We start from the raw sequence: 52,820 nt of genomic DNA, 5'->3' as shown, positions 1-52,820 counted from the left end.
AGGTGTCCGCGCCGCACTACATCCGGCCCTCGCAGGCCGGCCTGCTCGAATGGTTCCGCGCCATCGCCGACGCCAGCGCGGTGCCGCTGCTGGTCTACGACATTCCCTACCGCACCGGCGCGACCCTCACGCGCGAAACGCTGCTGGCGCTGGCCGAACACCCGCGCATCCGCGGCATCAAGGACTGCGGCGGCGACATGGCCAAGACGCGCGCCCTGATTGCCGACGGCAGGCTCCAGGTGCTGTCGGGCGAAGACCACCAGATCTTCGGCACCGTGGCCGAAGGCGGCGTGGGCGCCATTGCGGCGAGCGCGCATGTGCAGACGCGGCGCTTCGTGCAGGTGCTGCGCCTCCTGGCCGAGAACCGGCTGGCAGAAGCGCGCGCCGAATGGCAGCCGCTGCAGCCGCTGATCGAAATGCTGTTTGCGGAGCCGAACCCCGCGCCGCTCAAGGCGCTGCTGGCGCACGGCGGATCGATGCGCGACGAGCTGCGCTCGCCGATGACTCGCGCCTCCGATGCCTTGCGCGAGCGCCTGGTGGTGCTGGACGCCCGGCTCAGCCGCCCGTAACGGGCGGGAAGAAGGCGACCTCGCAGCCTTCGCGCAGCGCGGCCGCCTCGTCGCTCATGGCCTGGTCGAGCGCCATGCGCACGGCCTTGCCGCGCGCCAGCGCCACGGCATACGCCCCGCCGCGCGCGATGAGTTCGTCGCGCAGCGCGGCCAGGGTAGCGGCACCGGTGTCGACGGTTTCGCCGCTGGTGTCGAGCGCCTCGCGCACGGAGGCGAAGTAACGGATCTGGACCTTCATGGACAGCTTCGGTCAGGCCAGCAGCGAGGCCAGGGGGATGAAATTCACCGTGTCGCCGGCCCGGATGGTCTGGCCGGGCGGGTTGTCAACGACGCCGTCGCCCCAAACCATCGAGGTCAGCACGCCCGAGCTCTGGTTGGCGAACAGGTCGAGCCCGCCGGCGGCGTTGCGCCGGGCGCGCAGGAACTCGCGGCGGCGGTCGGCGCGCGGCCAGTCGAAGTCGGCGCGCATCTGCACGGGCTCGGGCGCCACGCGCGTGGCGCCCTGCAGCGTCAGCAGGAACGGGCGCACGAGCAGCAGGAAGGTCAGGAAGCTGGACACAGGGTTGCCGGGCAGTCCCGTGACGTGGCAGCGCCCTTGCGCCTGGCCACCGGCCCTTGGTATCGAACCATAGGCGAAGGGCTTGCCGGGCTTCATCGAGAGCGACCACAGCTGCAGCTCGCCGAGCGCCTGCACCGCGGCCTTGATGTGGTCTTCCTCGCCCACCGACACGCCGCCGGTGGTGATGATCAGGTCGCTGCTTTCCGCAGCACCGCGCAGCGCCTCGATGGTGGCCTCGCGCTTGTCGGGCACGATGCCCAGGTCGTTCACCTCGCAGCCGAGCCGGTGCAGCAAGGCGCGCATGAAGAAGCGGTTGGAGTTGTAGATCGCGCCGGGCTTCATGGCCTCGGGCGCGACCTCGCCGGGCATCACCAGTTCGTCGCCGGTGGACAGCAGCGCGACGCGCGGCCGCCGGGCGACCTGGAGCCGGTCGAAGCCCACGCTGGCGGCGAGCCCGAGCGCGGCGGGCGTCAGGCGCTCGCCCTGGCGCAGCACCACGTCGCCGGCGGCCACGTCTTCTCCGGCGCGGCGAATCCACTGGCCGGCCGCGGGAACGATGTCGATGCGCACCGCGCCGAGCGTGCCTTCCTGCGGCACGGGCTGGGTGTCTTCTTGCATCACGATGGCGTCGGCGCCCTCGGGAATCTGGGCGCCGGTGAAGATGCGCGCCGCGGTGCCGGCCGCGAGCGGCGTGCCCACGGTGCCGGCGGGAATGCGCTGCGCGACCTGCAGCACAGCGCCCGGCGCGGCGCAGTCGGCCACGCGCACCGCATAGCCGTCCATCGAGCTGTTGTCGCGCGGCGGCACGGTGAGCGCGGAGACGATGTCCTGCGCGAGCACGCGGCCGTCCGCATCGAAGGTGGCCACGCTTTCGGCGGGCAACCTGGGCAGCGCCTTGGCGAGCAGGCTCGCAAGCGCTTCGTCGAGCGCCATCAGCGGCGGGCGCGAGGGAGCGGTGGAATCAGCCATGGTGTTCGGGGTTGTATTCGAAGCGGCTTGCGCTGTCGATCAACCACTGCGCGATGCCCTCGATGTCGTCGAGGTCGAACAGCGGCAGGCTGGTGGGCACCGGCAGGCTCGCGGGCGCATCGGTGGCAATGGCGGTCACGAAGGCGTCCTCGATGTACTGCGAGGGCCGGGGCGGCTTGCCGTCTTCGGGGGCGCGCCAGACCTCGATCTTGAGCAGGTCGCTGTGCTTGAAGCCCTCGACCAGCACCCAGTCGACGCCGTCATGGAGCTCGGCGATGAGGTCGTGCACCGACAGCTGCGAGGGCTGCTCGAATTCGCGGATCAGCGCGAGCCGCTTGTCCGACGCCACCACCACCTCGAAGGCCCCCGCCTCGCGATGGCGGTAGGTGTCCTTGCCGGGATGGTCGATGTCGAACTTGTGGTGCGCATGCTTGACCACCGACACGCGCTGGCCATGGAGCTTGAGCACGGGAATCAGGCGCTCGACCAGCGTGGTCTTGCCCGAACCCGAATACCCGGAAAAGCCGATCACCTTCATGTCGAGTTCCTGTGGCGGCCGTCTATGCGGCCGCCGAATGCATGTGCGGGGCAGCCGCTGCGGTGCGCGGCTTGCGGCAAGGGTCAGTCACAGTTCTGCGCGATGTAGGCCTTCACGGCCTCGGCATCGGCCGGCAGCTTGACGACCCGCTTGGGCAGCGCCTCGATGCCTTCGAACCTGGCCGGGCGCGCGGGCTCGTGGCCCAGCGCCTCCACCAGCGTGGCGGCAAACTTGATCGGCAGCGCGGTCTCCAGCACCACCATCGGCACGCCGGGCGCGAGGTGTTCGCGCGCGGCCTTGAGGCCGTCGGCCGTGTGCGGATCGACCAGCGTGGCAAAGCGCTTGTCGGTGTCGCGGATGGTGGCCAGGCGGTCGGCATGGGTGCTGCGGCTGCTCTTGAAGCCGAAGCGCTCCGCCGCCTGCCTGAACGCGGGATCGGCGCTCAGGTCGAAACGGCCCTGGCGGCCCAGATCGTCCACGAACAGCGAGCGCAGCTTGCCGGCATCGCGACCCACGAGGTCGAACACGAAGCGCTCGAAGTTGCTGGCCTTGCTGATGTCCATCGACGGGCTCGAGGTTTCGTGCGTGTCGGCCGCGGCGCGCACGCGGTAGATGCCGGTGCGGAAGAACTCGTCGAGCACGTCGTTCTCGTTGGTGGCAACCACCAGCGTCTGGATCGGCAGGCCCATCATGCGCGCCACGTGGCCCGCGCAGACGTTGCCGAAGTTGCCCGAGGGCACCGTGAAGCTCACGGGCTTGTCGTTGCTGGCCGTGGCCTGGAAGTAGCCCGCGAAGTAGTAGACGACCTGCGCGAGCAGCCGCGCCCAGTTGATCGAGTTGACCGTGCCGATGCGGTACTTGCGCTTGAAGCCCAGGTCGTTCGACACCGCCTTGACGATGTCCTGGCAGTCGTCGAACACGCCGCTGATGGCGATGTTGTGGATGTTCTGGTCCTGCAGGCTGAACATCTGCGCCTGCTGGAACGGGCTCATGCGGCCGTCGGGCGAGGTCATGAAGACGCGCACGCCCTTCTTGCCGCGCATGGCGTACTCGGCCGCGCTGCCGGTGTCGCCGCTGGTGGCGCCCAGGATGTTGAGCTCGGCGCCGCGGCGGGCCAGTTCGTACTCGAACAGGTTGCCCAGCAGCTGCATCGCCATGTCCTTGAAGGCCAGCGTGGGGCCGTTGGACAGGGCTTCGAGGTACACGCCGTCTTCCAGCTCGCGCAGCGGCACGATCTCGTCGCTGCCGAACACTTCGGCCGTGTAGGTCTTGGCGCAGATCGCCTTCAGGTCGGCCGGCGGAATGTCGTCGATGTAGAGCGAGAGGATCTCGAACGCCAGTTCCGCATACGGCAGCTCGCGCCATCCGGCGAGCGTGGCGGTGTCGACCTGCGGGTAGTGCTCGGGCAGGTAGAGGCCGCCATCGGGCGCGAGGCCTTCAAGCAGGATTTCGCAGAAACGCTTGCGGTCGGGGTGGCCGCGGGTGCTCAGGTAGTTCACGGTAGGTCTCTTGCGCCGTCCTCAGGACAGCTCTTCCTTGCGGATGCGCACGATCGGCTGCAGCACGGTGGGCAGGGCCTGCAGTTCGGCGAGCACGTCGTTCACCGTGCCTTCGCGCGCATCGTGCGTGAGGATGATCAGGTCGGTCTGGGTCGAGCCCTCGCCGCCCACTTCGTCGGCTTCGCGCTGCAGCACCGCGTCGATGCTGATGCCCGCGGTGGCCAGGAGGCCCGTGACCTTGGCAAGCACGCCGGCCTGGTCGGCCACGCGCAGGCGCAGGTAGTAGCTGGTGACGACCTCGGCCATCGGCAGCACCTTCAGGTCGCTCATGGCATCAGGGTGGAAGGCCAGGTGCGGCACGCGGTGCGCGGCATCGGCCGTGTGCAGGCGCGTGATGTCGACGAGGTCGGCGATCACCGCGCTGGCGGTCGGCTCGCTGCCCGCGCCCTTGCCGTAGTACAGCGTGGTGCCGACAGCGTCGCCATGCACCACCACCGCGTTCATCGCGCCTTCGACGTTCGCAAGCAGCCGCTTCGACGGCACGAGCGAGGGGTGCACGCGCAGCTCGATGCCCTGCGCGGTGCGCTTGGTGATGCCGAGCAGCTTGATGCGGTAGCCGAGCTGTTCGGCGTACTTGATGTCCTGCGCCGCGAGCTTGGTGATGCCCTCGATGTGCGCCTTGTCGAACTGCACCGGAATGCCGAAGGCGATGGCGCTCATCAGCGTGACCTTGTGGCCGGCGTCCACGCCCTCGATGTCGAAGGTGGGGTCGGCTTCGGCGTAGCCCAGGCGCTGCGCCTCCTTGAGCACGGTGGCGAAGTCGAGCCCCTTGTCGCGCATCTCGGAGAGGATGAAGTTGGTGGTGCCGTTGATGATGCCGGCCAGCCACTGGATGCTGTTGGCCGTGAGGCCCTCGCGCAGCGCCTTGATGATCGGGATGCCACCGGCCACCGCGGCCTCGAAGGCCACCATCACGCCCTTGGCATGCGCGGCCGCGAAGATCTCGGTGCCATGCACCGCAAGCAGCGCCTTGTTGGCCGTGACCACGTGCTTGCCGGCCGCAATCGCCTCGAGCACCAACTGCCTCGCAATGCCGTAGCCGCCGATGAGTTCGATGACGATGTCGATGTCCGGATTGGCGATGACTTCGCGCGCATCGGCAACCACCTTCACGCCTTCGCCAGCCACTTCGCGCGCACGCGCCGCGTCCAGGTCGGCCACCATCGTGATCTCGATGCCCCGGCCGGCGCGGCGCTTGATTTCTTCCTGATTGCGCAGCAGCACCTTGAAGGTGCCGCTGCCGACCGTGCCTGCGCCGAGCAGGCCTACTTGGATGGGTTTCATTGGGAGATTCGCGTGGATGGTTCGTAAGGGGTGGTGAGGGAGGCACCGCCGGCCGCCGCGGCCAACCGCGCGGCGAGCGGGCGCGCCGTCAATCCGTCTTGCTGCGCAGGCGGTACAGCTCCAGGAACCTGGCAATGCGGTTGATCGCTTCGCGCAGGTCGTCCTCGTGGGGCAGGAACACGATGCGGAAGTGGTCCGGCGTGGCCCAGTTGAAGCCCGTGCCCTGCACCAGCATCACCTTGGTCTCTCTCAGCAGTTGGAGGAAGAACTGGCGGTCGTCGGTGATCGGGTAGACCTTGGGATCGAGCTTGGGGAACATGTAGAGCGCGGCGCTCGGCTTGACGCAGCTCACGCCCGGAATGGCCGTGATGAGCTCGTACGCCAGGTCGCGCTGGCGCCGCAGGCGGCCGCCGTCGCCGACCAGGTCGTTGATGCTCTGGTAGCCGCCGAGTGCGGTCTGGATGGCCCATTGCCCCGGCACGTTGGCGCACAGGCGCATGTTCGAGAGCATGTTCAGGCCCTCGATGTAGTCCTGCGCCCGCGCCTTGTCGCCCGAAACCACCATCCAGCCCGCGCGGTAGCCGCACGAGCGGTAGCTCTTGGACAGCGAGTTGAAGGTCAGCGTGAGCACGTCGGTCGAAAGGCTCGCGATCGCGGTGTGCCGCACGCCGTCGTACAGCACCTTGTCGTAGACCTCGTCGGCGAAGATCACCAGGTGGTGCTCGCGCGCAATGTCGACGATGCTCTTGAGCAGTTCGTCGGAATAGAGCGCACCGGTCGGGTTGTTGGGGTTGATGACCACGATGCCCTTGGTGCGGGGCGTGATCTTGGCGCGGATGTCGTCCAGGTCGGGCATCCAGCCGTTGGCTTCGTCGCAGAGGTAGTGCACCGGCTTGCCGCCCGAGAGGCTCGAGGCAGCCGTCCACAGCGGATAGTCAGGGGCCGGAAGCAGCATTTCGTCGCCATCGTTCAGCAGCGCGTTGGTGGCCATGGCGATCAGCTCGCTCGCGCCGTTGCCCAGGTAGATGTCCTCGAGCGTGACGCCCGCAACACCCTGCTTCTGGGTTTCGTGCATCACGGCCTTGCGGGCCGCGAAGATGCCCTTGCTGTCCGAATAGCCGGCCGACCCCGGCAGGTTGCGGATCATGTCCTGCTGGACCTCTTCCGGCGCATCGAAGCCGAACACGGCCAGGTTGCCGATGTTGAGCCTGATGATCTTCTGGCCCTCTTCCTCCATCTGCTTCGCGGCGTCCATGATGGGGCCGCGGATGTCGTAGAGCACGTTGGCCAGCTTGGCCGATTTCTTGAACTGCTTCAAAGGGCCCTCCCGGGCGCGGGTTACTTACTCGAGGTCGAAAGGCCCTGAAGGGCCTCGTGTCACTGGGAAAACCTATAATTTGACCACAGTTCCCAGTGCCCCGATGAAGCTCCAGCCCGACAAATCCGACGCCCAGTCCCTTACCGCGCACGGCCCCGGGTGGGTCGCAATCAACAACGAAAAGGTCGAGGGCAGCGTGGTGGTGGGCTCCCGCGGCGAGCGCTTCGAATGGAACTGCTCCCGTTTCGACCAGCTTGGCCCCGAGCATTTCGCCCAGCTTGCGTCCCTGGGCGCGGAATTGGTCATTTTCGGAAGCGGATCACGCATCCGCTTCCCGCAGCCTGCCTGGCTCCAGCCCCTGATGGCCAGGCGCACCGGCGTGGAGACCATGGACACCCCCGCCGCCTGCCGCACCTACAACATCCTGGCCGGCGAAGGCCGCCACGTGATAGCCGCCCTCCTCGTGGAACCGCCCGAGCGGTGAGAGAAGGCTTTTCGGGGTAAAATACCGGGTTGCGAACAGGCCTGCTGCTCCAGTTAGCAACGACCAATCCTCCATTCGTCGAGTGTGCTGCAAAGCGCCCGATCAATGGAAACCAACGGAGAAAACAAGTTTCATGGCGATCGTTGTCAACAAACCCATTCCTGAATTCGACGCCAACGCCACGGGCGGACTGAAAGTCTCGAATACCTCTCACCTCGGCCACGTGCTGGTCATGTATTTTTACCCGAAAGATAACACTCCGGGTTGCACGACCGAAGCCATGCAGTTTCGCGACCGCTACAAGGACTTCGAAAAGGCCGGCGCCACGGTGTTCGGCGTGTCCCGCGACAACATGAAGTCGCACGACGAGTTCAAGGCCAAGCTCGAACTCCCGTTCGAACTCATCGCCGACACCGAAGAAAAAATGTGCCACATGTTCGGCGTGGTCAAGAACAAGATCATGTACGGCAAGAAGGTCAAGGGCATCGAGCGCAGCACCTTCCTGATCGGCGCGGACGGCATCCTCAAGGCCGAATGGCGCGGCCTCAAGGTCCCGGGCCATGTCGACGACGTGCTCAAGGCCGTCAAGGCCCTCAAGAAGGCCGCCTGAGCGTTACAAGAAGCGCCGTCTGTGCGCTTTTGCATCCGGCCGTGGGAAATGCCCAACGGACTTTGCAAAGAGCGCGAGACGCGTCACCGCCGGTGTGCATAATGGCCTCATGCCGTTGAGCTCCACGACCGCATCCCCCGAACAAAGCCGCCTTGGTCTACAGGCGGCTTTTTCGTTTTCTGGTTTCCACTTCCTGCGAGCGACCTGACACATGCCATTGCCTCCCGCCCCCACGAAACGCGCCGCATTGCTCTCGCCGGATGCGCACGATGCACCCGCCCGTTCCTCGCACAGGGGATCGCGCCGCTCGGGCGAATCGCGTACCGATTCGGCGTCGTCGAGCGGCTCTTCCCAGCCGCTGGAATTGTTCGACCGACACGCCGCCGACGCGGTAGGCGGCAGCAGCGAGGCTGCACCGCCGATCCGCGCGAAAGCCAAACCCGCGCCTTCCCGCGGCCAGCGGCAGCATCCCACCGCGCGCCGGGAGCCTGAGGCGCCGGCGCCCGCCGTGCATGCACCCGCGCCACAGCAGCAGCAGATCGCGGCAACGCAGGCCCCGGCGCGGCCCAAGCGCAGCAAATCCAACGGTCCGGCCAAGCTGTTCGTGCTCGACACCAACGTGCTGCTGCACGACCCGATGTGCCTGTTCCGCTTCGAGGAGCACGACATCTTCCTGCCGATGATCGTGCTGGAGGAACTGGACGGCCACAAGAAGGGCACCACGGAAGTGGCCCGCAACGGCCGCCAGACCAGCCGCACGCTCGATGCGCTGGCCGCCGCCCAGGACGCCGACATCGCCAAGGGCCTGAAGCTCGACACCACCGGCCATCGCGAGGCCGGCGGCAAGCTGTTCTTCCAGACCGCGCCGCTCGACTACTCGCTGCCGATCAGCCTGCCCCAGGGCAAGGCCGACAACCAGATCCTCGGCGTGGTGCAGGCCTTGCGCGACCTCTACGCCAACGACCAGCCCGGCCGCCCGAAGCAGGAAGTGGTGCTGGTGTCCAAAGACATCAACATGCGCGTCAAGGCGCGCGCCCTGGGCCTGGCTGCCGACGACTACCAGAACGACAAGACGCTGGAAGACGGCGACCTGCTCTACGCGGGCTCGCTCGCGCTGCCGCCCGACTTCTGGACGCGCCAGAGCAAGACGGTCGAAAGCTGGCAAAGCGGCAGCAACACCTTCTACCGGGTCAGCGGACCGCTGGTGCCCAACCTGTACATCAACCAGTTCGTCTACTTCGAGGCCCCGGGCGAGCCGAGCATGTACGCGCGCGTCACCGAGATCCGCGACAAGACCGCTGTGTTCAAGACCCTCAAGGACTACAGCTCGGGCAAGAACGCGGTCTGGGGCGTGAACACCCGCAACCGCGAGCAGAACTTCGCGATGAACCTGCTCATGGACCCGGAAGTCGACTTCGTCACGCTCACCGGCACCGCCGGCACCGGCAAGACGCTGATGGCGCTCGCCTCGGGCCTCACGCAGGTGCTCGACGACCGTCGCTACACCGAGATCATCATGACCCGCGCCACGGTGAGCGTGGGCGAGGACATCGGCTTCCTGCCCGGCACCGAGGAAGAAAAAATGGGCCCGTGGATGGGCGCGCTCGACGACAACCTCGAGTTCCTTGCCAAGGGCGACGGCGGCGGCGCCGGCGAATGGGGCCGCGCGGCCACCAACGAGCTGATCCGAAGCCGCATCAAGGTCAAGAGCATGAACTTCATGCGCGGGCGCACCTTCCTGAACAAGTACGTGATCATCGACGAGGCGCAGAACCTGACGCCCAAGCAGATGAAGACGCTGATCACCCGCGCCGGTCCGGGCACCAAGATCATCTGCATGGGCAACCTTGCGCAGATCGATACGCCCTACCTGACGGAAGGCTCCTCGGGCCTCACCTTCGCGGTCGACAAGTTCAAGGGCTGGCCGCACGGCGGGCACATCACGCTGGCGCGCGGCGAGCGCTCGCGGCTGGCCGACTTCGCGAGCGACGTGCTCTAAGAGCCGCCGGTCCACGGCCGTCCAAAGGCCCGCAATGCTCCCGGAGCATCGCGGGCCTTTTTTCGTCCGCGATGACAGGCTCCTGACAACACGCTGTCAGGAGGCGGCCCGCACCATCAGGGCTCCTTCAACAACACAACGAAAGCGAGTCCTCCATGCAAAACGCCATCAGCTGGTTCGAGATTCCCGTCACCGACATCGACCGCGCCCAGGCCTTCTACGAAACCGTGCTCGGCCGCAAGCTGCGCCGCGAAGACTTCGGCGGCCAGACGCTCGCCGTGTTCCCCTACGACAAGCCCGCCACCGGCGGCGCCCTGCAGGCCGGCGCGAACGCCAGCGCACGCGCGGGCAGCGGCATCCGCATCTACCTGGACTGCATGCCGAGCATCGATGCCGTGCTGGCGCGTGTCGAAACGGCCGGCGGCCAGATCGTCGCGCCCAAGTCCGCGCTGCCGCCCGGCATGGGCTTCATCGCCCACCTGCGCGACACCGAAGGCAACGAAGTCGGCCTCCACGCGCTCGCCTGAGCCGCACCATGGCACAGCGCAACTGGATCGCCGTTGCCAGCGCCGAGCACGCCCGGCGGGGCCGCGACCACCAGCCGCTCGGCTTCATGCAGGTCGGCCACGGCAAGCTCGGCCCGCTCAAGCGGGTTGCGGCGGGCGACCGCGTCGCCTACTACGCGCCGGCCACCGTCTTCGGCGGTACCGACAAGCTGCAGAGCTTCGTCTCGATCGGCATCGTGCAGCCGGGCGCGCCGTACGAAGCGGACATGGGCAACGGCTTTGTTCCGTGCCGGCTCGACGTGGCCTACGCGGCCTCCCGCGAAACGCCGATCGCGCCCCTGCTGGAACAGCTGGCCTTCATCGAGAACCCGAAGCAGTGGGGCTACAAGTTCCGCTTCGGGCTGTTCGATGTCTCCGACGCCGACATGGTGCTGATCGCACGCGCCATGGAGGCCGACCTGAAGGCGCTCGCGCTCTGAGCGCCACAATCCCGAGATCGATCATCCATGCAGAAGAATCCTCCGATGGAACCCATCCGCCGGCACCACGGCGCCTTCCGGGTCGCAGGCCTCACGGTCCGCACCACCAACCGCGAAGAGAACGACCCCGCAACCGCCCGCATCGGCGCGCTGTGGAATCGCTTCTTCGGCGAGGAGACCTACCGGTCGACGCCCGGCCGCACCGGCGACGCCCGCATCTACGGCGTCTACTCCGGCTACGAATCCGACGCGCACGGCGCCTTCGACCTGACCGTGGGCGTGGCCGTCGCGGACGCAGCGGGCAGCGTGGCCATCGAGGCCGGCAACTATCTCGTCTTCACGGGCCAGGGCGAGATGCCGCAGATGGTGATCGCCGCCTGGCAGCGCATCTGGCAGTATTTCGAAACACACCCGGAAATCGTGCGCCGCTACCGCAGCGATTTCGAAGCCTACGAGGGGCCGGACAACGTGGCGATCCACATCGGAGTTTCATGAACACACGCCAGGGCCGGCGCGAGGCGCTTGCCGGACCATCCCGCGGAGCCTGCTGATGCGGCGTGCCGACCGCCTGTTCCAGCTGGTGCAGATCATCCGCGGGCGCCGGCTCACCACGGCGGCCTTCCTGGCGCAGCGCCTCGAGGTGTCGGAGCGGACGGTCTACCGCGACGTGGCCGACCTGCAGCACCAGGGCGTCCCCATCGAGGGCGAGGCCGGCGTGGGCTACCGGCTGGGTGCGGGCTTCGAGCTGCCGCCGCTGATGTTCACGCAGGACGAGGCTTCGGCGCTCGTGGCCGCGGCACGCCTGGCACAGAGCTGGGTCGATCCGGCGCTCGCGCGCGACATCGAGACCGGGCTCGGCAAGATTCTCTCGGTGCTGCCGCCGGCGGCGCGCGTCTCGGCCGAGGCGCTGGCGCTCTACGCACCTGCACTCGGCCTGGGCGACGCGCTGCGCACGCGGCTGCAGACCCTGCGCGAAGCCGTGCAGGCGCGCCAGAAACTGCGCCTTCACTATCGCGACGTATCGGGCGATGCCAGTGAACGCATCGTGCGTCCGCTCGGCTGCTTCTACTGGGGCAAGGTCTGGACGCTTTCGACCTGGTGCGAGCTGCGCGACGACTTCCGCGGTTTTCGCATCGACCGCATGGATGCGGTCGACGTGCTGCCCGAACGCTTTCGCGACGAAGCAGGCAAGACGCTGGCCGACATGCTGCGCCAGGTGAAGGCGCAGGCGGCCGAAGCGAAGCTGCCGCAGCAGTAGAAATGAAGATGAGGCAGGGTCAGTAGTCGTCGCTGCTGCCGTAGCTGGCCAGGTTCTCGAACTTGGTGAGCGGCTTGAGGAAGGTCAGCTTGACGGTGCCCGTGGGCCCGTTGCGGTGCTTGCTGATGATCACCTCGGCCACGCCCGGCTCCTTGCTGTTCTTGTCGTAGTAGTCGTCGCGGTAGATGAACATGATGATGTCCGCGTCCTGCTCGATGGCGCCGGATTCGCGCAGGTCGCTCATCATGGGACGCTTGTCGGTGCGGCTTTCGACGCCGCGGCTCAACTGCGACAGCGCGATCACCGGGCACTTGAGCTCCTTGGCGAGCATCTTCAGGCCACGCGAGATTTCGCCCACGGCCGTGGCGCGGTTCTCGTCGTTCATGCTGGTCGACACGCTCATGAGCTGGAGGTAGTCGACCACGATCAGGCCGAGGCGCCCGTACTGGCGCGCCAGGCGGCGCGCGTTGGCACGCAGCTCGCTGGTGGTCAGGCCAGGGGTCTCGTCGATGTGCAGCGACACGTTGCGCAGCTTCTCGATCGCTTCCGTGAGGCGCGGCCATTCTTCGTCGCTGAGCTTGCCGGTGCGCAGGTGTCCCTGGTCGATGCGCCCGATCGAACCCACGATGCGCACCGCCAGCTGCGACGCACCCATTTCCATCGAGAAGACCGCCACTGGCAGCCCTTCGTTGAGCGCCACGTGCTCGGCGATGTTGATGGCCAGCGAGGTCTTGCCCATCGAAGGACGCGCGGCCAGCACGATCATGTCGCCCGGCTGCAGGCCCGAGGTCATCTTGTCGAACTCGTAGAAGCCGGTGCGCACGCCCGTGATGTCGTTCGGGTTCTCCGCCATCTCGGTCACGCGGTCGAGCAGTTCGACCACCAGGGCATCCATGCTCTGGAAGCCCTGCTTCATCCGCGTGCCTTCTTCGCCGATGTTGAAGATCTTCTGCTCGGCCTCGTCCAGGATCTTGTCGACCGACTTGCCCTGCGTGTTGAAGGCGTTGGTCGCGATCTCGTCGCTTGCGGAGACGAGTTTCCGCAGGATCGAGCGTTCGCGCACGATCTCCGCGTAGCGGCGGATGTTGCTCGCGCTCGGCACATACTGCGCGAGCGAATTGAGGTAGACCAGGCCGCCGATTTCATCGGCCTTGCCCAGGCCCTGCAGCTGCTCGTAGACCGTGATGACGTCGGCCGGCTTGCTGGCGTTGATCAATCCGCCGATCGCGGCATAGATCAGCTTGTGTTCGTGGCGGTAGAAGTCGCCATCCACCAGCAGGTCGCCCATGCGGTCCCAGGCACCGTTGTCGAGCAGCAGGCCACCGAGCACGCTCGACTCGGCCTCGATCGAATGAGGCGGAATGCGAAGCTGGGCAACTTGACGATCGGCCGACGGGTCATTGTCGGCATAGGAAAAAACGGCGGACATGGACTTCCCTTGCAACCCTGCATGCTAAGCCGCGCACGCACTGGCGTGTGTGGACAACGTTGTGAATAAACAGTGATCTTTCGGTGCATCGCGCTGGAAAACCGGTGCGCAGAAAGACAAAAGCCGCCCGGAGGCGGCTTTTGCGGCAGCGCACAAGGCGCTGTGGACGATCAGGCGGTTTCGCCGTAGACCGTGACGGTGATGTCGACCACCACGTCGGTGTGCAGCGCAACGCTCACGGTGCTGTCGCCGACGACCTTGATCGGGCCGTTGGGCAGGCGCACTTGCGACTTGGCAACCTTGTAGCCTTGCTTGCCCAGTTCTTCGGCGATGTCGCCGTTGGTGACCGAGCCGAACAGGCGGCCGTCGACGCCGGCCTTTTGGGTCAGCTTGACGGTCGTGCCGCCGAGCTTCTCGCCCTGGGCTTGCGACTCGGCCAGCTTGGCGGCCGCAGCCTTTTCGAGTTCGACGCGCTTGGCTTCGAATTCGGCCTTGTTGGCAGCGGTGGCGCGGCGGGCGCGGCCCGTCGGGATCAGGAAGTTGCGTGCATAGCCGTCCTTGACCTTGACGATGTCGCCCAGGCCGCCGACGTTCAGAACCTTGTCCAGAAGAATGATTTGCATGGTGTGTGCTCCTTCTTAGACGCGGTGCTGGTCGCTGTACGGCACCATGGCCAGGAAGCGCGCGCGCTTGATGGCGGTGTTCAGCTGGCGCTGGTAGATCGCGCGCGTGCCGGTCAGGCGGGCGGGGATGATCTTGCCGTTTTCGCTGATGAAGTCACGCAGCGTGTCGATGTCCTTGTAGTCGATTTCCTCGACGCCAGCGACGGTGAAGCGGCAGAAGCGCTTGCGCTTGAACAGCAGCGACTGGGTGTTGCGCTTCGGGCGCTTGTCTTTGTTGAATTTCTTGAACGTGGCCATTTGGGGACCTCTTGTCGAAAATTAATCTTGCTGAAAATCCTGGATGTGCAGGACCGGATGCTTGCCATTGCCCGGTGTCGCGAGGAAACCCTGAAAACGCCAGAGACTTCCCATCGACTGCGTTGCGAGCCGTTCGGCGATGGCGCCGAAGGCAACGGCCCTGAGGGCCGTTTTCACCTGCCTGGCTTTTCCTGCCTCCTGGAGCGTCGACTCGTGTTCGAGCTTCAGATCGATGGCGGGAAGGCCGGCCGGCGTGTATCGCAAGGCTCCGAGTTCGGCAACCGAGGCGGTCAGCACCAGCTGATTGACTCCGGTTGCCGCAGCAGCGGCAGCGGTCACGCCATCAGCTGTTGTTGGCGGCGTATTCGGCCTGCTGAGCCTTGCGGGCTTCTTCGCGCTCGACCGTCTTCATCATCGACGAAGGACCGGTTTCGGCCTTCTTCTTCTGGACGGTGAGGTGGCGCAGCACGGCATCGTTGAACTTGAACGCGTGTTCCAGTTCGCCCATCACGGTTTGCTCGGCTTCGATGTTGACGCACAGGTAGTGCGCCTTGCTGAGCTTGTTGATCTGGTAGGCCAGCTGGCGGCGGCCCCAGTCTTCAACGCGGTGGACCTTGCCGCCGCCGGCCGTGATGAGGCCCTTGTAACGCTCCAGCATGGCCGGAACTTGTTCGCTCTGATCCGGGTGGATCAGCAAAATGATTTCGTAGTGACGCATGGCACTCCTTGTGGATTCTTCCGTGGAAGAGGAAAAGCCACCTGCAGCGTCGGGCGCAGTGTGGCAAGGCAAAGCCGGCTATTGTAGCACTGCTTGCGGCCACGCGTGTCCAGCGTCAGTCTTTCAGGGCCCTGTCCAGCGCCGCGGCCTTCTCTGCGCCCACTGCGGCGCGGATCTTGGGCGCCAGGGCGACCAGGTCTTCGTAGCTGGTGGTGCCTTCGACCTGCAGGTTGAGCCTGAAGCCCATCAGGCCGAGCGAGCCGGTCAATTGGGTGGCAATGGGATAGGCATCCTTGTAGCGCTGCTGCCTGCTGCGCCCGGACGGTGGCGCAGGTTCGGCCGGTTTTGGCGCCGCCGGCGCCTTGCTTGCGGCTGCCGGTGCAGCAGGCGCCTCGGACACGGGCGCCCTGGCTGGCGCCGGCGCAGCCGGCTTGCTTGCCGCCACGGGTCCGAGCAGCCCCAATTCGACCATCTGGTCGATTTCTTCTCGCCCGATGCCCGTTCCGGAGGCAAGCACCTCGTCGACCGAGCGCTTGCCGTCGAACAGGATGAACGCGGTGCGCTGGCGCGGCGAAAGCGGCACCGAGCGATCCTTGAGAACCTGCTGTCCCGCTTCTGTCTTGACAAGAATCATGATGGTTTCTTTCGCGAAATACCGGCGTGTGCGGCAACGAGCGGTTCGCCTTGCGAACCCACTCGCCGCCGGATGTCACGAGTCTGACACGAGTAACACATTGTGATTCATTCCGGCAGGCCGCAAAGCGGGAATTTCCCGATGGGAATCCCGCAGGCCTGCCGTGCGGCGGGCAGGTCCGCCGCCCTCCTCCCTGTCAGCGCTTGGCGAGCTGCTGCCAGGTGTCGATGACGCTGTCCGGATTGAGCGAAATCGACTCGATGCCCTGCTCCGCCAGCCAGAGCGCGAAGTCCGGGTGGTCGCTGGGGCCCTGGCCGCAGATGCCGACGTACTTGCCCTCGGCCTTGCAGGCCTTGATGACGCGGCTCAGCAGCGCCTTGATGGCCGGGTCGCGCTCGTCGAAGTCGGCGGCCAGCAGTTCGAGCCCCGAATCGCGGTCCAGGCCGAGCGTGAGCTGGGTCAGGTCGTTCGAGCCGATCGAGAAGCCGTCGAAGTACTTCAGGAACTCTTCCGGCAGGATGGCGTTGCTCGGCACCTCGCACATCATGATCAGCTTGAGCTCGTTCTCGCCGCGCTTGAGGCCATGTTCGCCAAGCAGCGTGGTGACGCGCTCGGCCTGGCCCAGCGTGCGCACGAAGGGCACCATGATCTGCACGTTGACGAGGCCCATGTCGTTGCGCACGCGCTTGAGCGCCTCGCATTCCATGGCAAAGGCCTCGCCAAAATCCTTGCTCAGGTAGCGCGCGGCGCCGCGGAAGCCGAGCATCGGGTTTTCTTCTTCCGGCTCGTAGCGGCTGCCGCCGATCAGCTTGCGGTATTCGTTCGACTTGAAGTCCGACAGGCGGACGATCACCTTCTTGGGCCAGAAGGCCGCAGCGATGGTCGCGATGCCTTCGGCCACCTTGTCGACATAGAAGGCGCGCGGCGAGGCATGGCCGCGGGCCACGGATTCAACGGCCTTCTTCAGGTCGTTGTCGACGTTCGGATAGTCGAGGATCGCCTTCGGATGCACGCCGATGTTGTTGTTGATGATGAACTCGAGGCGGGCCAGGCCCACGCCGTGGTTCGGCAGCTGCGCGAAGTCGAAGGCCAGCTGCGGGTTGCCGACGTTCATCATCAGCTGGATGTCGATCTCGGGCATCACGCCGCGCTGCACTTCGGTCACCTCGGTTTCGAGCAGGCCGTCGTAGATGAAGCCGGTGTCGCCCTCGGCGCAGCTCACGGTCACCAGCGTGCCGTCCTTCAGCAGGTCGGTGGCGTCGCCGCAGCCGACCACGGCTGGAATGCCGAGCTCGCGCGCGATGATGGCCGCGTGGCAGGTGCGCCCGCCGCGGTTGGTGACGATGGCGGCGGCGCGCTTCATCACCGGCTCCCAGTTGGGGTCGGTCATGTCGGTGACGAGCACGTCGCCGGCCTGGACCTTGTCCATTTCGCTGATGTTGTGCACGAGCCGCACGGGGCCGGTACCGATCTTCTGGCCGATGGCACGGCCTTCGGCGAGCACCGCCCCCTTGCCCAGCAGCTTGTAGCGCTGCTCGGCCTTGCCCTGCTGCTGGCTCTTCACGGTTTCAGGGCGCGCCTGCAGGATGTAGAGCTGGCCGTCGGTGCCGTCCTTGCCCCACTCGATGTCCATCGGGCGGCCATAGTGTTCTTCGATCACGAGCGCGTACCTGGCGAGCTGCTCGACGTCGGCGTCGCTCAGCGAATAGCGATTGCGCTGCTCGGTCTTGACGTCGGTGGTCTTCACCAGCTTGCCGGTGGCCTTTTTCTCCTCGGGCGTGGCGAACTCCATCTGGATCAGCTTGGAGCCCAGGTTGCGGCGGATCACGGCCTTCTTGCCGGCGCGCAGCGTGGGCTTGTGAACGTAGAACTCGTCGGGGTTCACGGCGCCCTGCACCACCGTTTCACCGAGGCCGTAGCTCGAGGTGATGAACACCACGTCCTCGAAGCCCGACTCGGTGTCGATGGTGAACATCACGCCGGCCGCGCCGAGGTCCGAGCGGACCATGCGCTGCACGCCCGCCGAGAGCGCCACCACGTCGTGCGCGAAGCCCTTGTGCACGCGGTAGCTGATGGCGCGGTCGTTGTAGAGGGAAGCAAAGACTTCCTTCATCTTGTGCAGCACGTCGCCGATGCCGACCACGTTCAGGAAGGTTTCCTGCTGGCCCGCGAAGGAGGCGTCGGGCAGATCTTCGGCCGTGGCCGAGGAGCGCACGGCGAACGAGGCGGCGGAGTTGCCTTCGCTCAGCTTCGCGAACGCCTCGGTGATGGCTTTCTGCAGGTCGGCCGGAAAGGGCTGGGCCTCGACCATCGCGCGGATCTCGGCGCCGGCCACGGCCAGCGCCCGCACGTCTTCGGTGTCCAGGGCGGCGAGCCGCTTGCTGATCTTGTCGGCCAGGCCGTCGTGGGCCAGGAACTGGCGGAACGCATGCGCCGTGGTCGCGAAGCCCGTGGGCACCCGCACGCCCTGCGGCAATTGCGAGATCATTTCGCCGAGGCTGGCGTTCTTGCCGCCGACCGACTCGACGTCGGTCATCCTCAGGTTTTCAAACGGTACGACCAGGGCGGTCGCGTCGAAAAGTGCAGACATGGGAAAGCTCCAGAAGTTGAAACCGGTGCTGCATGCAGACGGCGCGGCACGATCGTTGTCGTTGCTTTGGGTGCGGGCGCGGTGTGCATGGAAAGAATTGGGGGTGGGAAGGCGGATTCCCGATAATGGCCCGGATTGTAGGCGTGGCGAGATTGCACGCGCCGCAGGACAAGGCCGCAAGAGCAACACCATGCACACACGCACCGTTTTCTTCATTTCCGACGGCACCGGCATCACCGCCGAAACATTCGGTAACGCCGTGCTGGCCCAATTCGAGATGAAGCCGCGCCACGTGCGGCTGCCGTTCACCGACACGGTCGACAAGGCGCACCAGGCGGTGCGGCAGATCAACCACACGGCCGAACTGGAAGGTGTGCGCCCCATCGTCTTCACGACGCTCGCGAACATGGAAGTGCTGGAGGTGATCGAAACCGGCTGCAAGGGCATGCTGCTCGACATGTTCGGCACCTTCGTGCGGCCGCTGGAGATCGAGCTGGCGGTGAAGTCGAACCACCGCATCGGCCGCTTCAGCGACGTCAGCAAGAGCAAGGAATACGACGCCCGCATTGCGGCCATCGATTTCAGCCTGGCCCACGACGACGGCCAGAGCAACCGGGACCTCGAAGGCGCCGACGTGATCCTGGTGGGCGTGAGCCGCAGCGGCAAGACGCCGACTTCGCTCTACCTGGCAATGCAGCACGGCCTGAAGGCGGCCAACTATCCGCTGATTCCGGAAGACTTCGAGCGCAAGCAATTGCCGCCGGCGCTGATGCCGCACCGCAAGAAGATCTTCGGCCTCACCATCCAGCCCGAGCGCCTGAGCCAGATCCGCAACGAGCGCCGGCCGGATTCGCGCTACGCCAGCCTCGAGAACTGCCGCAACGAGGTGAGCGAAGCCGAGGCCATGATGCGCCGCGCCGGCATCCGGTGGCTCTCCACGACCACCAAGTCGATCGAGGAGATCGCCACCACCATCCTGCAGGAGCTGAAGCCGGAGCGGCTGGTTTACTGAGCCGCCTGCTCAGCCGGGGCCGAGGTCCGGATCAGGTGATCGAAGGCGCCGAGCGCGGCCTTCGCCCCGTCGCCGGCCGCGATGATGATCTGCTTGAACGGCACGGTCGTCACGTCGCCCGCGGCAAACACGCCCGGTACCGAGGTCTGGCCCCTGGCGTCGACCACGATCTCGCCGTGCTTGGTCAGCTCGACCACGCCCTTGAGCCAGTCGGTGTTGGGCACCAGGCCGATCTGGATGAACACGCCTTCGAGTTCGACCTTCTTCAGCTCGCCCGTCGCGCGGTCCTTGTAGACCAGGCCGTTGACCTTCTGGTCGCCGGTGATCTCGGTGGTCTGCGCGTTGGTGAACACGTCGACGTTCTTCAGGCTCTTGAGCTTGCGCTGCAGCACGGCGTCGGCGCGCAGCTGCGTGTCGAACTCGATCAGCGTGACATGGCCGACGATGCCGGCCAGGTCGATGGCCGCTTCGACGCCCGAATTGCCGCCGCCGATCACCGCCACGCGCTTGCCCTTGAACAGCGGGCCGTCGCAGTGCGGGCAGTAGGCCACGCCCTTGTTCTTGAACTCGTGCTCGCCGGGCACGTTGATGTTGCGCCAGCGCGCGCCGGTCGAGATGATGATCGATTTGCTCTTGAGCGAAGCGCCGCTCTCGAGCTGCACCTCGATCAGGTCCTTGCCCGGAACCAGCGCCTTGGCGCGCTGCAGGTTCATGATGTCGACGTCGTAGTCGCGCACATGCTCTTCGAGCGCATGGGCGAACTTCGGTCCTTCGGTTTCCTTGATCGAGATGAAGTTCTCGATGCCCAGCGTGTCGAGCACCTGGCCGCCGAAGCGCTCCGATGCCACGCCCGTGCGGATGCCCTTGCGCGCCGCATACACGGCCGCCGCCGCGCCGGCCGGGCCGCCGCCGACGATCAGCACGTCGAACGGGTCCTTGGCGGCGATCTTCTTCGCTTCGCGCTCGACACCGCTGGTGTCGATCTTCGCGAGGATCTCTTCCAGGCTCATGCGGCCCTGGCCGAACTCGGTGCCGTTCAGGAACACGGTGGGCACGGCCATCACCTGGCGTTCCTTGACCTCTTCCTGGAAGGTGCCGCCCTCGATCATGGTGGTGCGGATGCGCGGGTTCTGGATGGCCATCAGGTTCAGGGCCTGGACCACATCGGGGCAGTTGTGGCAGGTGAGCGAAACGTAGATCTCGAACTCGAAGTCGCCGTCGAGCGCGCGGATCTGGTCGAGCACCGCCTGCTCGACCTTCGGGGGATAGCCGCCGATCTGCAGCAGTGCAAGGATCAGCGAGGTGAATTCATGGCCCATCGGCAGGCCGGCAAAACGCGGGCCGTGGTTCTCGCTCGGGCGATTGACCGAGAAAGAGGGCTTGCGATGGTTGTCGTCGCGGCTTTCGGTCAGCTTGACCAGCGGCGACGCTTCGGCGACGTCCTTCAGCAGCGACAGCATTTCGCCCGAGGCCTTGCTGTCGTCGAGCGAGGCGACGATCTCGATCGGCTGCGTGGCGCGTTCGAGGTAACTCTTCAATTGGGCTTTGGTGCTGGCGTCGAGCATGACGGACTCTCTTTCGATAACTGAAAACTATCAACTGGGGACAAAAAAGCCCGGGGCCGCGTGAGCGCCCGGGCTTTCGCGCGGGGGCGCTTAGATCTTGCCGACGAGGTCGAACGACGGCGCGATGGTCTTGTCGCCTTCGTTCCACTTGGCCGGGCAGACTTCGTTCGGATGGGCGGCGGTGTAGACCGCTGCCTTCAGCTTGCGCAGGGTTTCCTTGACGTCGCGGGCGATTTCGTTGGAGTGCACTTCGGCGGTCTTGATGATGCCTTCCGGATTGATCACGAAGGTGCCGCGCAGTGCCAGGCCTTCTTCGGGGATGTGCACGCCGAAAGCGTTGGTCAGCGTGTGGGTGGGGTCGCCCACCAGGGGGAACTTGGCCTTGCCGACGGCCGGCGACGTGTCGTGCCAGACCTTGTGCGAGAAGTGCGTGTCGGTGGTCACGATGTAGACCTCGGCACCCAGCTTCTGGAACTCGGGGTAGTTGTCGGCCGCGTCTTCGACTTCGGTCGGGCAGTTGAAGGTGAAGGCTGCGGGCATGAAGATCAGCACGGACCATTTGCCCTTGAGCGTCTCGTCGGACACATCGATGAACTTGCCGTTGAGGTAGGCCTGGGTCTTGAAGGGTTGGACTTGGGTGTTGATCAGGGACATGGTGATTCCTTGGATGCTGCGGGTGGACAAAAATAAGTGCGAGCCATGAGTATAACTACCAATCTCATATTTTCAATAGTTATGGGCTATTGAAAGTATTGGAGCTTGCTATGTTTGCGATCGGCTCCGCGCTGTTGTTCGGCAGGCCGCAATACGAACGTGTATCACCATCACACGCATGCAGACCGGTGCAGCATGGGATTGCTTGCAAGGGCTCGCCAGCCCCTCTCACAATCGGTGCTTTCAGAACAAGGAAAAGAACATGAAGGGCGACCCCAAGGTCATCGAACATCTGCAGGCGCAGCTCAAGAACGAGCTCACTGCCATCAACCAGTACTTCCTGCACTACCGCATGCTCAAGCACTGGGGCCTGGACAAGCTGGCCAAGAAGGAATACGAGGAATCGATCGGCGAAATGAAGCACGCCGACAAGCTGATGGACCGCATCTTCATGCTCGACGGCCTGCCGAACCTGCAGGACCTGGGCAAGCTGAACATCGGCGAGGACGTGCCCGAACTGCTGAGCTGCGACCTGGGCGCCGAAACCGGTGCGCAAGCCACCATCAAGGACGGCATCGCCTACTGCGAGACGGTGCGCGACTACGTTTCGCGCGACCTGCTGCAGGAGATCCTGGACGACACGGAAGAACACATCGACTTCCTCGAAACCCAGATCGACCTGATCGACAAGGTCGGCGTGCAGAACTATCTGCAATCGCAGATGGGCGAGATCAGCTGATCCGGCAAGGCCGCAGCGACGTAGTTCTCAATCGACGTCGCCCGGCTCCGGCGGGCGCTTGTGCCCGCTGAGCATGGCGGCCGCCAGGTTTTCCCGGTGCCGCCAGCTCGTGAAGGCAACACCGGCCAGATGCAGGGCAATCAGTGCCACCAGCGTCCAGGCCAGGCTGCGGTGGAGCCATTCCACCCAGGCCAATCCCCAGAACATGTCGAGCGAGTACATCCAGCCCGTCACGCCCACCGCCGCCACCGTGGCAAGCAGGGCGACGGCCATCCAGCCGCCCAGCGGGTTGTGGCCCAGATAGCGCCTTTCGCGCCGGGCCAGCACCTCGGCCGCGTAGCGCCGCACCTGCGCGGGAGACCGGACGAACTGCCGGAACCTCGCATGGCGCCCGCCCCACCAGCCCCCGATGCAGCGGCCGGCGATCAGGGCCAGCGCTGCGTAGCCCGCCAGTTCATGCAGCCGCAGCAATGCCTCGCCGCTGAACCATGCCACGGCAATGGCCGCGACCAGGGCCCAGTGCATTGCGCGCAGCCAAAGCCCCCAGACCTGCACCGGCGGACGTCCGGGAACCGCACGCACCGCGCGCCTCCTCAGGACGGCTGCTTCACCTGCCCGACCTTCTCGAAGGTCTTGGGATCGAAGAAGGCCTCGGCGCGCTGGCCCTTCTCGTCGAAGCCGTAGACCTCGTAGCAGCCATTGAAGTCCTTGACCTGGCGAACCTTCCAGCCTTCGCTGGTCAGCTTGCGTTGCAGCTCCATCTGCGGGCGCATCTCCGCCTTGGGAACCGGCGCACACTTGACCGCGTCGTGATCGACGAACTGGGCGGAGGCCGGCGCAGCCCAGAGGACCGCGGTGGCGGCGGCGGCGACGGTGAAAAGAAGCGACTTGTTCATGAATGATCTCCTGGCGTTGCAGGCGCCGCGCCGCGGCTCAGACGTCGAGCCACATGCGCAGCAGGTTGTGGTACGTGCTCGTGAGGCCGATCACGCCGGAATCGGTCTCGCCATATTGGCTGCGAAGATGGCGCAGGTGGTTGTCCATCTCGAACAGCAGGCGGCGCTGCTCGTCGCTGCGCACCATGCTCTGGATCCAGAAATAGCTCGCGGTGCGGTAGCCCCGCGTCACCGGCAGCACCCGGTGAACACTGGTGCCTGGATACAGCACCATGTCTCCGGCCGGCAGCTTGACGCGCTGCACGCCGAAGGTGTCCTCGATCACGAGTTCGCCGCCGTCGTATTCGTCGGGCTCGGCCAGGAACAGGGTGCACGAGATGTCGGTGCGCACCCGGCCCGAGCCGTCGCGCAGGAAACGGACGGCACTGTCCACATGGTTGCCGAAGCTGTTGGACGCACCGCCGTAGCGGTTGAACAGCGGCGGCGAAATCTGCTTGGGCAGCGCGGCCGAGAAGAAAAGCTGGTGCCGCTCCAGGCCGCGCAGCAGCAGTTGCTGCAGCGCGCGGGTTTCTTCGCAGTCTTCCCTCAACTGTTCGTTGTTCTTCGCATGCGCCGACTGGCTGCCGGCGGTGATCCGGCCGTCGCCCCAGGGGGCGTCGGCGAGGATCCCCCGGGCCTCGCGCAGCTCCTCGGAGGTGAGCACCTGTTTGATGTGCAGCAGCATGGTCCCGAGGATAGTCCGATCAGAAGCGCACGCCGACCGTGCCGAGCACCTGGCGCTTGGCGCCCAGGATGGCAAAGCCCGGATACAGCTGATCGCCGTAGGCCTTGTTGCTGAGGTTGTTGATGTTGATCTGCGCGTACACGTCCGGCGTGAACTTGTATTCGAGCATTGCATCGGCCACGACATAGCCCGGCACGCGGGCGGTCGCCGACGCGGCGCCGGTGGTGCCCGTCAGCGGCCGGTTCTCGGTCGCGCCATGCGCGCCCAGTGCGACGCGCAGCTTCGGCGTTGCCTGGTAGCTGACCCAGACCGCACCCGACTGCTTGGGCGTGAGACCCACGCGCTGGCCGACCGAGGCCTGCGCCGCAGCCGCGCTGCCGGCCTGGTCGATCTTGGCGACCGGCATCCAGGTGTACGAAGCGTAGACCTCCCACTGCCGGCCCAGGCGGCCGACCACGTCGAGTTCGACGCCTGCGGTGTGCCGCTTGCCCGAGAGCGTGTAGGCCGAGCCGGCAAAGTCGGCATCGGTGGTGCGCTCGTTGTACTTCTCGGTGCGGAAAATCGCGCCGCGCGTGGAGAGCGCGCCGTCCAGCCAGTCGAGCTTGGCACCCACTTCGAGGTTGCGGCTCTTCTCGGGCGGCGTGTTGGCGTTCTGCGGCGTGACGTACTGGTAGGTGTCGGCCGAGGTGTTGAACGAGGTGCCGTACGACACGTAGTACGACTGGGAATCGGAGGGCTGGTACATCACGCCGCCGCGGTAGCTCCACGGCGAGTTCGACAAATGCGTGCTGGTGACGCTCAGCGGCGTGCTGCTCACTGCGCCAGTGCGGTAGTTCAGCTGCTCGAAGTCACCCTTGAAGCTGTCGTAGCGAATGCCGCCGAGCACCTTCCAGTGCGGCGCGACCTGGACCAGGTCCTGCACGTAGAGGCCGTAGGCCTTCGCGTCGTAGTTGCTCGAATTGCGCCATTGCGGCGACAGGCCGGTGCCGACCAGGCCAGCTCCGTCGTCGGGCGTACCGACGCGCGTGGGCGGACGGATGCCGAGCGTGCTGCCGTTGTTCTGGAAGCGAACGGCCTCCTCCTTCGAGGCATCGATGCCGGCCAGCAGCTCATGCTTCACGCCGAGCGCATCGAAGGCCAGGCTGTAGTCGCTCTGCGCGTAGGTGCCCTTGTAGCGGTCCTTGCGCGGCGTGAGGCTGCTGCGCGTGAGGAATGTCGACGGATCGAGCGCCATGACCGCCCGGGTGCCGGCCGGGCAGGTTCCAGCCGCCGTGGGAAGCGCGCCGCAGGCGCCCACCGCCGTGCTCCATTGCGCCCGCTCGAACACGCCGCTGCGCAACTGGGTGCGCAGTTCGCCGCCGTTGGCGAACCTGTGCTTCCATGCGCCGTGCACGTAGTTCGCCTCGCCGTCGACGAAGTCCGCCGAGGTGCCGTAGAAGTTGCCGGGCTTGACCGGCGCCAGGCTGCCGTTGACGTAGCGCACGGCCGACATCGGCACGTTGTTGTTCTTCAGGTGGAACAGGCCCACGGTGAATTCGTCCGCGGTCCCCAGGCCCCAGCTGTACGAGGGTGCGATGCCGTACTTGTCGATCTTCGCGCCGCCGTTGTCGGCCTTGTTGTACATCGCGTTGATGCGCAGTGCCGAGGTCTCGCCGGTGCGCACGTTGAAATCGGCGGTGGTGCGAAAGTAGCCGCCACTGCCCAGCGTACCCACGACGTCGGTCTGGTCGGCCAGCAGCGGCCTCTTGCTCACCTGGTTCACGACGCCGCCCGTGGAGCCGCGGCCGAAGAGCATGGAGGCCGAGCCGCGCATCACTTCGACGCGGTCGAGGTTGAAGGTGTCACGGTCGTACTGCGAGGGGTCGCGCATGCCGTCGATCATCAGGTCGCCGGTGCTGGCGATCGGGAAGCCGCGCAGCCGGATGTCCTGGTCGGTGCCGTTCTCGGTCGCGGCAAAGGTGATGCCCGCCGAATAGTGCAAGGCGTCCTTCAGCGTGTCGAGCTTGACGTCGTCGATCAGCTTTTCGGTGATGACGTTGATCGATTGCGGAATGTCGCGGATGTCCTGCGTTCCCTTGCCGATGTTGGTTTTCCTGGTCTGGACCTGGTCCTTGCCCTGGACTTCGGCCTGCTCGGTCACCGTCACGGTTCCAAGCGTGCCGCCCTGCACCGGGGCTTCAGGCGTCTGCGCCCAACTGCTGACAGAGGCGGCCAGCATCAATGCGCCGAAAGGCAGCATCGCTGCTTCGCGCGGCACGCCGGTCGCCGCAGGCGTGCAAGACATGGGATGCGGCGCACGAGCGCGCCGACGGGCAGCATTGGACAAGAGAACCTCCCGAAAAGCCAAACGGCTGGTTTGAATGGCTGGCTGGGCCGGTGCTTCACCGGTGGTGGCTTGCCGAAATTTGGCTGGAGTGTAGGGCGAAGGTAGTCTGAATCATTCGCACTTAGATTCTCGTGTTGCGAAAATGCTACTTTTTCCCAACGAATACCGAAGACTTCTTTGAGGGATAGTTATTGAAAATGCGAGGGATTCGTATTTATAATCGGCCGAACCCTAACCAGCCAGCCACTGCCGCTTTCACCACCATGATCGTTTGCGTCTGCCGCCGAGTCTCCGACCGCGAAATCGCACGTCACGTGCGGGCGGGCATGACTTTCGACGAAGTCCAATTCGAACTTGGCGTGGCCACCCAGTGTGGCCAGTGTGAAGGCTGTGCGCGCGATATCGTCGCGCAGTGCAGCGCCTCCCACCCGGTCGCCGCGTTGAACCGCGAATCGGGAACGAGTGCGATCCAGCTTGCCACCTCCATCTCGGAAAGCAAGGCATGGAACTCTTCTCGGCACTCGGCGGCAGCCTGATCCTCGTTGCAGGCTCGGTCTGGTGGATCTTTCGTAAGTAAACAGTAGTCGTAGCGGTTTTGCTGCAATCGAGGCACGCTCCGTGGGTGCCCGCATTCGAATTGGTTGATCGTGTCTGACCGCTTTGCCCCTCCCCCCTCCGTACTGGGCCTCTCGCGCAATGCACTCATTGCCGGGGGCGTGATCCTGTTTCATGCAGCCGCGCTGTGGGCGCTGCAAAGCGGCCTGCTGCGCCGCGCTGCCGAAGTGGTGATCCCCGTTGAAATCCTGAGCCAGTTCGTCGAGCCGCCCAAGCCGGCCGAACCGCCGCCTCCTCCTCCACCGCCGCCGCCTCCGCAGCGCAAGCCCGAAGCGGTCAAGCCGCCGCCGCGGCCGGTGGCCATCCGCGAGCCGAAGCCCACACCCGCGCCCAGCGCGCCGGTCGGCGTGCCCGAGCCTCCGCCGCCCGCGCCCGTTGCGGAAGCTCCCGCTCCCACGCCGCCCGCGCCCCCCGCTCCGCCGCCGGCGCCGCCTGCACCACGGACGATCGAAATCTCGGAAGGGCAGACGCGCTACGTCCGCGAACCCAAGCTCGTGTATCCCAGCATGAGCAGGCGCCTGGGCGAGTCGGGCACCACTGTGGTCTCGATCTATTTCGACAGCGAAGGCTTTGCCAAGCGCGTCGAGCTCTTCAAGTCCAGCGGATTCGAGCGGCTCGACGAAGCGGCGCTCAGCGCCGCCCGCACCGCCCAGGTCACGCCCTTCAGGCAAACAGGAGGCAACGCACAGACCACCTACCTGCTGCGGGCTCCCTTCTCATTCAAACTGAACTAATCTTTCTCTGGAGCAACTTCGTATGGATTCCCAATTCGGCTTGATGAACGTCTGGAACCAGGGCGATTTCGTCACCAAGGCCGTCGCGCTGCTGCTGATCGGCATGTCGCTTGCGTCGTGGATCGTGATCATCATCAAGGCGCTCGACGTCATCAAATACAAGCGCCTTGCCAAGCATTCGCAGGACTTCTGGCATAGCGAAGACTTCGCCACCGCGCTCAACAAGCTCGGCAAGGACGACAGCAACCCGTTCCGCGCCCTGGCACTCGAAGGCCGCGAAGCGGCCGCGCACCACCGCAACACCAAGGCCCACCTTCACGATGCACTGGATGTCAGCGACTGGATCACGCGCGCGCTGCGCAACGGCATCGATGCGTTCACCGCGCGCCTTCAGACGGGCCTCGCCATCCTGGCGTCGGTCGGTTCGACGGCACCGTTCATCGGCCTGTTCGGCACCGTCTGGGGCATCTACCACGCGCTCATGAGCATCAGTACGGCCGGCCAGGCCACCATCGACAAGGTGGCGGGCCCGATCGGCGAAGCACTGATCATGACGGCGCTGGGCCTTGCGGTGGCCATTCCGGCGGTGCTGGGCTACAACGCGCTGGTGCGCGGCAACAAGTTTGTTCTCACCAAGCTCAACAGCTTTGCCCATGACCTGCACGCCTACTTCGTGACGGGTGCGCGCGTGCAAAGCGGCGGCGGCGACGCCATCGTGGTTCCGCTCAAGAAGGGCTGAGATCATGGCTTTCGGAACCCAGGACGAGCCCGATGAGGTGATGAACGAGATCAACATGACGCCGCTGGTCGACGTCATGCTGGTGCTGCTGATCATCTTCATCATCACGGTGCCGGTGATGAAGCACGCAGTCAACATCGACCTGCCCCGCGCCACCAGCGAACCCGAGCAGCCCAAGCCGCAGAACATCCTGTTCAGCATCACGGCCGACGGCAGCTACTACTGGAACGAGCAGAAGATCGACGACGCCGAAGTGCCCGCCCGCCTCGCCGCCGAGGCCGCCAAGGATCCGCAGCCCGAGCTGCACATCCGCGGCGACAAGGAAGTGCGCTACGAGCGCGTGGCCAAGGCGATGTCGAAGGCGCGGGAAGCCGGCGTGCGCAAGATCGGCTTCGTTACCGAGCCCGACGCGAAATAAGTCACTGACCGGCTTTAAAAAAGTTGATCGCGGCGATTGACTTTTTATTGCGAATCATTATCATTCACTCATCGCTTCGATAAGGGAATTTCAGATGCAAGCCAAACCGAACGCCTTTTCTGTTCTGAGCCATCCTTCGCTCGACCAATCGGGTGGCGGACATGCGTCCATCCAGGCACCGCGCCCGGCGCCCATGGTCGAAAGCACGGAGCTTCTGAAAGGAAGCAAGACCGTGGGCATCATGCACAACGGTTCCCTCTACAGGCTACAGGCCACCAAACTCGGCAAGCTGATTCTTACCAAGTAAGACTCAGCCCGCCCTTCGCGCAAGTTTCATCGTGGGGCGACTTGAGGAGATTCATCTCCGAGGGTCGTTTTTTGCTAGCCAACGGTTCGCCGACTAGCCAAGCTTTTTTTCACGCTGGATATCCAACAAAAACGCCGACTCGAAGTCGGCGTTTTGCTTTGGCGCTATCGAAAGCTCAAAGACCGAGGGCTGCAATGCCTGCCTTGGCAATCTGGGCGTCCTCGTTCGACTTCACGCCGCTCACGCCGACGGCGCCGATCACCTGGCCGTCCTTCACGATGGGCACGCCGCCCTCGAGCAGGCCCTGAACCGCGGGCGCCGTGAGGAACGCGCTGCGGCCGCCGTTGATGATGTCTTCGTAGACCTTGCTCTCGCGGCGGCCCATGGCTGCGGTGTGCGCCTTGGCGGGCGCGATGTGGGACGACAGTGCCGCGGCGCCATCCAGGCGCTGGAGCCACAGCAGGTTGCCGGCATCGTCGGAGATGGCGATGGTCACGGCCCAGTTGTTCTTGAGGGCCTCGGCTTCGGCAGCGGCGGCAATGGCCTTGACATCGGCGAGTTCGAGGAAGGACTTGGTCTTCATGGTGAGAATCAGGTTGCGTAAAACCCGACAGCATAACGGCCAACAGTGCCCTGGGCACCCTTGCGCTTAGGACCATCGTCCATACGGTCTTTGTGCCGCCCCCCTCTTGCAGCCCCCTAGAATGCGCCCAACTGCGTGATTGCAGCAACCAAAGGAGCTACGGCCATGAACGACCGCGTTACCACCCTCGACACTTCCGCCGGCTACGGCCAGGCGCTGCCGCAGGCTGAGCGCCAACGCGTCCTGCGCAATACCTACTGGCTGCTGGCGCTGAGCATGCTGCCCACCGTGCTGGGCGCCTGGATCGGCGTTGCCACCGGCATCACGAGCTCGCTCACGGGCGGCCTGGGCCTCATGGTTTTCCTCGGCGGCGCCTTCGGCTTCATGTTCGCCATCGAGAAAACCAAGAACTCGGCCGCCGGCGTGTCGGTGCTGCTGGGCTTCACCTTCTTCATGGGCCTGATGCTGTCGCGGCTGATCGCGATGGTGCTGGGTTTCAAGAACGGTTCCGAGCTCATCATGACGGCGTTCGGCGGCACCGCCGGCGTTTTCTTCGTGATGGCATCGCTGGCCACGGTGATCAAGCGCGACCTGTCCGGCATGGGCAAGTGGCTCTTCGTCGGCGCCATGGTGCTGATGGTGGGTGTCATCATCAACGTCTTCGTCGGCTCGAGCGCCGGCATGATGGCCATCTCGGTGGCGGCCATCGGCATCTTCTCGGCCTTCATGCTCTATGACCTGAAGCAGATCATGGATGGCGGCGAAACCAACTACATCAGCGCCACGCTCGCGCTCTACCTTGACCTGTTCAACGTGTTCCAGAGCCTGCTGGCCCTGCTGGGCATCGCCGGCGGCGAACGCGACTGAGCGAACAGCGAACAAGGCGTCGTGTGCGCCAATGAAAAAGGGCCCCGAGGGGCCTTTTTTCATGCCAGGTCGAACACCGCAATCGACTCGACGTGCGCCGTGTGCGGGAACATGTTGATCACCCCCGCGAACGTGCAGCGGTAGCCGGCCTGGTGCACCAGCAGGCCGGCGTCCCGCGCCAGGGTGGACGGGTTGCAGCTCACGTAGACGATGCGCTTGGGCGGTGTCCAGCCATCGGTTCGAAGCTCGGGCTGCAGGTGCAGGTCGGCCATGGCCTTGGCCAGCGCGAAGGCGCCTTCGCGCGGCGGGTCGACCAGCCACTTGTCGGCGCTGCCATCGGCCACCAGCATGGCGGGGGTCATTTCGAAGAGGTTGCGGGCCACGAACCGCGTCGCCGACAGCGCCCGCCTGGCGGAGGTGGCGGGCTGGTTCTTGCTGAAGTTGTCGCTTGCGCGCGCGACCAGGGTGTCGCTGCCCTCGATGCCCAGGACCTCGCGCGCACGGCTGGCCAGCGGCAGGGTGAAGTTGCCCAGGCCGCAGAACCAGTCGATCACGCGCTCGTGCGGCTGCACGTCGAGCAGGCGCAGCGCCTTTCCTACGAGGGCGCGGTTGATGTGGGGATTGACCTGCGTGAAATCGGTGGGCTTGAACGGCATCGTCACACCGAACTGGGGCAGCTCGTAGGACAGCGGCATGCCGCCTTCTTCGAGCAGCTTCACGGTGTCCGGCCCCTTGGCCTGCAGCCACCACTGGACGCCGGCGTTCTGCGCCGCAAAAGCCTTCAGGCGGCCGATGTCCGCATTGGAGAGCGGCTCCAGGTGCCTCAGCACCAAGGCGATCGTGCCGAGCGAGGTGGTGCCGGGCGCATCGCCGCAGGCGAGCTCGATCTGCGGGCAGGTCTCGCGGGCGTCCAGCGAGCCGATCAATGCGCGCAACGGCATCAGCATGTCGCTGACCTGCTTGGGCAGCACAGGGCATACCTGCATGTCGGCGAGGTACCGGCTCTTGCGCTCGTGGAAGCCGATCAGCACCGTGCCCTTCTTGACCACATGGCGCACCGAGAGCCGGGCGCGGTAGCGGTAGTGCCAGGCCGGCCCTTCCAGCGGCCGCAGCACGTTGTCGGGCCGCACCTTGCCGAGGTGCCACAGGTTGTCCTCGAGGGCGCGCTGCTTCACCGCAACCTGCGCCGCCTCGTCCAGGTGCTGCATCTTGCAGCCGCCGCAGGCACCGGTGTGCAAGCCGAAATGCGGGCAGCCGGGCCGCACCCGCTGCGACGATTCGCGCCGGATGGCCGTGACCGTGCCCTGCTCCCAGTTGTTCTTGCGGCGATGAACGTTGAACTGCACTTCCTCGAAAGGCAGGGCCCCTTCGATGAACACGACCATGCCTTCGGCGTTGTGCGCCACGCCTTGGGCGTCGAGGTCGAGCGACTCGACCTTGAGCCATTCGCCCGCTGCGGTGGCCGGGGTTTTCGCGGGGACTTTCTTTTCTTCGATGGATTCCGTCATCCCCCGATTGTCTCAGCGCCGGCCCTGCCCCTCCGCAGCCGCGGCAAGCCGCCGCTAGAACAAGGCGTCGCGCCCCACGCCCGAGCGGATCAGCTGGCGCCGCATCTTGGCCAGCGCCTCGTTCTGGATCTGCCTTACGCGCTCGCGCGTGAGCCCGAGGCGCACGCTCAGCACCTCGAGCGTCTCGGGCTCGCGGTCGTGCAGGCCGTAGCGGCCCTCCAGCACCTCGCGCTCGCGAGCATCCAGTGCGTGGACCCATTGATCGAGCAGGCGCGCGACCTCGTGGGTGTGCGTGACGTCGGTCGGGTCGCTCTGCTCGTCCTCCGACGCCACGGTGTCGGCCAGGGTGAAGCCTTCGTCTCCGTGCGCGTCGCCGGCATCCAGCGAGCGCGGCGCCTCGGCCAGCGCCAGCAGTTCCGCGACCGCCTGCACCTCCAGTCCCAGAAATGCGGCGACGTCCTCCACGCGCACGCCGTCGGGCCGATGCGCCAGGAACTCGGCATCGCCTTCGAGCGTGCGGCGGGCCCGCAGCACCTGCTGCAGCTCGCGCACCACATGCACCGGCAGGCGGATCGCACGCGCCTGGGTCAGTACGGCGCGCTCGACCGACTGGCGGATCCACCAGGTTGCATAGGTGGAAAAACGAAAGCCCCGCTCGGGCTCGAACTTGGTGATGGCGTGCATCAGGCCGAGATTGCCTTCCTCGATGAGATCGGAAAGCGGTACGCCCCGGCCCAGATAGGCCTTGGCGATGTTCACAACCAGCCTCAGGTTGTGCTCGATCATCGATTGCCGCGCGGCAAAGTCGCCGGCGCGCGCGGCGCATGCGGCCTGGTATTCCTCTTCGGGCGTGAACAGTTCGGTACGCCGCACCTGGCGCAGGTAGATCGTCAGGGCATCGGCGCCCTCGCCGCCGGGCAAATCGGTTGTTGCGGCAATCAGGTCTGCAGCAGGTGCCGCAGGCGAGCCCTGCGAGCCGCTCTCTACGGCCCTGCCCCGGCCCACCGGCCGACGCACGGGCAGTGCGCGACGGGGGCTGGAAGCGGCCATGGCATCACCGGCTCGGCAAGTAGCGCGCCGGGTCGACGGGCTTGCCCTGGCGGCGGATTTCGAAATGCAGCTTGACCCGGTCGGCGTCGCTGTTGCCCATCTCGGCGATCTTCTGGCCCTTTTGCACCGACTGGTCTTCCTTCACGAGCAGCGTCTGGTTGTGCGCGTAGGCCGTGAGGTAGGTGTTGTTGTGCTTCAGGATGATCAGGTTGCCATAGCCGCGCAAACCGGCGCCGGCATAGACCACGCGGCCATCGGCCGCTGCAAGGACGGCGTCGCCCGCCTTGCCGCCGATGTCGAAGCCCTTGTTCTTGGCGTCGTCGAAGCCCGCGAGCAGCGTGCCGTGCGCCGGCCAGATCCAGCCGAGGTCTTCGTCGCCCGAGCTTGCTGCGGGCGCCGACGGCGACGCCGTCACTGGCGGCTTGCCGACCGCAGCGCTGGCGGGCGCCGCAGGCACCACCGCCGACGGCGGCGCGACGGGCTTGGTCACCACGCCCTCGGAAGAGGAAGACGCTGGCGCGGTTGCAACGGCGGTGCCCGGTCCCACCGGCGGCACCACGCGCAGCACCTGTCCGACTTCGATCAGGTCGGGATTTTCAAGATTGTTCCAGCGGACGATGTTCTGCCAGCTCTGGCCGGTTTCGTTGCCGATGCGGCGGATCGTGTCGCCGGGCCGCACGGCGTAATAGCCCGGCTTGCCATAGTTCTCGATGCCTGGAAGCGGCTTGCCCGACGCGTCGGTGGTGATGAGCGGGCCACCGGGTGCCGCATTGGGCGCACGCGTCATCGTGCCCCGGTCTTCGACCGGTGCCGGCCCTCGCGGTGCGGCGCAGCCCGCGATCACGAGCACAACGGCCAACGTGATACCAGCGCACCAACTCCGATTGCCAAAACCCTGCATTTGTTGTTCCTTCAAGCGATGCCCGATTTTAGGGGGACAAAGTGAACCGCCTCAAGAATGCGGCGCTCGAGTCCACGGGCGGTTTTATCGATGACGACGAGCGCCTGCCCGCCGCCTGCCGAGTGCGTGGGCGCCACGATGCGTCCGCCGACGGCGAGTTGTTCGATCCAGGCCTGCGGCACTGCCTCGCCGCCTGCCGCGGCGATGATGCCGGCATAGGGCGCACCCTTGGCATAGCCGACCATGCCGTCGCCCAGCATCAGGTGAACCGTGGCCAGCCGGAAATGCCGCAGGTTGGCGCGCGCGCGCTCGTGCAGTCCGCGCAGGCGCTCGATGCTGTAGACCTCCGTGGCCACGTGGTTCAGCACTGCGGCCTGGTAGCCGCAGCCAGTGCCGATTTCCAGCACGCGGCCGAGACGGTCCTGCGGCTTGCCGGCCAGTGCGGGCGCGCCCAGCAGGAGCTCGATCATGCGGGCCACCACGCTCGGCTTGGAGATGGTCTGGCCCAGCCCGATCGGCAGGCTCGTGTCTTCATAGGCCTGGTTGACCAGCGCGCTGTCGACGAAGCGATGCCGCTCGACCGCGCTCAGCGCGCGCAGCACGCGCGCATCGGCAATGCCCTGGGCGGCGAGCTTCTGCACCATGCGCGCCCGCACGGCGTCGGAGGCCATCGAAGGCGTGGCAGGCACCATCGGCTTGGCAGGCACGGCGGGCAGGCGCCCGCGCGTGGCGGCCGAGGCGGTGGGTGTCAGGCGAACCGGGAATCCAGGCCGTTGCGTGGCCATGCTCAATTACCGAGACGGGCAACCGTCTCGCGCCATTGGCCCAGGTTGGCATGGTCGGTCAGGTCGATCTGCAGCGGCGTCAGCGCAATGTGGCCGGCAGCGGTGGCATGGAAGTCGGTGCCCTCGCCGCTGTCCTTGGCGCCACCGGCACCTGCAATCCAGTACATCGTCTCGCCCCGCGGGCTTTCCTGTGTGATGACCTTCTCCGCGGAATGGCGCCGGCCCAGCCGGCAAACCTGGATCGGCTTGAGCTCCTCGAGCGGCCGGTTCGGAACGTTCACGTTGAGCAGGAAGGCGCCGCCATCCAGCATGCGCTCGCGTTCGATCTGCTGCACCAGGCGCCGGGCCACCTGCGCAGCCGCGTCGACATGCGCCCAGCCCTTCTCGATCTGCGAGAACGCGATGGCCGGAATGCCGAACAGATAGGCCTCCATGGCCGCACCCACGGTGCCGGAGTAGATGGTGTCGTCGCCCATGTTGGCGCCGTTGTTGATGCCGGAGACCACCAGGTCGGGCCGGTAGCCGAGCAGCCCCTTGAGCGCGATGTGAACGCAATCGGCCGGCGTGCCCGTCACGTAGCGAAAACCGTTGTGCGCCTTGTGCACGTAGAGCGGCGCCGCCAGCGTGAGGGCATTGGACTTGGCGCTGTTGTTGTGCTCGGGTGCAACCACCTCGACGTCCGCGATGTCTTTCAATGCGTCGTGCAATGCGACGATGCCCGGCGCCTGAAAACCATCGTCGTTGGAAATAAGTATCTTCATGGTGCTTTTCAGTGCCCGGATTGTAGGCGCCGCGTGCGTCGCAGCAGGGACAACGGCGCCCTGCCGCGCCCCCTATCATCGCCTCGCATCATTGCCCACACACGACTGATTCAAAGGAGACCCGAGCATGCACGCATGGCTTTGCGAAAACCCCACCGGCGTCGATGCGCTGACCTGGAAGGAACTGCCGACGCCGGCGCCGGGTCCGGGCCAGGTGCTGATCGAGATCAGGGCAGCCAGCCTCAACTTCCCCGATCTGCTGATCGTGCAGAACAAATACCAGATCAAGCCGCCGCTGCCCTTCGTGCCCGGTTCGGAATACGCCGGCGTCGTCCAGGCGGTGGGCGAAGGCGTCACCCATCTGAAGGTCGGCCAGAACGTAGCCTGCCTTTCGGGCACGGGCGGGTTCGCAACCCACACGCTGGCACCGGCGGCGCTGTGCATGCCGCTGCCCGAAGGCTTCGGCCATGTCGACGCGGCGGCGTTCATCATGATCTATGCCACCTCGTGGCATGCGCTGATGGACCGCGCGCAGCTCAAGGCCGGTGAAACCGTGCTCGTGCTCGGCGCGGCAGGCGGCGTGGGCACCGCCGCCATTCAAATCGCAAAGGCGGCAGGCGCCAAAGTGATTGCGGCGGCTTCTACCGACGAGAAATGCGAACTCTGCCGCTCCATTGGCGCCGACGCCACCATCAACTACACCACGCATGCGCTTCCAGGCGGCTTTCGCGATGCCATCAAGGCCGCGACCGACGGCAAAGGCCCCGACGTCATTTACGACCCGGTGGGTGGTGATTTCGCCGAGCCTGCATTTCGCTCGATTGCATGGCGCGGACGCTATTTGGTGGTCGGCTTTGCCTCCGGGCCGATTCCGTCGCTGCCATTGAACCTCACGCTGTTGAAAGGCGCTTCCCTGGTCGGCGTGTTCTGGGGCGATTTCGCCAAGCGCGAGCCCAAGGCCAATGCACAAATGATGGCCGAATTGGCGCACTGGTACGGACAGGGAAAGATCAAGCCCGTGATCGACAGCACGATGCAGATGTCACAATTGAAAGCTGCCTATGCCCACATGGGATCGCGCGGCGTCAAAGGAAAACTCGTGATGGTGAACTGAGCGCTGCGGGTTTGCCCGGATTCGCACCCAATAAAAAAGCCCGCAGATGCGGGCTTTTTTATTGGCGGGTGGCCTGCTTCGGCGCTTACTTGATCTCGAACTCGGAAAGCGACTTGCCCGCGGCCAGTGCCTCGGTGACCCAACGCGGCTTGCGGCCGCGGCCGCCAGACCAGGTTTCTCCGGTCGGACCACGGTATTTGGCTGCTGCCTTGACCGCGGGAACCCCCGCGCTGCGCTTGACCGAACCGCCGCGTGCACTGAGTTTCAGGTCCGACGCAGTCAGGCCGTATTCAGCGATCTTCCGGCGCACATCTTCAATCACGCCCGCGCGCTCTTGGTTGCGAAGGTCTTCGGCCTGCTTGCGCAATTGCGCAATCTGCTCGTCGTACTTCTTGATCTGGGAATTGATATCGGCAAGGGTCGAAGCCATTGTTGGACTCCTGAAAATTGGAAACGGGGCGGATTTTAATTCAATTCCAATTTATTACAAGCAGGCCGTCGCGTGAAAATTGAGGACCCCGCGCCGGGTCTGCGGCAGCGCACAATGCAGCACGCACCGGTTTGGACGCTTTTTATCAAGCCAAAGGAAGAGTGCTGCGCCGGCCGCAGGAGCCGGAAATGACAACGCCGGGGCTGGCCCGGCGCTGTGTTCCCGCGGACGCTATTGCGCAATAGCAGTCGGGAAAGGTATTTTGGGGTGGCTGATGGGACTCGAACCCACGACGACCAGAATCACAATCTGGGACTCTACCAGCTGAGCTACAGCCACCGCAGAGCCTTCAATTGTAGCGGCAAAAACCCCGGTTTTCGCCACGGGGGCATGCGAACGGGCCCGAAATTCTTCTCAACCCGTGGCGAGGGGCCCGGCCGGGGCCGTCTTCTTGATCTTGATCGAGCCGTCCGGCCTTTCGCAGGTGCCGATCAGCAGGCCGCTCGCGAGCGCGTGCTCGCGCAGCGCGTCGAACACCTCGTCCCGCCCTGGCGCCGCGGAAAACGCGGGCGTGTCGTCGAGCGCAAACAGTTGAAAGGCGTAGCGGTGCGCGCCGTGCCCCGGAGGCGGATCGGGAGGCAGCCAGGCGGCCTGCAGCCCGGAATTGCGCCCGACGCGCAAACCGGCGGCGCCGGCGTTGTCCCGGCTCGGAATGGCCGCCTCGTCGAGCTTGCCCTCGGCCGGCTGCAGCCCGACGACGATCGCATGCACGAGCGGATTCGGCGTGGGTGAATCGGCATCCTCGACCACCAGCACCAGCGATTCGGTGCCCGCCGGAAGCCCGGTCCACTGCAGCGGCGGCGACAAGCCCTCGCCATCGGCCGTATAGCGCGACGGCAAGGGCGCGTGGTCCGCGAAAGCAACGCTGCTCAAGGCGATCGACGCCATCCCCTGCCGCATGCCGAGCGTATTGAAGACGATCTTGTCCAGCCCCGCGCGCATTCCCTGCAGCGCGTGGCCGATGACTTCAGGCAGTTTTTCCAGCATGGTCCCGGTATAGCGCTGCGCCGCGAAGCACCCTGTAGGACGCAGCGGCAACCACGACATGGCCGTCTGCGCCAAAGTTCTCGGACTCGAGCCCGATGTGATCGAGCCGGCTTCGGCGATCGCGCTGCTCCGCTATCATGAGCGCCGCTTGCTTCGACGGTTCGCGCTTTTCGCCGTGACCGCCACTTTCCAATTCACCGCCAAAGGAATTTCTTCATGAGCATCGTCTGGACCATCCTGATCGGGTTCATCGTGGGTCTCGTGGCGCGGGCCGTCAAGCCGGGCGACGATTCCGCGGGCTTCATCGTGACCACGCTGATCGGCGTGGCGGGTTCCCTGATCGTGACCTATGTCGGCCAGGCACTCGGCTGGTACACCGCGGGCCAGGGGGCGGGCTTCATTGCCTCGGTGCTCGGCGCGATCGTGCTGCTGATCCTGTACGGCCTGATCAAGCGCAAGAGCTGATCCGGCCGGCAGTGCGGATCGATGCCGCGCAAACCACGGGCGAAGCACCACGTCTACGTGGTCGAACTCGATGACCGCGTCTGGAACCATGGCCGGTTCAGGCGCGCCAATCCCGACTACCAGCTCGGCAAGCCCTTCGTCTACGTCGGAATGACGGGGCTCGACCCCGACATCCGCTTCGACAAGCACAAGGCCGGCATCCAGGCCAACAGCTTCGTCCAGGCCTTCGGCCTCAGGCTGCTGCCCGCGCTCTACGAACGCTACAACCCGATGAGCTACGAGGACGCGCGCTCGATGGAGGTCGAGCTCGGCATCGCGCTGCGCAAGAGCGGCTACGGCGTCTGGCAGGCCTGATGCAGCCGCTGCTGCAGACGCTCAGGCGTAGGTCACCCAGCCTTCGTAGGCCGGAGCGTCCAGGTGCGGCAGCGTGTTGTAGGTGACGAGCATGTGCCGCTTGGGCGTGAAGGCAAACTCCGTCACCGCGGTGTTCCGGATGCGCAGGTTCAGTTCGATCGTCGTCTCGGCGCTCGTGCCCAGCACATGGCCCACGGCCGTGCTGATCGGTCCGCCGCTCGACACCACCAGCACCTTGGCGCCGTGGTGGCGGCCGCGCACATGGTCGAGCGCCGTCGTCACGCCCGCCAGGAAGTCGACATAGCTCGGCATGCCGGCGGGCTGGGTCCGGCCCTGCATCCAGGCGCCGAGGCCGTCGCGCAAGAGGCGGAAGTGGTGGCGGTACATCTCGGGCGAGTCGGGCTTCTCGAGCTTGCCTTCGTGGATGGTGGCGATGACCGCCTCGCTGTCGTACTCGTTGAGCCCGGGCCACGCCAGCACATCGTCGCGCTTCAGCCCGAGCCCCTCGGCAATGCCTTCCCACGTCTGGCGATGGCGCTTCAGGGTGCCGGTGATCACGGCATCGAAATGCATGCCGCGCTCCCGCCAGTATTCGCCAAGGCGCACGGACTGCCTGTGTCCGAGCTCGCTCAGCTTGTCATAGTCGGCGGCGCCGAAACTGGCTTGGCCGTGGCGCACGAGATAGAGGGTTCCCATGCACGGGATTCTGGCGACAAGCGCACCTTGCGCTTGTCCCACGTGCGACGAAATACGTGGTCGCGTCCCGGCAACTGAGCCGGAGGCGACACGGCGCGCAACAAGCCCGGGTCAGCGGGCCATCGGCAGCGTCTCCGCCGGCTTCGGCACGAGGATCTCGGCCTTGAAGCGTTCCTTCAGCAGGTTGTAGTACGCAACTTCTTCCGCCGCAGCCACCGACTGGCCGACCTGCGCGTTCTCCTGCTGCGTTTGTTCGGGCGCCGACGGCGTGCGCGGAACCACCTTGGTCACGCGGACCACTGCGTAGCCTTGCGTGCCCAGGTCCACGCCCACCAGCGCGGGCAGCTTGGACGCATCGGCGCGCAATGCGGCATCGATGACGGCAAGGGGCTGGGCCTGCGCTTCGCGGCGCGACACCGTGACCGGTGCGCCGAAGGTGGCGCCGTCGGCCTTGGCGGTCCAGGCGGCGAGCTTGGCTTCGCCCTCGGCCTTGGCCATGACCGCGGCGCGCTCGGTGATGAGCTGCGCACGGATCTTGTCCTTGACCTCGGCCAGCGGCATCGGATGCGCGGGCGTGTACTGCGTCACGCGGCCCGCCGCGAGCTGGTTGGAGCCGACTTCGATGGCTTCGGTGTTCTGCTTGCGGTCCAGCGAATCGGCCGCGAACAGCGCGTTCAGGAAATTGCGGTTCGCGAGCACGCCGGCGGCGCCCGGCGGCGGCGTGCGCGAGACGTTGCTGGCCGTCTGGATCGTGAGCTTCAGCTTTTCCGCCGCGGGCTTGAGGCTGTCGGGCTGCTGGTAGACCGCATCGGTGAAGGTTTCGGCGGCCTTCGCGAATTCCTGCGTCGCCTGCTGCGAACGGACTTCGTTCTCGATGGTGGCGCGCACCTGCTCGAACGGCGGCACCACGGCCGGCTTGATGTCGGCGAGGCGGATGATGTGGTAGCCGAACTCGGTTTCGACCACGTCGCTGATGTCGCCCTTCTTGAGTGCGAACAGCGCATCCTCGAAAGGCTTGACCATTGCGCCGCGCGTCACGAAGTCGAGGTCGCCGCCCTTCTCCGCCGATCCGGGATCCTGCGAATTCTTGCGCGCGACGTCGGCGAAGGTGGCGGGCGCCTTCTTCACTTCGGCAAGCAATTGCTCCGCCTTGGCCTTGGCCTTGGCGCGGTCGGCTGCCGGTGCGCTGGCCGGCGCGGTGATCAGGATGTGGCTTGCGCGGCGCTCTTCCTTGGTGCCGAAGCGCGCCGTGTTCTGCTCGTAGTAGGTCTTGAGGTCGGCCTCGTTCACCGAGATGTTCTTCTTGGCGGCTTCGAGGTCGAGCACCAGGTACTCGATGCTGGCCTGCTCGGGCGCCTGGAACTGCGCGGTGTGGGCCTTGTAGTAGGCCTCCACGTCGGCATCGCTCACGGTCACCTTGGACGCGAAGCTCTCGGGGCTGAAGCGCGCGACCTGGATCTCGCGCCGGTCGTAGAAGGCGTTGATGGTTGCCGCAGCCAGCGCGGGCGGCGCGAAGGCCGTGCCCGTGATGCCCAGCAGCATCTGCTGCGTGGCCAGTTCGGCGCGCATCGACGCCTCGTACTGCTCCGGCGTGCGGCCGGTGACGCGCTGGAAGCTCTCGCGGTCGAACTTGCCGTCCGGCGTGCGGAAGGCCGCAAGGCCCGTGTCCTGCGCGAAGATGCGCGACAGCCGCTCTTCGGAGATGGTCACGTTCGACTTGGCCGCTGCCGCGGCGAGCACGCGGTCGCGCACCATGCGCTCCAGCGTGGCATAGCGCATCACGTCGGATTCGAGCAGCGTTGGATCGACGTTGGGCGACTGCTGGCGGATGCGGTCGGTCTCGAGGCGATGCTGCGCATCCCACTCGGGCCGGGTGATGTTCTGGCCATCGACCCGCGCAACCTTCACTTCGCCGCCGGAGCCCTGATAGCGCTCCACGCCAAAGAGGACGAACGAGGGAATGATCAGCAAGAACAAGAAAATCATGACGATCTTGTTGTACTTGCGGAAGAAATCAAACATGCTTGAACACTCTTTTGCGACGGATGTCGGGACGGCAATAAAAAAGGCGAACCTGTGTTCGCCTTTGCATCGGGTGGTGGTGGGTGCTGAGGGGCTCGAACCCCCGACCTACGCCTTGTAAGGGCGCCGCTCTACCAGCTGAGCTAAGCACCCCACCGGGAATACTCTCCGTAGTCTACGTCTTAGTTCAGCGCGTCTTTCAACGCCTTGCCCGGACGGAACTTCGGAATCTTGGCGGCCTTGATTTTAATCGCGTCGCCGGTGCGCGGATTGCGGCCGGTGCGGGCGGCCCTTTTTCCGACTGCGAAAGTGCCGAAACCGACCAGCGACACCGAGCCGCCTTTTTTGAGCGTGGTACGAATGGCGCCGATGGTGGATTCCAGCGCGCGGGTGGCGGCTGCCTTGGAAATATCGGCGTTCTTTGCGATGTGCTCAATCAGTTCGGTCTTGTTCACAAGGGCCCCTTGTAGAAGAAATAAAGTTGGTCGGCTTTCGTCAGCTGCGAGCTGGCCGCGAAATGACGCGGCTCGAAAAGCCTGGCAGGACTGACGCCTCGGCAGCGCGCTGCCAGCGAGGATTACAACCACTGGTCTGCAGGGTGTCAATACGACACGAGGCCGTGCAGAACAGCGGAGCGCGCGATTTTAGGGGCGTTTCTTGAAGACGAATTTCAAAGGGCCTCGGCAATGGCCTTGCCAAGGTCGCTGGTGCTCGCCTTGCCGCCGATGTCGGGCGTGCGCGGCGCTCCGCTTTGGGGCGCCAGCACCTTTTCGATGGTGGAAAGGATCGCGTCGTGCGCGTTCTTGTGGCCCAGGAACTCGAGCATCATCGCGCCGCACCAGATCTGTCCGATGGGGTTGGCGATGCCCTTGCCCGCGATGTCGGGCGCCGAGCCGTGCACCGGCTCGAACAGCGAGGGCGTGGTGCGCTCCGGGTTGAGGTTGGCGCTGGGCGCAATGCCGATGGTGCCGGTGCACGCAGGGCCGAGGTCGGACAGGATGTCGCCGAACAGGTTGCTGGCCACCACCACGTCGAAGAAGTCGGGCCGCTGCACGAAGTGGGCCGTGAGGATGTCGATGTGGAACTTGTCAAGCTTCACGCCCGGATAGTTCTTTGCCATTTCGGCCACGCGCTCGTCCCAGTACGGCATGGTGATGGAGATGCCGTTCGACTTGGTCGCGCTGGTCAGGTGCTTCTTGGGGCGCGATTGCGCAAGCTCGAACGCGAACTTGAGCACGCGGTCGACGCCCACGCGCGACATCACGGTTTCCTGCACGACGATCTCGCGCGGCGTGCCTTCGTACATGCGCCCGCCGATGCTCGAGTACTCGCCTTCGGTGTTCTCGCGCACGATGTACATGTCGATCTCGCCGGGCTCGCGCGGCGTGCCGTCGCGCCGCACCACGGGTGCCGTGATGCCGGGCATCAGGCGCGCGGGGCGCAGGTTGATGTACTGGTCGAACTCGCGGCGGAACAGGAGCAGCGAGCCCCAGAGCGAGACATGGTCGGCAATCTTCTCGGGCCAGCCGACCGCACCGAAGTAGATGGCATCATGGCCGCCGATCTGGTCCTTCCAGTTGTCGGGCAGCATCTTGCCGTGCTTCTCGCAGTAGTCCCAGCTCGAGAAGTCGAAGTGGTCGAACTTCAGGTCGATGCCGAACTTGCGCGCCGCGGCATCGACCACGCGCAGGCCTTCGGGCATGGTTTCCTTGCCGATGCCGTCGCCGGCGATGACTGCGATTCTGTGGGTGGTCATGGTCTGGTTCCTTCTTGCTGGAGAGGGGAAGTGAAAAACTGGAGCGCCTCGGCGAGCAGTTCGCCCGGGGCCTCCTCCGGTACGTAGTGGCCGCACGGCAAGGCGCGGCCCGAAACCTGGATGGCGCATTCGCGCCAGAGCGAGAGCACATCGAAGCAGCGGCCCACCGCGCCGTGCTCGCCCCAGAGCACGCGCAGCGGCTGCGCAAGCTTGCGGCCGGCGGCGATGTCGGCGCGGTCGTGCACCAGATCGATGGTGGCGGACGCGCGGTAGTCGCCGCAGATCGATTCGGCCGTGCCCGGAATGGCGGCGCAGCGCTCGTATTCGGCCAGCACCTCGGGCGCGAAGGGCGCGAGCCCCGCGTGGCGCCCGCCCATCACGCTGCGCACGTAGCGCACCGGGTCGGAGGCGATTAAGGCCTCGGGCAGCGGCGGCGGTTGGATCAGGAAGAACCAGTGCCAGTAGGCGCGCGCAAAGGCCTCGGTGGTGTTCTGGTACATCGAGAGCGTGGGCGCGATGTCCAGCAGCAGCATGCGCTCGACGGCCGCCGCATGGTCGGCGGCCAGCCGATGCGCGACACGCGCGCCGCGGTCGTGCGCCAGCACGCCGAAGCGCTCGAAGCCGTGATGGCGCATGGCGGCGAGTGCATCGAGCGCCATTTCGCGCTTGCTGTAGGCCACGTGGCCGGCATCGTCCGCGGGGCGGCCGGAGTCGCCATAGCCGCGCAGGTCCACCGTCACCACCGTGAATTGCTCGGCGAGCGCCGGCGCCACGCGATGCCAGATCAGGTGCGTCTGCGGATGCCCGTGCAAGAGCAGCAGGGGCGCGCCGCGCCCGCCGATGCGGCCATGCACGCGCACGCCGTTGCGCTCGATGTCGAATCTCGGAAAGTCGAAGAGAGAAGCAGTCACGCGGCGATTGTGCGTTGCGCTCCATCGATCATCAAGCAACAATCAACCAATTCATACTTTCCAATCTGGCATGAATCCATTGTCGATGGACCGCGGCGATCTCGAACTGGTGCTGGCCATCCGCGACCAGGGAAGCCTGGCGGGCGCCTCCGCCACGCTGGACGTGGTGCCCTCGGTCGTGACCAAGCGGCTCGGTGCGCTCGAGGCGCGGCTGGGCCAGCGGCTGTTCGAGCGCACCACGCGCCGCCTCAGCGTGACAGCCGAGGGCGAAGCGGTCTGCCTGCACGCGAGGGCGCTGCTCGAAGGCTTTGCGGCGCTCGAAAGCGAGCTCGGCGAGCGGCAGAACGAGCTGGTGGGCACCATCCGGCTGGCCGCCACTTTCGGCTTCGGCCGGCGCTGGCTCGGCCCTGCCCTGGCCAGCTTCCAGGCGCGCCATCCCGGGCTGCAGATCGAGTTGCTGCTGACCGAGCGGCTGCCCGACCTCGGCGCCGAAGGCTATGACGGCGCGCTCTGGCTCTGGGCCGTGCAGCAGCGCCGCGCGGCCGACTGGGTCACGCGCCGCATTGCGCGCAACCAGCGTGTGCTGGCCGCCTCTCCTTCATATATAGAGCGGCGCGGCCTGCCGGCCACCGTCGATGCGCTGGCGGCGCACGACTGCCTGGTCGCGCGCGAGAACGGCGAGGTCAACCAGCACCAGTTCGCGCTGTGGACCCTGCGCCATGCGCGCGACGGCAGCACGGCGCGCGTGCGCGTCCAGGGTCCGCTCACGAGCAATTCGGGCGAGATGGTGCGCGACTGGTGCCTGAGCGGCCACGGCATCATGCTGCGCAGCCTGTGGGACATCGCACCGCAACTGGCTTCCGGCGAACTGGTGCGGGTGCTGCCCCACTACGCCATGCCCGATGCCGACATCCACTGGATCGCGCCCTGGCGCCCCAAGACGCCGCGCCGCGTGCGGCTGCTGCTCGACCACCTGGCCGAACAGTTCCGCGGCGAGCCCTGGAAACCCGGCAAGGCCGGTTCGCCGCGCTGAAGAAAAAGCAAGGGCGGCTCAGCGATCGCTGCGCACCACCAGGCTCACGCCGGCGGCGGTAAGCCCGATGCCCAGCAAGGTCACCAGGGTGATCGGCTCGGCGAACAGCAGCCAGGCCATGACTGCCGTGCACGGCGGCACCAGATAGAGCAGGCTCGTGACGGCGGTGGCCGTGCCGCGCTGGATCAGCATGTAGAGCAGCGAGCTGCCGCCCAGCGACAGCACCAGCACCGACCAGGCCATGGCGCCGGTCGAATGCGCGTTCCATTCGATGCCTTGCGATTCCATGGCCGCAAAGGGCAGGCACACGATCAATGCGGCCGCCATCTGCACGGCGCTCGCGCTGCGCACGTCGCAGGGCGCGACGAAGCGCTTCTGGTACAGCGTGCCCGCCGTGATCGCAAGGAGCGCCATCACCGCAAGCGCCGTGGTCAACGCGCTGACCTCGCTGCCCTGGCCGAACTTGCGCGACACCACGAGCACCAGGCCCGCAAAGCCGAGCACCAGCCCGGCCCATTGGCGCTGCGAAATGCGCCCGCCGTTGAACGACAGCCAGACGGCGGTCAGCACCGGCTGGATGCCGACCAGCAATGCCACCAGCCCCGCACCCATGCCCGCATGCACCGCGGCCCAGACGCCGCCCAGGTAGCCTGCCTGCATCAGGACGCCGGTGACCGCCAGATGCCCCCACTGCGCGCGGTCCTTCGGCCAGGCGACCCGCGCAAGCCTGACCCAGAGGCAGAAGCACACGAGAGAAAGGGCAAAGCGCACAGCCAGGAACTTGAGCGGCGGCGCATAGGGCATGCCATAGCGCGCAACGATGAAGCCCGTGCTCCAGATCAGCACGAACACCGCCGGCATGGCGCGCAGCCAGCTTGCGCCGCGGGCCGCAGCCACGCTCATTTGGCGCGGGCCCGGATTTCGGGAATGGCCTTCTGCAGGTAATAGACCATCGACCAGATCGTGAGCACGGCCGAGATCCAGATCAGCCACTGGCCCCAGAGGCCGGTGTCGATGATCTTGAAGAGGCGTCCGTCATAGAGCAGGAACGGAATCGCGACCATCTGCACGGTGGTCTTGACCTTGCCGATCATGTGCACCGCCACGCTCTTGCTCGCGCCGATCTGAGCCATCCACTCGCGCAGCGCCGAGATCGCGATCTCGCGGCCGATGATGATCAGCGCCACGAACACGTCGGCGCGGTTCAGGTGCACCAGCACCAGCAGCGAGGCGCAGACCAGGAACTTGTCGGCCACCGGATCGAGGAAGGCGCCGAAGGCCGAGGTCTGGTTGAGCTTGCGCGCCAGGAAGCCGTCGAGCCAGTCGGTGGCCGCGAAGACGATGAACATGACCGTGGCGATCAGGTTGCGCATCGGCTCGGCCATCGGCAGGTAGAACACACCAACGATCAATGGAATCGCGACGATGCGCGTCCAGGTCATGATGGTCGGGAGGGTCCAGAACATGCGGGCGATTGTGTCATGCGCGAGAGGCTGAAGCTGAAGCCGGGGCAATCGGCCTCAATGCAGCGCGCGATAGATTTCCTCGGCCAGGTCGGTCGCAATGCCTTCGACCGATGCAATGTCCTCGACGCTGGCGGCCGCCACGCCGCGGATTCCGCCAAAGCGCTGCAGCAAGCGCGCCCGGCGCTTCGGCCCGATGCCCGGAATGTCCTCGAGCTGGCTGCCGCCCACGCGCACCTTCGCACGCTTGGCGCGCATGCCGGTGATGGCAAAGCGGTGTGCCTCGTCGCGGATCTGCGCCACCAGCATCAGCGCCGCGGAGTCCTTGCCCAGGTAGACCTTCTCGCGGCCATCGGCAAACACCAGTTCCTCGAGCCCGACCTTGCGCCCCTCGCCCTTCTCGACGCCGACGATGAGCGACAGCGGCAGGCCCAGTTCGCTGAACACCTCGCGCGCCATCGACACCTGGCCCTTGCCTCCGTCGACCAGCACCAGTTCCGGCATGCGCGCGGTCCGGGTCTTGGGCGGTGCGCCGCCGCCATCGCTCTCGGCGTCGCCCGGCGGCAGCGCTTCAGTCTCGGCCGCCATGGCCTCGGCCAGCTTGCCATAGCGGCGGTGCAGCACCTGGCGCATCGCGGCGTAGTCGTCGCCGGGCGTGATGCCCTCGATGTTGTAGCGGCGGTATTCGCGGTTTTGCATCGTGTGGTGCTCGAACACCACGCACGAGGCCTGCGTGGCCTCGCCCGCGGTGTGCGAGATGTCGAAGCATTCGATGCGGAAGTTGTCGAGATCGTCGGGCGCGAGCTCCAGCGCATCGGCCAGCGCACGGGTGCGCGCCTGCTGCGAACCTTCTTCCGCCAGCAGCCGGGCCAGTTGCAGGCCGGCGTTGGTCTCGGCCATCTCGAGCCAGTGGCGGCGCTGCTCGCGCGGCTGGAACACCGCCGTCACGCGCGCGCCGGCCTGCTGCGAGATCGCCTCGATCAGCTCGCGGCTCACCAGGTGGCTCAGCACCAGCGTGGCGGGCACGGGCACGTCGATGTAGTGCTGGGCAACGAAGGCCTCGAGCACCTGCACCTCGATCGGATCGGCCGCGGCGGGCGCTGCGCCCTCTTCCGCATCGAGCTCGCCATGATGGATCTGCGCGGCGTCTTCCACATGCACCGGGAAATAGGCGCGGTCGCCCAGGTGCCGGCCGCCGCGCACCATCGCCAGGTTGACGCAGGCCTTGCCGCCCTGCACCTTGACGGCAAGGATGTCGACGTCCTTGTCCGAGGCGATCTCGATCGACTGCTGGTGCAGCACGCGCGAGATCGCCGACATCTGGTTGCGCAGCTCGGCCGCCTGTTCGAATTCGAGCTTCTCGGCGTGCTCGGTCATGCGCGCCTCGAGCTTGGAGAGCACGAGCTGGGTGTCGCCCCTCAGGAAGGCCTCGGCGCTGGCCACGTCCTGCGCATAGGCCTCGGGCGTGATGTAGCCCACGCAGGGGCCGGTGCAGCGCTTGATCTGGTACAGCAGGCAGGGCCGTGTGCGGTTGGCGTACACCGTGTCTTCGCAGGTGCGCAGCCTGAACACCTTCTGCAGCAGCTGGATCGACTCCTTCACCGCCCAGGCGCTCGGGTAGGGCCCGAAGTAGCGGTGCTTCTTGTCGACCGCGCCGCGGTAGTAGGCCAGGCGCGGAAACTCGTGCGAGGCGATCTTCAGGTAGGGATAGCTCTTGTCGTCGCGGAACAGGATGTTGTAGCGCGGCTTGAGCGTCTTGATGAGATTGTTCTCGAGCAAGAGCGCCTCGGCCTCGGAGCGCACCACGGTGGTCTCCATGCGCACGATCTTGCTGATCATGTGGCCGATGCGCGTGCCGCCATGGCTCTTCTGGAAATAGTTGGCAACCCGCTTCTTGAGGTTGCGCGCCTTGCCCACGTAGAGCACCGCGCCGGCCGCGTCGAAATAGCGGTAGACGCCCGGCAGCTGCGGCAGGGCCGCGACTTCGCTGAGCAATTGATCGGAATGCACGTCTGACATGGCGGCTATTGTGGCGCGCACGCCAGGCCGCAGGGCCAGCCTGCGAGGAAACCCCGATCGGCCTGGAATGAATTGTGCTGATGATGACGCGCGCGAGGAGCGCCTGTGTCATTTCATCAAGACTACTCGGGGGAACTCTCATGAAGAAAAACATCCGGACGGGCGCCTGGCTGGCACTGTCCCCCATCGCGCTGGCCTTGACGGTGGCCGGCTGCGGCGGCGGCGGCAATGGCGCGCAGGACAACGCCGCCCTGGTCGCGGCGATCGCCGCCATCAACGCGGCCAACGCCAACCGGCCTGCCCCACCGCCGCCCGAAGCCGACAAGGGCTGCCTGATCGGCGACGGCGGCACGCCGGTCGTGGTGGGTTCCGGCGACCCGGGCGACCCGGCGGCACCCGAGCCCGCCTCGGGCTATGTCGTCGGCCACAAGCTGGTCTACGCGAAGAACTACATGGTGGTGGCCAACCATCCGCTCGCCACGCGCGCGGGCTGCGATGTCCTCAAGGCCGGCGGCAGCGCAGTCGATGCGGCAGTGGCGGTGCAGGCCGTGCTGGGCCTGGTCGAGCCGCAATCCAGCGGCCTGGGCGGCGGCGCGTTCATGCTTCACTACGACGCGGCAACCAGGAAGCTGCAGGCCTACGACGGGCGCGAAATGGCGCCGGCAGCGGCAACCGAGAACTACTTGCGCTGGATCGACGACGTGGCGGACCAGAACCCGCCCAAGCCCAGCGCCCGTGCGAGCGGCCGTTCCATCGGCACACCCGGCGCGGTGCGCATGCTCGACATTGCCTACAGGGACCATGGCAAGCTGCCCTGGAAAGACCTCTTCAGCTACGGCATCACGCTCGCCGCCGATGGCTTCCCGATCGGCGGGCGCATGGCCGCCGCCATCTCCGGCTCGGCCGCCAGCCTCAAGCGCGACGCCGAGGCCACGGCCTACTTCTTCAACGACGACGGCACGCCGAAGGCGCTGGGCACCAGGCTCAAGAATCCGGCCTATGCCAGGACCCTCGGCACCATTGCCACACAGGGCGCGGACGCGTTCTACACCGGCGCCATCGCGCAAGGCATCGTCGACAAGATCGGCATCACGGCGGCCGCCGACGGTTCGGCCATCACGCCCGGCAAGACGACCATGGCCGACATGGCCGGCTACGTGGCCAAACGCCGCGATCCGGTCTGCGGCGCCTACCGCGACTACTACGTGTGCAGCATGTCGCCGCCGTCCTCCGGCGGCATTGCGGTGGTGCAGTCGCTGGGCATCCTGGAGACCTTCAACCTGGGCCTGTACAAGCCCACCGCGATCGACCTCGAAGGCGGCAAGCCGACCGTGATGGGCGTGCACCTGGTGAGCGAGGCCGAGCGCCTGGCCTATGCCGACCGCGACAAATACGTGGCCGACACCGACTTCGTGCCGCTGCCCGGCGGCTCGGTCAACACCTTGATCAACAAGCCCTACCTGCAGAAGCGGGCCAGCCTGATCAGCCTGTCGGCGAGCATGGGAACGGCACTGCCGGGCGACCTTGGAAGCGTGCCCCTGGGCATCGACAAGACCGAGGAGCACGGCACGACGCACTTCACCGTGGTCGACAAGCAGGGCAACGTCGTCACGATGACCACCACCGTCGAGAGCACGCTCGGTTCGTTCCACATGACCCAGGGCTTCATGCTGAACAACCAGCTGACCGACTTCGCTTCCAACCCCGACGACACCAGCGTCACGCCGAGCGTGAAGGTGGCCAACCGCGTCGCCCCCGGCAAGCGCCCGCGCAGCACGATGGCGCCCACGATGGTGTTCAGGAAGAACAGCGACGGCAGCATGGGAGAGTTCGTGATGGGAACCGGATCGCCGGGCGGCGGCACGATCATCCAGTACGTGGTGAAGACGCTGGTCGGCGCGCTCGACTGGGGCCTCGATGCGCAGCAGGCCACCTCGCTGGTGGACTTCGGCGCCTCCAACAGCAAGACCACCAACGTGGGCGGCGAGCACCCGGCGATCGACACGTCGGACTCGGGCAACAACGACCCGCTGATCACCGGCCTGCGCGCGCTCGGCCACACGGTGGGCTTCGGGGCGCAGTCCAGCGGCATCAGCACCATCATGCGCACGACCGTGGGCGGCAAACCGGTGCTCACCGGCGGCGCCGATCCGCGGCGCGAAGGCATCGTGCTGGGAGACACCTTCACGCCCTGACCGGGAGGCCCGCCCTCTCCGCGGGGAGGGCGGCGCCTATCTGGCGAGCTCGCTCACCAGCCGGTACAGGAACTCGCGGCCGTCGTAGAGCCGCTGGATCTCGATGCGCTCGTCCAGCCCGTGGGCGCGCGCATCCGCGGGATCGAGGAACATGCCCGTCACGCCATACATCGGAATGCCGGCGTTGCGCATGAAGCGGCTGTCGGTGGCGCCGGTGCTCATCGCGGGCACCACCGGCACGCCGGGCCACATGGCCTGCGTCACCGATTCCACGGTCTTCACCAGGTCGCCGTTCAGCGGCGAGGCCGGGCTGCGCAAGGGCTTGCCGAGGTTGCGCACCACGATCTTGTCGTTGCCCACGGCCTGGGTCAGCAGGCGCTCGACTTCGTCCGGGTCGTCGTGCGGCAGGATGCGGCAGTTGACCGTGGCCTTGGCCGACTGCGGCAGCGCGTTCTCGGCATGGCCCGCCTGCACCATGGTCGCCACGCAGGTGGTGCGCAGCTGCGCGTTGTAGGCCGGATTGGCCGAGAGCCGCTCGATCACCGCGGGCTCGGGGTTGCCGCCGCCAACCGCGCGCATGTCGTCGGCCAGCTGGCCGGTGGCAAACGGCGCGCTGCGTGCGAAATAGGTCTTGGTGACCTCGCCCAGCTTGACCGGGAACGCGTAGCTGCCCAGGCGCTCGAGCCCCGCGGACAGTGCGTAGATCGGGTTGCTATTGGTCGGCACCGAGCTGTGGCCGCCGACGTCGCGCGCCTCGAGCATGTAGGTGGTGTACATCTTCTCGGCCACCTGCATGCGGTGCAGGTTGGGCTTGCCCCCGCGCAGTTCGCCGCCGCCGCCTTCGTTGATGCCGAACTCCGCCTGCAGCAGCTCGGGCTTGTTGTTGATGAGCCAGAAGGCGCCGTTGCTGAGCGCGTCGCCGCGCTCTTCGTCGGCCGTCAGCGCCAGGATGATGTCGCGGCTGGGCTTGAAGCCTTCCTGCTTGAGCTGCCCCAGCACCGACACCAGCGCCGAGGCCATGGCCTTGTCGTCGATCGAACCGCGCGCCGTGAAATAGCCGCCGGTTTCCTGCAGCTTGAACGGATCGGTCTTCCAGTCCTCGCGCCGGGCCTCGACCACGTCGATATGGGCCAGCAGCAGCAGCGGCTTCTTGCTGCCGTTACCCTTGAAGCGCAGCACCAGGTTGCCCTTCTTGGGGAAGGGCTCGAAGATCTGGATGTCGCCGGGCGCAAAGCCCGCTTCGACCAGCCGCTTTTCCATGGCGCGCGCCGCGAGCGTGTTGTCGCCCGCCGAATGGCTGGTGTTGATCTCGATCAGCTCCTTGTAGATGTCGTGAAAGCGCTGCTGCTGCGGTGTCAGCGACGGCGTCGTTTGCGCCGAGGCACCGGCCAGGCCGCCCAAGGCCAGGGAAAGCGCGAGCACGGTTCTCGCCATGCCGGGGTGAGCAAAGAAACCAAGGGAAAGTGGCGAACGGCGGCGGGTCGGCAGGCGCATGGTTTCTCTCTCCGGATGTTGTGATGCCGGCCAGCATACCAAGCAGGCACCACGGCCTCGCCCCGCCGAAGACAGGCACACTCGCGCCCATGCAATGGGACATTTTCTGCAGGGTCATCGACAACCACGGCGACCTCGGCGTGTGCTGGCGGCTGTCGAGCCAGCTGGCCGCCCTCGGCGAATGCGTGCGCCTGTGGATCGACGACGCCACGGC

59 protein-coding genes and 2 tRNA genes (2 of these 61 running past the window's edge) are annotated in these 52,820 nt (G+C 66.1%); 23 read left to right on the top strand and 38 right to left on the bottom strand.

The genetic code is table 11. The annotated features are described in order from the left end of the window. Positions 1 to 569: the 3' portion of a 4-hydroxy-tetrahydrodipicolinate synthase family protein gene (locus AC1DSC_RS02975; RefSeq protein ID WP_436287620.1), read on the top strand. The gene continues 427 nt to the left of window position 1, outside the view; only the last 569 of its 996 coding nucleotides appear in the window; its start codon lies beyond the left edge, outside the window; its stop codon occupies positions 567 to 569. Here AC1DSC_RS02975 and moaD read toward each other — a convergent pair. The 6 genes from moaD to AC1DSC_RS02945 form a co-directional block, all read right to left on the bottom strand. After that, on the bottom strand, positions 556 to 807 hold the full coding sequence (moaD, locus tag AC1DSC_RS02970; RefSeq protein ID WP_018902993.1) for a molybdopterin converting factor subunit 1: 252 nt from the start codon (positions 805 to 807) through the stop codon (positions 556 to 558). The two genes, AC1DSC_RS02975 and moaD, sit on opposite strands and share 14 nt — an antisense overlap. A 12-nt stretch (positions 808 to 819) precedes the next feature. Next, the gene (locus AC1DSC_RS02965) at positions 820 to 2,097 is read right to left on the bottom strand and encodes a molybdopterin molybdotransferase MoeA (protein WP_018902994.1); all 1,278 of its coding nucleotides are present in this window, start codon (positions 2,095 to 2,097) and stop codon (positions 820 to 822) included. Next, positions 2,090 to 2,635 (bottom strand): molybdopterin-guanine dinucleotide biosynthesis protein B, encoded by a 546-nt coding sequence (gene mobB / locus AC1DSC_RS02960; protein WP_018902995.1) that lies wholly within the window; start codon positions 2,633 to 2,635, stop codon positions 2,090 to 2,092. Before mobB ends, AC1DSC_RS02965 begins: the two co-directional genes overlap by 8 nt. Before the next feature lie 83 nt (positions 2,636 to 2,718). Continuing rightward, complete coding sequence (gene thrC / locus AC1DSC_RS02955; protein WP_018902996.1) at positions 2,719 to 4,134, bottom strand: threonine synthase; 1,416 nt, start codon at positions 4,132 to 4,134, stop codon at positions 2,719 to 2,721. A 21-nt stretch (positions 4,135 to 4,155) separates the two neighbouring features. Continuing rightward, on the bottom strand, positions 4,156 to 5,478 hold the full coding sequence (locus AC1DSC_RS02950; protein WP_012746968.1) for a homoserine dehydrogenase: 1,323 nt from the start codon (positions 5,476 to 5,478) through the stop codon (positions 4,156 to 4,158). A gap of 88 nt (positions 5,479 to 5,566) precedes the next feature. After that, positions 5,567 to 6,796, bottom strand: a complete 1,230-nt coding sequence (locus AC1DSC_RS02945; protein WP_012746967.1) for a pyridoxal phosphate-dependent aminotransferase — start codon at positions 6,794 to 6,796, stop codon at positions 5,567 to 5,569. A gap of 103 nt (positions 6,797 to 6,899) precedes the next feature. On the opposite strand from AC1DSC_RS02945, the gene AC1DSC_RS02940 reads away from it, so the two are divergent. From AC1DSC_RS02940 to AC1DSC_RS02910, 7 genes are all read left to right on the top strand, one after another. Further along, positions 6,900 to 7,280 (top strand): Mth938-like domain-containing protein, encoded by a 381-nt coding sequence (locus AC1DSC_RS02940; protein ID WP_012746966.1) that lies wholly within the window; start codon positions 6,900 to 6,902, stop codon positions 7,278 to 7,280. 133 nt (positions 7,281 to 7,413) lie between these two features. After that, positions 7,414 to 7,890 carry a peroxiredoxin gene (locus AC1DSC_RS02935; RefSeq protein ID WP_007830801.1) on the top strand — a complete coding sequence of 159 codons (477 nt, stop codon included), beginning with the start codon at positions 7,414 to 7,416 and terminating at the stop codon, positions 7,888 to 7,890. Between the two features lie 211 nt (positions 7,891 to 8,101). After that, positions 8,102 to 9,889, top strand: a complete 1,788-nt coding sequence (locus AC1DSC_RS02930; protein ID WP_018902997.1) for a PhoH family protein — start codon at positions 8,102 to 8,104, stop codon at positions 9,887 to 9,889. A gap of 155 nt (positions 9,890 to 10,044) precedes the next feature. After that, the gene (locus tag AC1DSC_RS02925) at positions 10,045 to 10,416 is read left to right on the top strand and encodes a VOC family protein (protein ID WP_436298294.1); all 372 of its coding nucleotides are present in this window, start codon (positions 10,045 to 10,047) and stop codon (positions 10,414 to 10,416) included. An 8-nt stretch (positions 10,417 to 10,424) separates the two neighbouring features. Continuing rightward, the gene (locus AC1DSC_RS02920) at positions 10,425 to 10,874 is read left to right on the top strand and encodes an EVE domain-containing protein (protein ID WP_012746963.1); all 450 of its coding nucleotides are present in this window, start codon (positions 10,425 to 10,427) and stop codon (positions 10,872 to 10,874) included. Between the two features lie 27 nt (positions 10,875 to 10,901). Then, on the top strand, positions 10,902 to 11,369 hold the full coding sequence (locus AC1DSC_RS02915) for a GyrI-like domain-containing protein (RefSeq protein ID WP_436298293.1): 468 nt from the start codon (positions 10,902 to 10,904) through the stop codon (positions 11,367 to 11,369). A gap of 55 nt (positions 11,370 to 11,424) precedes the next feature. Beyond that, positions 11,425 to 12,132, top strand: a complete 708-nt coding sequence (locus tag AC1DSC_RS02910) for a helix-turn-helix transcriptional regulator (protein ID WP_018902999.1) — start codon at positions 11,425 to 11,427, stop codon at positions 12,130 to 12,132. Positions 12,133 to 12,151: 19 nt separating this feature from the next. On the opposite strand, the gene dnaB is transcribed toward AC1DSC_RS02910, so the two are convergent. From dnaB to ppsA, 7 genes are all read right to left on the bottom strand, one after another. After that, positions 12,152 to 13,561, bottom strand: coding sequence for a replicative DNA helicase (dnaB, locus tag AC1DSC_RS02905; RefSeq protein ID WP_018903000.1), 1,410 nt, complete (start codon positions 13,559 to 13,561; stop codon positions 12,152 to 12,154). Between the two features lie 170 nt (positions 13,562 to 13,731). Next, complete coding sequence (gene rplI, locus AC1DSC_RS02900) at positions 13,732 to 14,184, bottom strand: 50S ribosomal protein L9 (RefSeq protein ID WP_007830783.1); 453 nt, start codon at positions 14,182 to 14,184, stop codon at positions 13,732 to 13,734. A 15-nt stretch (positions 14,185 to 14,199) separates the two neighbouring features. Beyond that, positions 14,200 to 14,481 carry a 30S ribosomal protein S18 gene (rpsR, locus tag AC1DSC_RS02895; RefSeq protein ID WP_007830781.1) on the bottom strand — a complete coding sequence of 94 codons (282 nt, stop codon included), beginning with the start codon at positions 14,479 to 14,481 and terminating at the stop codon, positions 14,200 to 14,202. A 21-nt stretch (positions 14,482 to 14,502) separates the two neighbouring features. Beyond that, positions 14,503 to 14,820: a primosomal replication protein N gene (gene priB / locus AC1DSC_RS02890; protein WP_230537706.1), complete on the bottom strand. Its 318-nt coding sequence runs from the start codon at positions 14,818 to 14,820 to the stop codon at positions 14,503 to 14,505. A gap of 4 nt (positions 14,821 to 14,824) precedes the next feature. Further along, positions 14,825 to 15,199, bottom strand: a complete 375-nt coding sequence (rpsF, locus tag AC1DSC_RS02885; protein WP_012746958.1) for a 30S ribosomal protein S6 — start codon at positions 15,197 to 15,199, stop codon at positions 14,825 to 14,827. 115 nt (positions 15,200 to 15,314) lie between these two features. Further along, positions 15,315 to 15,833: a hypothetical protein gene (locus AC1DSC_RS02880; protein WP_012746957.1), complete on the bottom strand. Its 519-nt coding sequence runs from the start codon at positions 15,831 to 15,833 to the stop codon at positions 15,315 to 15,317. 196 nt (positions 15,834 to 16,029) lie between these two features. Then, positions 16,030 to 18,423 carry a phosphoenolpyruvate synthase gene (gene ppsA, locus AC1DSC_RS02875; RefSeq protein ID WP_018903001.1) on the bottom strand — a complete coding sequence of 798 codons (2,394 nt, stop codon included), beginning with the start codon at positions 18,421 to 18,423 and terminating at the stop codon, positions 16,030 to 16,032. Positions 18,424 to 18,613: 190 nt separating this feature from the next. On the opposite strand from ppsA, the gene ppsR reads away from it, so the two are divergent. Beyond that, positions 18,614 to 19,435, top strand: coding sequence for a posphoenolpyruvate synthetase regulatory kinase/phosphorylase PpsR (gene ppsR, locus AC1DSC_RS02870; protein ID WP_012746955.1), 822 nt, complete (start codon positions 18,614 to 18,616; stop codon positions 19,433 to 19,435). Here the strand turns inward: ppsR and ahpF are convergent. Continuing rightward, positions 19,429 to 21,000, bottom strand: a complete 1,572-nt coding sequence (gene ahpF, locus AC1DSC_RS02865) for an alkyl hydroperoxide reductase subunit F (protein ID WP_012746954.1) — start codon at positions 20,998 to 21,000, stop codon at positions 19,429 to 19,431. The genes ppsR and ahpF overlap by 7 nt on opposite strands. Positions 21,001 to 21,090: 90 nt before the next feature. Continuing rightward, positions 21,091 to 21,654: an alkyl hydroperoxide reductase subunit C gene (ahpC, locus tag AC1DSC_RS02860; protein WP_007830764.1), complete on the bottom strand. Its 564-nt coding sequence runs from the start codon at positions 21,652 to 21,654 to the stop codon at positions 21,091 to 21,093. Between the two features lie 262 nt (positions 21,655 to 21,916). Here ahpC and bfr point away from each other — a divergent pair, with 262 nt between their 5' ends. Then, the gene (bfr, locus tag AC1DSC_RS02855; RefSeq protein WP_012746953.1) at positions 21,917 to 22,393 is read left to right on the top strand and encodes a bacterioferritin; all 477 of its coding nucleotides are present in this window, start codon (positions 21,917 to 21,919) and stop codon (positions 22,391 to 22,393) included. A 27-nt stretch (positions 22,394 to 22,420) separates the two neighbouring features. Here bfr and AC1DSC_RS02850 read toward each other — a convergent pair whose 3' ends face one another. Genes AC1DSC_RS02850 through AC1DSC_RS02835 form a run of 4 tightly spaced genes read right to left on the bottom strand, consistent with a single transcriptional unit; the run spans position 22,421 to position 26,297 of the window. Continuing rightward, positions 22,421 to 22,975 (bottom strand): cytochrome b/b6 domain-containing protein, encoded by a 555-nt coding sequence (locus AC1DSC_RS02850; protein ID WP_012746952.1) that lies wholly within the window; start codon positions 22,973 to 22,975, stop codon positions 22,421 to 22,423. Between the two features lie 11 nt (positions 22,976 to 22,986). Beyond that, positions 22,987 to 23,289: a PepSY domain-containing protein gene (locus AC1DSC_RS02845; protein WP_478131772.1), complete on the bottom strand. Its 303-nt coding sequence runs from the start codon at positions 23,287 to 23,289 to the stop codon at positions 22,987 to 22,989. 37 nt (positions 23,290 to 23,326) lie between these two features. Continuing rightward, positions 23,327 to 24,013, bottom strand: a complete 687-nt coding sequence (locus AC1DSC_RS02840; RefSeq protein ID WP_018903005.1) for a Fe2+-dependent dioxygenase — start codon at positions 24,011 to 24,013, stop codon at positions 23,327 to 23,329. Positions 24,014 to 24,032: 19 nt separating this feature from the next. After that, positions 24,033 to 26,297 (bottom strand): TonB-dependent receptor, encoded by a 2,265-nt coding sequence (locus AC1DSC_RS02835; protein WP_436298292.1) that lies wholly within the window; start codon positions 26,295 to 26,297, stop codon positions 24,033 to 24,035. A 305-nt stretch (positions 26,298 to 26,602) separates the two neighbouring features. Between AC1DSC_RS02835 and AC1DSC_RS02830 the strand changes: the two genes are divergently transcribed. From AC1DSC_RS02830 to hemP, 5 genes are all read left to right on the top strand, one after another. After that, positions 26,603 to 26,875, top strand: coding sequence for a (2Fe-2S)-binding protein (locus AC1DSC_RS02830; RefSeq protein ID WP_018903007.1), 273 nt, complete (start codon positions 26,603 to 26,605; stop codon positions 26,873 to 26,875). A gap of 108 nt (positions 26,876 to 26,983) precedes the next feature. Continuing rightward, complete coding sequence (locus tag AC1DSC_RS02825; RefSeq protein WP_027730042.1) at positions 26,984 to 27,688, top strand: energy transducer TonB; 705 nt, start codon at positions 26,984 to 26,986, stop codon at positions 27,686 to 27,688. A 22-nt stretch (positions 27,689 to 27,710) separates the two neighbouring features. Then, positions 27,711 to 28,427, top strand: a complete 717-nt coding sequence (locus AC1DSC_RS02820) for a MotA/TolQ/ExbB proton channel family protein (RefSeq protein ID WP_012746947.1) — start codon at positions 27,711 to 27,713, stop codon at positions 28,425 to 28,427. A 4-nt stretch (positions 28,428 to 28,431) separates the two neighbouring features. Continuing rightward, a complete protein-coding gene (locus tag AC1DSC_RS02815; protein ID WP_436298291.1) occupies positions 28,432 to 28,845 on the top strand; it encodes an ExbD/TolR family protein in 414 nt (137 codons plus the stop codon). 94 nt (positions 28,846 to 28,939) lie between these two features. Next, positions 28,940 to 29,152 (top strand): hemin uptake protein HemP, encoded by a 213-nt coding sequence (gene hemP, locus AC1DSC_RS02810; RefSeq protein ID WP_018903010.1) that lies wholly within the window; start codon positions 28,940 to 28,942, stop codon positions 29,150 to 29,152. A gap of 175 nt (positions 29,153 to 29,327) precedes the next feature. Here the strand turns inward: hemP and AC1DSC_RS02805 are convergent, their stop codons facing one another. Then, entirely contained in the window at positions 29,328 to 29,735 is a 408-nt protein-coding gene (locus AC1DSC_RS02805) for a GlcG/HbpS family heme-binding protein (protein WP_012746944.1), read from the bottom strand. 165 nt (positions 29,736 to 29,900) lie between these two features. Here AC1DSC_RS02805 and AC1DSC_RS02800 point away from each other — a divergent pair, with 165 nt between their 5' ends. After that, entirely contained in the window at positions 29,901 to 30,602 is a 702-nt protein-coding gene (locus AC1DSC_RS02800) for a Bax inhibitor-1/YccA family protein (RefSeq protein ID WP_436298290.1), read from the top strand. 59 nt (positions 30,603 to 30,661) lie between these two features. Here AC1DSC_RS02800 and rlmD read toward each other — a convergent pair whose 3' ends face one another. From rlmD to surE, 5 genes are read right to left on the bottom strand one after another with little or no spacing between them, the layout of a single operon-like run. Continuing rightward, positions 30,662 to 32,110: a 23S rRNA (uracil(1939)-C(5))-methyltransferase RlmD gene (gene rlmD / locus AC1DSC_RS02795; RefSeq protein WP_018903011.1), complete on the bottom strand. Its 1,449-nt coding sequence runs from the start codon at positions 32,108 to 32,110 to the stop codon at positions 30,662 to 30,664. Between the two features lie 54 nt (positions 32,111 to 32,164). Beyond that, positions 32,165 to 33,160, bottom strand: coding sequence for a sigma-70 family RNA polymerase sigma factor (locus tag AC1DSC_RS02790; protein WP_028256148.1), 996 nt, complete (start codon positions 33,158 to 33,160; stop codon positions 32,165 to 32,167). Positions 33,161 to 33,164: 4 nt separating this feature from the next. Further along, a complete protein-coding gene (locus AC1DSC_RS02785; RefSeq protein WP_012746940.1) occupies positions 33,165 to 34,061 on the bottom strand; it encodes a peptidoglycan DD-metalloendopeptidase family protein in 897 nt (298 codons plus the stop codon). Between the two features lie 11 nt (positions 34,062 to 34,072). After that, a complete protein-coding gene (locus AC1DSC_RS02780) occupies positions 34,073 to 34,846 on the bottom strand; it encodes a protein-L-isoaspartate(D-aspartate) O-methyltransferase (RefSeq protein ID WP_028256149.1) in 774 nt (257 codons plus the stop codon). A 2-nt stretch (positions 34,847 to 34,848) separates the two neighbouring features. Next, positions 34,849 to 35,607, bottom strand: a complete 759-nt coding sequence (gene surE / locus AC1DSC_RS02775; RefSeq protein ID WP_018903013.1) for a 5'/3'-nucleotidase SurE — start codon at positions 35,605 to 35,607, stop codon at positions 34,849 to 34,851. 127 nt (positions 35,608 to 35,734) lie between these two features. On the opposite strand from surE, the gene AC1DSC_RS02770 reads away from it, so the two are divergent. Next, positions 35,735 to 36,721 (top strand): NADPH:quinone oxidoreductase family protein, encoded by a 987-nt coding sequence (locus AC1DSC_RS02770; RefSeq protein WP_018903014.1) that lies wholly within the window; start codon positions 35,735 to 35,737, stop codon positions 36,719 to 36,721. An 85-nt stretch (positions 36,722 to 36,806) separates the two neighbouring features. On the opposite strand, the gene AC1DSC_RS02765 is transcribed toward AC1DSC_RS02770, so the two are convergent. The 3 genes from AC1DSC_RS02765 to AC1DSC_RS02755 all read right to left on the bottom strand — a co-directional run bounded on the left by AC1DSC_RS02765 (position 36,807) and on the right by AC1DSC_RS02755 (position 38,198). After that, on the bottom strand, positions 36,807 to 37,151 hold the full coding sequence (locus AC1DSC_RS02765; RefSeq protein ID WP_012746936.1) for an H-NS histone family protein: 345 nt from the start codon (positions 37,149 to 37,151) through the stop codon (positions 36,807 to 36,809). Between the two features lie 263 nt (positions 37,152 to 37,414). After that, positions 37,415 to 37,490 (bottom strand) — tRNA-His (locus AC1DSC_RS02760). A gap of 75 nt (positions 37,491 to 37,565) precedes the next feature. Beyond that, on the bottom strand, positions 37,566 to 38,198 hold the full coding sequence (locus AC1DSC_RS02755) for a YbhB/YbcL family Raf kinase inhibitor-like protein (RefSeq protein WP_062362158.1): 633 nt from the start codon (positions 38,196 to 38,198) through the stop codon (positions 37,566 to 37,568). 58 nt (positions 38,199 to 38,256) lie between these two features. Between AC1DSC_RS02755 and AC1DSC_RS02750 the strand changes: the two genes are divergently transcribed. Genes AC1DSC_RS02750 through AC1DSC_RS02740 form a run of 3 tightly spaced genes read left to right on the top strand, consistent with a single transcriptional unit; the run spans position 38,257 to position 39,017 of the window. Continuing rightward, on the top strand, positions 38,257 to 38,418 hold the full coding sequence (locus tag AC1DSC_RS02750; protein WP_155247783.1) for a hypothetical protein: 162 nt from the start codon (positions 38,257 to 38,259) through the stop codon (positions 38,416 to 38,418). Then, positions 38,415 to 38,663, top strand: coding sequence for a GlsB/YeaQ/YmgE family stress response membrane protein (locus tag AC1DSC_RS02745; protein WP_012746934.1), 249 nt, complete (start codon positions 38,415 to 38,417; stop codon positions 38,661 to 38,663). The genes AC1DSC_RS02750 and AC1DSC_RS02745 overlap by 4 nt, the downstream gene beginning before the upstream one ends. Positions 38,664 to 38,684: 21 nt before the next feature. Further along, positions 38,685 to 39,017, top strand: a complete 333-nt coding sequence (locus tag AC1DSC_RS02740; protein ID WP_012746933.1) for a hypothetical protein — start codon at positions 38,685 to 38,687, stop codon at positions 39,015 to 39,017. A 21-nt stretch (positions 39,018 to 39,038) separates the two neighbouring features. Here the strand turns inward: AC1DSC_RS02740 and AC1DSC_RS02735 are convergent, their stop codons facing one another. From AC1DSC_RS02735 to AC1DSC_RS02710, 6 genes are all read right to left on the bottom strand, one after another. After that, the gene (locus AC1DSC_RS02735) at positions 39,039 to 39,713 is read right to left on the bottom strand and encodes a histidine phosphatase family protein (RefSeq protein ID WP_028256152.1); all 675 of its coding nucleotides are present in this window, start codon (positions 39,711 to 39,713) and stop codon (positions 39,039 to 39,041) included. Positions 39,714 to 39,824: 111 nt separating this feature from the next. Then, positions 39,825 to 41,735 carry a SurA N-terminal domain-containing protein gene (locus AC1DSC_RS02730; protein WP_028256153.1) on the bottom strand — a complete coding sequence of 637 codons (1,911 nt, stop codon included), beginning with the start codon at positions 41,733 to 41,735 and terminating at the stop codon, positions 39,825 to 39,827. A gap of 77 nt (positions 41,736 to 41,812) precedes the next feature. Then, a tRNA-Val gene (locus AC1DSC_RS02725) sits at positions 41,813 to 41,888 on the bottom strand. A gap of 29 nt (positions 41,889 to 41,917) precedes the next feature. Next, complete coding sequence (locus tag AC1DSC_RS02720) at positions 41,918 to 42,190, bottom strand: HU family DNA-binding protein (RefSeq protein ID WP_007830705.1); 273 nt, start codon at positions 42,188 to 42,190, stop codon at positions 41,918 to 41,920. 215 nt (positions 42,191 to 42,405) lie between these two features. After that, positions 42,406 to 43,491: a tartrate dehydrogenase gene (locus tag AC1DSC_RS02715; protein ID WP_012746930.1), complete on the bottom strand. Its 1,086-nt coding sequence runs from the start codon at positions 43,489 to 43,491 to the stop codon at positions 42,406 to 42,408. Further along, positions 43,488 to 44,402, bottom strand: a complete 915-nt coding sequence (locus AC1DSC_RS02710; RefSeq protein ID WP_062362333.1) for an alpha/beta fold hydrolase — start codon at positions 44,400 to 44,402, stop codon at positions 43,488 to 43,490. The genes AC1DSC_RS02715 and AC1DSC_RS02710 overlap by 4 nt, the downstream gene beginning before the upstream one ends. Positions 44,403 to 44,472: 70 nt before the next feature. Here AC1DSC_RS02710 and AC1DSC_RS02705 point away from each other — a divergent pair, with 70 nt between their 5' ends. Beyond that, a complete protein-coding gene (locus tag AC1DSC_RS02705; protein ID WP_020610554.1) occupies positions 44,473 to 45,435 on the top strand; it encodes a LysR substrate-binding domain-containing protein in 963 nt (320 codons plus the stop codon). A gap of 18 nt (positions 45,436 to 45,453) precedes the next feature. On the opposite strand, the gene AC1DSC_RS02700 is transcribed toward AC1DSC_RS02705, so the two are convergent. The 3 genes from AC1DSC_RS02700 to uvrC are packed head-to-tail and all read right to left on the bottom strand — an operon-like array spanning position 45,454 to position 48,917. Then, positions 45,454 to 46,338 carry a DMT family transporter gene (locus AC1DSC_RS02700; RefSeq protein WP_062362336.1) on the bottom strand — a complete coding sequence of 295 codons (885 nt, stop codon included), beginning with the start codon at positions 46,336 to 46,338 and terminating at the stop codon, positions 45,454 to 45,456. Next, entirely contained in the window at positions 46,335 to 46,901 is a 567-nt protein-coding gene (gene pgsA / locus AC1DSC_RS02695; RefSeq protein ID WP_012746926.1) for a CDP-diacylglycerol--glycerol-3-phosphate 3-phosphatidyltransferase, read from the bottom strand. The genes AC1DSC_RS02700 and pgsA overlap by 4 nt, the downstream gene beginning before the upstream one ends. 54 nt (positions 46,902 to 46,955) lie before the next feature. Beyond that, entirely contained in the window at positions 46,956 to 48,917 is a 1,962-nt protein-coding gene (uvrC, locus tag AC1DSC_RS02690) for an excinuclease ABC subunit UvrC (RefSeq protein WP_028256156.1), read from the bottom strand. A gap of 140 nt (positions 48,918 to 49,057) precedes the next feature. Between uvrC and AC1DSC_RS02685 the strand changes: the two genes are divergently transcribed. Beyond that, the gene (locus AC1DSC_RS02685; RefSeq protein WP_062362338.1) at positions 49,058 to 51,112 is read left to right on the top strand and encodes a gamma-glutamyltransferase family protein; all 2,055 of its coding nucleotides are present in this window, start codon (positions 49,058 to 49,060) and stop codon (positions 51,110 to 51,112) included. A gap of 36 nt (positions 51,113 to 51,148) precedes the next feature. Here the strand turns inward: AC1DSC_RS02685 and AC1DSC_RS02680 are convergent, their stop codons facing one another. Beyond that, a complete protein-coding gene (locus AC1DSC_RS02680; protein ID WP_374987715.1) occupies positions 51,149 to 52,546 on the bottom strand; it encodes a M20/M25/M40 family metallo-hydrolase in 1,398 nt (465 codons plus the stop codon). Between the two features lie 83 nt (positions 52,547 to 52,629). Between AC1DSC_RS02680 and earP the strand changes: the two genes are divergently transcribed. Next, positions 52,630 to 52,820: the 5' end (the start) of an elongation factor P maturation arginine rhamnosyltransferase EarP gene (earP, locus tag AC1DSC_RS02675; protein WP_028256158.1), read on the top strand. 973 nt of this gene lie beyond the right edge of the window; the window shows 191 of its 1,164 coding nt (coding positions 1-191); it begins with the start codon at positions 52,630 to 52,632; its stop codon lies beyond the right edge, outside the window.

It is taken from the genome of Variovorax sp. 01N425, assembly GCF_056399465.1.
The sequence above is the reverse complement of the archived record's forward strand: the minus strand, read 5'-3'. Positions and strand labels throughout refer to the sequence as shown.

What these genes read in the sequence shown, in the direction of transcription:
- rplI (WP_007830783.1), bottom strand. Translation starts at nt 14,184, where the DNA reads ATGCAAATCATTCTTCTGGACAAGGTTCTGAACGTCGGCGGCCTGGGC.
- rpsF (WP_012746958.1), bottom strand. Translation starts at nt 15,199, where the DNA reads ATGCGTCACTACGAAATCATTTTGCTGATCCACCCGGATCAGAGCGAA.
- AC1DSC_RS02765 (WP_012746936.1), bottom strand. Translation starts at nt 37,151, where the DNA reads ATGGCTTCGACCCTTGCCGATATCAATTCCCAGATCAAGAAGTACGAC.
- AC1DSC_RS02755 (WP_062362158.1), bottom strand. Translation starts at nt 38,198, where the DNA reads ATGCTGGAAAAACTGCCTGAAGTCATCGGCCACGCGCTGCAGGGAATG.
- ppsR (WP_012746955.1), top strand. Translation starts at nt 18,614, where the DNA reads ATGCACACACGCACCGTTTTCTTCATTTCCGACGGCACCGGCATCACC.
- ahpC (WP_007830764.1), bottom strand. Translation starts at nt 21,654, where the DNA reads ATGTCCCTGATCAACACCCAAGTCCAACCCTTCAAGACCCAGGCCTAC.
- AC1DSC_RS02750 (WP_155247783.1), top strand. Translation starts at nt 38,257, where the DNA reads ATGGCCGTCTGCGCCAAAGTTCTCGGACTCGAGCCCGATGTGATCGAG.
- AC1DSC_RS02770 (WP_018903014.1), top strand. Translation starts at nt 35,735, where the DNA reads ATGCACGCATGGCTTTGCGAAAACCCCACCGGCGTCGATGCGCTGACC.
- AC1DSC_RS02805 (WP_012746944.1), bottom strand. Translation starts at nt 29,735, where the DNA reads ATGAAGACCAAGTCCTTCCTCGAACTCGCCGATGTCAAGGCCATTGCC.
- AC1DSC_RS02830 (WP_018903007.1), top strand. Translation starts at nt 26,603, where the DNA reads ATGATCGTTTGCGTCTGCCGCCGAGTCTCCGACCGCGAAATCGCACGT.
- bfr (WP_012746953.1), top strand. Translation starts at nt 21,917, where the DNA reads ATGAAGGGCGACCCCAAGGTCATCGAACATCTGCAGGCGCAGCTCAAG.
- hemP (WP_018903010.1), top strand. Translation starts at nt 28,940, where the DNA reads ATGCAAGCCAAACCGAACGCCTTTTCTGTTCTGAGCCATCCTTCGCTC.
- AC1DSC_RS02965 (WP_018902994.1), bottom strand. Translation starts at nt 2,097, where the DNA reads ATGGCTGATTCCACCGCTCCCTCGCGCCCGCCGCTGATGGCGCTCGAC.
- AC1DSC_RS02925 (WP_436298294.1), top strand. Translation starts at nt 10,045, where the DNA reads ATGCAAAACGCCATCAGCTGGTTCGAGATTCCCGTCACCGACATCGAC.
- AC1DSC_RS02920 (WP_012746963.1), top strand. Translation starts at nt 10,425, where the DNA reads ATGGCACAGCGCAACTGGATCGCCGTTGCCAGCGCCGAGCACGCCCGG.
- AC1DSC_RS02790 (WP_028256148.1), bottom strand. Translation starts at nt 33,160, where the DNA reads ATGGCCGCTTCCAGCCCCCGTCGCGCACTGCCCGTGCGTCGGCCGGTG.
- AC1DSC_RS02780 (WP_028256149.1), bottom strand. Translation starts at nt 34,846, where the DNA reads ATGGCCACGCAACGGCCTGGATTCCCGGTTCGCCTGACACCCACCGCC.
- AC1DSC_RS02700 (WP_062362336.1), bottom strand. Translation starts at nt 46,338, where the DNA reads ATGAGCGTGGCTGCGGCCCGCGGCGCAAGCTGGCTGCGCGCCATGCCG.
- AC1DSC_RS02735 (WP_028256152.1), bottom strand. Translation starts at nt 39,713, where the DNA reads ATGGGAACCCTCTATCTCGTGCGCCACGGCCAAGCCAGTTTCGGCGCC.
- AC1DSC_RS02840 (WP_018903005.1), bottom strand. Translation starts at nt 24,013, where the DNA reads ATGCTGCTGCACATCAAACAGGTGCTCACCTCCGAGGAGCTGCGCGAG.
- AC1DSC_RS02785 (WP_012746940.1), bottom strand. Translation starts at nt 34,061, where the DNA reads ATGCAGGGTTTTGGCAATCGGAGTTGGTGCGCTGGTATCACGTTGGCC.
- surE (WP_018903013.1), bottom strand. Translation starts at nt 35,607, where the DNA reads ATGAAGATACTTATTTCCAACGACGATGGTTTTCAGGCGCCGGGCATC.
- AC1DSC_RS02935 (WP_007830801.1), top strand. Translation starts at nt 7,414, where the DNA reads ATGGCGATCGTTGTCAACAAACCCATTCCTGAATTCGACGCCAACGCC.
- AC1DSC_RS02915 (WP_436298293.1), top strand. Translation starts at nt 10,902, where the DNA reads ATGCAGAAGAATCCTCCGATGGAACCCATCCGCCGGCACCACGGCGCC.
- AC1DSC_RS02845 (WP_478131772.1), bottom strand. Translation starts at nt 23,289, where the DNA reads ATGAACAAGTCGCTTCTTTTCACCGTCGCCGCCGCCGCCACCGCGGTC.
- AC1DSC_RS02950 (WP_012746968.1), bottom strand. Translation starts at nt 5,478, where the DNA reads ATGAAACCCATCCAAGTAGGCCTGCTCGGCGCAGGCACGGTCGGCAGC.
- mobB (WP_018902995.1), bottom strand. Translation starts at nt 2,635, where the DNA reads ATGAAGGTGATCGGCTTTTCCGGGTATTCGGGTTCGGGCAAGACCACG.
- AC1DSC_RS02940 (WP_012746966.1), top strand. Translation starts at nt 6,900, where the DNA reads ATGAAGCTCCAGCCCGACAAATCCGACGCCCAGTCCCTTACCGCGCAC.
- AC1DSC_RS02685 (WP_062362338.1), top strand. Translation starts at nt 49,058, where the DNA reads ATGAAGAAAAACATCCGGACGGGCGCCTGGCTGGCACTGTCCCCCATC.
- AC1DSC_RS02835 (WP_436298292.1), bottom strand. Translation starts at nt 26,297, where the DNA reads ATGTCTTGCACGCCTGCGGCGACCGGCGTGCCGCGCGAAGCAGCGATG.
- dnaB (WP_018903000.1), bottom strand. Translation starts at nt 13,561, where the DNA reads ATGTCCGCCGTTTTTTCCTATGCCGACAATGACCCGTCGGCCGATCGT.
- AC1DSC_RS02800 (WP_436298290.1), top strand. Translation starts at nt 29,901, where the DNA reads ATGAACGACCGCGTTACCACCCTCGACACTTCCGCCGGCTACGGCCAG.
- pgsA (WP_012746926.1), bottom strand. Translation starts at nt 46,901, where the DNA reads ATGTTCTGGACCCTCCCGACCATCATGACCTGGACGCGCATCGTCGCG.
- AC1DSC_RS02680 (WP_374987715.1), bottom strand. Translation starts at nt 52,546, where the DNA reads ATGGCGAGAACCGTGCTCGCGCTTTCCCTGGCCTTGGGCGGCCTGGCC.
- AC1DSC_RS02820 (WP_012746947.1), top strand. Translation starts at nt 27,711, where the DNA reads ATGGATTCCCAATTCGGCTTGATGAACGTCTGGAACCAGGGCGATTTC.
- AC1DSC_RS02815 (WP_436298291.1), top strand. Translation starts at nt 28,432, where the DNA reads ATGGCTTTCGGAACCCAGGACGAGCCCGATGAGGTGATGAACGAGATC.
- AC1DSC_RS02745 (WP_012746934.1), top strand. Translation starts at nt 38,415, where the DNA reads ATGAGCATCGTCTGGACCATCCTGATCGGGTTCATCGTGGGTCTCGTG.
- rpsR (WP_007830781.1), bottom strand. Translation starts at nt 14,481, where the DNA reads ATGGCCACGTTCAAGAAATTCAACAAAGACAAGCGCCCGAAGCGCAAC.
- AC1DSC_RS02740 (WP_012746933.1), top strand. Translation starts at nt 38,685, where the DNA reads ATGCCGCGCAAACCACGGGCGAAGCACCACGTCTACGTGGTCGAACTC.
- AC1DSC_RS02930 (WP_018902997.1), top strand. Translation starts at nt 8,102, where the DNA reads ATGCCATTGCCTCCCGCCCCCACGAAACGCGCCGCATTGCTCTCGCCG.
- ahpF (WP_012746954.1), bottom strand. Translation starts at nt 21,000, where the DNA reads ATGCTCGACGCCAGCACCAAAGCCCAATTGAAGAGTTACCTCGAACGC.
- AC1DSC_RS02730 (WP_028256153.1), bottom strand. Translation starts at nt 41,735, where the DNA reads ATGTTTGATTTCTTCCGCAAGTACAACAAGATCGTCATGATTTTCTTG.
- moaD (WP_018902993.1), bottom strand. Translation starts at nt 807, where the DNA reads ATGAAGGTCCAGATCCGTTACTTCGCCTCCGTGCGCGAGGCGCTCGAC.
- AC1DSC_RS02705 (WP_020610554.1), top strand. Translation starts at nt 44,473, where the DNA reads ATGAATCCATTGTCGATGGACCGCGGCGATCTCGAACTGGTGCTGGCC.
- uvrC (WP_028256156.1), bottom strand. Translation starts at nt 48,917, where the DNA reads ATGTCAGACGTGCATTCCGATCAATTGCTCAGCGAAGTCGCGGCCCTG.
- ppsA (WP_018903001.1), bottom strand. Translation starts at nt 18,423, where the DNA reads ATGTCTGCACTTTTCGACGCGACCGCCCTGGTCGTACCGTTTGAAAAC.
- rlmD (WP_018903011.1), bottom strand. Translation starts at nt 32,110, where the DNA reads ATGACGGAATCCATCGAAGAAAAGAAAGTCCCCGCGAAAACCCCGGCC.
- AC1DSC_RS02715 (WP_012746930.1), bottom strand. Translation starts at nt 43,491, where the DNA reads ATGACCACCCACAGAATCGCAGTCATCGCCGGCGACGGCATCGGCAAG.
- AC1DSC_RS02910 (WP_018902999.1), top strand. Translation starts at nt 11,425, where the DNA reads ATGCGGCGTGCCGACCGCCTGTTCCAGCTGGTGCAGATCATCCGCGGG.
- AC1DSC_RS02880 (WP_012746957.1), bottom strand. Translation starts at nt 15,833, where the DNA reads ATGATTCTTGTCAAGACAGAAGCGGGACAGCAGGTTCTCAAGGATCGC.